The 57,671-nt window shown below is 50.6% G+C and carries 47 protein-coding genes and 2 pseudogenes (1 of these 49 running past the window's edge); 19 read left to right on the top strand and 30 right to left on the bottom strand.

Going from position 1 to position 57,671, the window contains the following annotated elements; translation table 11 throughout:
* The 4 genes from C5O22_RS10045 to glpK all read right to left on the bottom strand — a co-directional run.
* Nucleotides 1–536, bottom strand: the 5' portion of a protein-coding gene (locus C5O22_RS10045; RefSeq protein ID WP_132781450.1) for a hypothetical protein. 151 nt of this gene lie to the left of the window's left edge; only the first 536 of its 687 coding nucleotides appear in the window; its start codon is at nt 534–536; the stop codon falls past the left edge of the window.
* A 32-nt stretch (nt 537–568) separates the two neighbouring features.
* Nucleotides 569–1,603 (bottom strand): peptidylprolyl isomerase, encoded by a 1,035-nt coding sequence (locus C5O22_RS10040; RefSeq protein WP_132781448.1) that lies wholly within the window; start codon nt 1,601–1,603, stop codon nt 569–571.
* Nucleotides 1,604–1,807: 204 nt separating this feature from the next.
* A complete protein-coding gene (locus C5O22_RS10035; protein WP_132781446.1) occupies nt 1,808–4,153 on the bottom strand; it encodes a hybrid sensor histidine kinase/response regulator in 2,346 nt (781 codons plus the stop codon).
* A gap of 8 nt (nt 4,154–4,161) precedes the next feature.
* Nucleotides 4,162–5,658 carry a glycerol kinase GlpK gene (gene glpK / locus C5O22_RS10030; RefSeq protein ID WP_132781444.1) on the bottom strand — a complete coding sequence of 499 codons (1,497 nt, stop codon included), beginning with the start codon at nt 5,656–5,658 and terminating at the stop codon, nt 4,162–4,164.
* Nucleotides 5,659–5,780: 122 nt separating this feature from the next.
* On the opposite strand from glpK, the gene C5O22_RS10025 reads away from it, so the two are divergent.
* Nucleotides 5,781–7,631: a hypothetical protein gene (locus tag C5O22_RS10025; RefSeq protein ID WP_132781442.1), complete on the top strand. Its 1,851-nt coding sequence runs from the start codon at nt 5,781–5,783 to the stop codon at nt 7,629–7,631.
* Nucleotides 7,632–7,709: 78 nt separating this feature from the next.
* Here the strand turns inward: C5O22_RS10025 and recR are convergent, their stop codons facing one another.
* The 4 genes from recR to C5O22_RS10005 form a co-directional block, all read right to left on the bottom strand.
* Nucleotides 7,710–8,300: a recombination mediator RecR gene (gene recR, locus C5O22_RS10020; RefSeq protein WP_132781440.1), complete on the bottom strand. Its 591-nt coding sequence runs from the start codon at nt 8,298–8,300 to the stop codon at nt 7,710–7,712.
* The gene (locus C5O22_RS10015; RefSeq protein ID WP_132781438.1) at nt 8,297–8,617 is read right to left on the bottom strand and encodes a YbaB/EbfC family nucleoid-associated protein; all 321 of its coding nucleotides are present in this window, start codon (nt 8,615–8,617) and stop codon (nt 8,297–8,299) included. Before C5O22_RS10015 ends, recR begins: the two co-directional genes overlap by 4 nt.
* Before the next feature lie 4 nt (nt 8,618–8,621).
* The gene (dnaX, locus tag C5O22_RS10010) at nt 8,622–10,592 is read right to left on the bottom strand and encodes a DNA polymerase III subunit gamma/tau (protein ID WP_132781436.1); all 1,971 of its coding nucleotides are present in this window, start codon (nt 10,590–10,592) and stop codon (nt 8,622–8,624) included.
* Nucleotides 10,593–10,711: 119 nt separating this feature from the next.
* A complete protein-coding gene (locus C5O22_RS10005; RefSeq protein WP_132781434.1) occupies nt 10,712–12,412 on the bottom strand; it encodes an HD-GYP domain-containing protein in 1,701 nt (566 codons plus the stop codon).
* A gap of 218 nt (nt 12,413–12,630) precedes the next feature.
* On the opposite strand from C5O22_RS10005, the gene speD reads away from it, so the two are divergent.
* Complete coding sequence (gene speD, locus C5O22_RS10000) at nt 12,631–13,464, top strand: adenosylmethionine decarboxylase (protein WP_132781432.1); 834 nt, start codon at nt 12,631–12,633, stop codon at nt 13,462–13,464.
* A 156-nt stretch (nt 13,465–13,620) separates the two neighbouring features.
* Nucleotides 13,621–14,538, top strand: a complete 918-nt coding sequence (gene speE / locus C5O22_RS09995; RefSeq protein ID WP_132781430.1) for a polyamine aminopropyltransferase — start codon at nt 13,621–13,623, stop codon at nt 14,536–14,538.
* 299 nt (nt 14,539–14,837) lie between these two features.
* Here the strand turns inward: speE and C5O22_RS09990 are convergent, their stop codons facing one another.
* From C5O22_RS09990 to C5O22_RS09970, 5 genes are all read right to left on the bottom strand, one after another.
* Nucleotides 14,838–16,010, bottom strand: coding sequence for a hypothetical protein (locus C5O22_RS09990; protein WP_132781428.1), 1,173 nt, complete (start codon nt 16,008–16,010; stop codon nt 14,838–14,840).
* 225 nt (nt 16,011–16,235) lie between these two features.
* On the bottom strand, nt 16,236–17,087 hold the full coding sequence (locus C5O22_RS09985; protein WP_132781426.1) for a lysophospholipid acyltransferase family protein: 852 nt from the start codon (nt 17,085–17,087) through the stop codon (nt 16,236–16,238).
* Complete coding sequence (gene tkt / locus C5O22_RS09980; protein ID WP_132781424.1) at nt 17,087–19,054, bottom strand: transketolase; 1,968 nt, start codon at nt 19,052–19,054, stop codon at nt 17,087–17,089. Before tkt ends, C5O22_RS09985 begins: the two co-directional genes overlap by 1 nt.
* A gap of 10 nt (nt 19,055–19,064) precedes the next feature.
* Nucleotides 19,065–19,538: a PTS sugar transporter subunit IIA gene (locus tag C5O22_RS09975; RefSeq protein WP_132781422.1), complete on the bottom strand. Its 474-nt coding sequence runs from the start codon at nt 19,536–19,538 to the stop codon at nt 19,065–19,067.
* A gap of 52 nt (nt 19,539–19,590) precedes the next feature.
* Nucleotides 19,591–21,684: an IS1096 element passenger TnpR family protein gene (locus C5O22_RS09970; protein ID WP_132781420.1), complete on the bottom strand. Its 2,094-nt coding sequence runs from the start codon at nt 21,682–21,684 to the stop codon at nt 19,591–19,593.
* 388 nt (nt 21,685–22,072) lie between these two features.
* On the opposite strand from C5O22_RS09970, the gene C5O22_RS09965 reads away from it, so the two are divergent.
* Entirely contained in the window at nt 22,073–22,519 is a 447-nt protein-coding gene (locus C5O22_RS09965) for an Hsp20/alpha crystallin family protein (protein WP_132781418.1), read from the top strand.
* 174 nt (nt 22,520–22,693) lie between these two features.
* Here C5O22_RS09965 and C5O22_RS09960 read toward each other — a convergent pair whose 3' ends face one another.
* The 5 genes from C5O22_RS09960 to C5O22_RS09940 form a co-directional block, all read right to left on the bottom strand.
* The gene (locus C5O22_RS09960; RefSeq protein WP_132781416.1) at nt 22,694–24,073 is read right to left on the bottom strand and encodes a pyridoxal-phosphate dependent enzyme; all 1,380 of its coding nucleotides are present in this window, start codon (nt 24,071–24,073) and stop codon (nt 22,694–22,696) included.
* Nucleotides 24,074–24,186: 113 nt separating this feature from the next.
* A complete protein-coding gene (gene lgt, locus C5O22_RS09955; RefSeq protein WP_132781415.1) occupies nt 24,187–25,248 on the bottom strand; it encodes a prolipoprotein diacylglyceryl transferase in 1,062 nt (353 codons plus the stop codon).
* Nucleotides 25,249–25,257: 9 nt separating this feature from the next.
* Nucleotides 25,258–28,170: a flagellar assembly protein A gene (locus tag C5O22_RS09950; RefSeq protein ID WP_132781413.1), complete on the bottom strand. Its 2,913-nt coding sequence runs from the start codon at nt 28,168–28,170 to the stop codon at nt 25,258–25,260.
* A 10-nt stretch (nt 28,171–28,180) separates the two neighbouring features.
* Nucleotides 28,181–29,320 carry a nucleotide-binding protein gene (locus C5O22_RS09945; protein ID WP_132781411.1) on the bottom strand — a complete coding sequence of 380 codons (1,140 nt, stop codon included), beginning with the start codon at nt 29,318–29,320 and terminating at the stop codon, nt 28,181–28,183.
* A gap of 4 nt (nt 29,321–29,324) precedes the next feature.
* Nucleotides 29,325–29,810: a hypothetical protein gene (locus C5O22_RS09940; RefSeq protein ID WP_132781409.1), complete on the bottom strand. Its 486-nt coding sequence runs from the start codon at nt 29,808–29,810 to the stop codon at nt 29,325–29,327.
* A 138-nt stretch (nt 29,811–29,948) separates the two neighbouring features.
* Here C5O22_RS09940 and C5O22_RS09935 point away from each other — a divergent pair, with 138 nt between their 5' ends.
* The 3 genes from C5O22_RS09935 to C5O22_RS09925 are packed head-to-tail and all read left to right on the top strand — an operon-like array spanning nt 29,949 to nt 33,107.
* A complete protein-coding gene (locus tag C5O22_RS09935) occupies nt 29,949–31,469 on the top strand; it encodes a S41 family peptidase (protein ID WP_132781408.1) in 1,521 nt (506 codons plus the stop codon).
* Between the two features lie 22 nt (nt 31,470–31,491).
* Nucleotides 31,492–32,388 carry an RsmE family RNA methyltransferase gene (locus C5O22_RS09930; protein WP_165910487.1) on the top strand — a complete coding sequence of 299 codons (897 nt, stop codon included), beginning with the start codon at nt 31,492–31,494 and terminating at the stop codon, nt 32,386–32,388.
* On the top strand, nt 32,367–33,107 hold the full coding sequence (locus C5O22_RS09925; RefSeq protein ID WP_132781404.1) for a WecB/TagA/CpsF family glycosyltransferase: 741 nt from the start codon (nt 32,367–32,369) through the stop codon (nt 33,105–33,107). The genes C5O22_RS09930 and C5O22_RS09925 overlap by 22 nt, the downstream gene beginning before the upstream one ends.
* A 78-nt stretch (nt 33,108–33,185) precedes the next feature.
* On the opposite strand, the gene C5O22_RS09920 is transcribed toward C5O22_RS09925, so the two are convergent.
* Both C5O22_RS09920 and C5O22_RS09915 read right to left on the bottom strand, forming a co-directional pair.
* Nucleotides 33,186–33,671, bottom strand: a complete 486-nt coding sequence (locus tag C5O22_RS09920; protein WP_132781402.1) for a hypothetical protein — start codon at nt 33,669–33,671, stop codon at nt 33,186–33,188.
* Nucleotides 33,672–33,808: 137 nt separating this feature from the next.
* Nucleotides 33,809–34,615, bottom strand: a complete 807-nt coding sequence (locus C5O22_RS09915) for an RNA methyltransferase (protein WP_132781400.1) — start codon at nt 34,613–34,615, stop codon at nt 33,809–33,811.
* Nucleotides 34,616–34,752: 137 nt separating this feature from the next.
* Here C5O22_RS09915 and C5O22_RS09910 point away from each other — a divergent pair, with 137 nt between their 5' ends.
* The 7 genes from C5O22_RS09910 to C5O22_RS09880 all read left to right on the top strand — a co-directional run bounded on the left by C5O22_RS09910 (nt 34,753) and on the right by C5O22_RS09880 (nt 41,174).
* A complete protein-coding gene (locus tag C5O22_RS09910; protein WP_132781398.1) occupies nt 34,753–35,481 on the top strand; it encodes an SDR family NAD(P)-dependent oxidoreductase in 729 nt (242 codons plus the stop codon).
* A gap of 135 nt (nt 35,482–35,616) precedes the next feature.
* Complete coding sequence (locus C5O22_RS09905; RefSeq protein WP_132781397.1) at nt 35,617–36,168, top strand: STAS domain-containing protein; 552 nt, start codon at nt 35,617–35,619, stop codon at nt 36,166–36,168.
* A 45-nt stretch (nt 36,169–36,213) separates the two neighbouring features.
* Nucleotides 36,214–36,612 (top strand): type III secretion system chaperone family protein, encoded by a 399-nt coding sequence (locus C5O22_RS09900; RefSeq protein WP_132781395.1) that lies wholly within the window; start codon nt 36,214–36,216, stop codon nt 36,610–36,612.
* Between the two features lie 13 nt (nt 36,613–36,625).
* Nucleotides 36,626–37,330 (top strand): PspA/IM30 family protein, encoded by a 705-nt coding sequence (locus C5O22_RS09895; RefSeq protein WP_132781394.1) that lies wholly within the window; start codon nt 36,626–36,628, stop codon nt 37,328–37,330.
* A gap of 23 nt (nt 37,331–37,353) precedes the next feature.
* Entirely contained in the window at nt 37,354–38,028 is a 675-nt protein-coding gene (locus C5O22_RS09890) for a winged helix-turn-helix domain-containing protein (RefSeq protein WP_132781392.1), read from the top strand.
* Between the two features lie 402 nt (nt 38,029–38,430).
* The gene (locus C5O22_RS09885) at nt 38,431–39,339 is read left to right on the top strand and encodes a hypothetical protein (protein ID WP_132781391.1); all 909 of its coding nucleotides are present in this window, start codon (nt 38,431–38,433) and stop codon (nt 39,337–39,339) included.
* Between the two features lie 50 nt (nt 39,340–39,389).
* Nucleotides 39,390–41,174: a hypothetical protein gene (locus tag C5O22_RS09880; RefSeq protein WP_132781389.1), complete on the top strand. Its 1,785-nt coding sequence runs from the start codon at nt 39,390–39,392 to the stop codon at nt 41,172–41,174.
* A gap of 21 nt (nt 41,175–41,195) precedes the next feature.
* Here C5O22_RS09880 and murA read toward each other — a convergent pair whose 3' ends face one another.
* Nucleotides 41,196–42,482: a UDP-N-acetylglucosamine 1-carboxyvinyltransferase gene (gene murA, locus C5O22_RS09875; protein WP_132781387.1), complete on the bottom strand. Its 1,287-nt coding sequence runs from the start codon at nt 42,480–42,482 to the stop codon at nt 41,196–41,198.
* 33 nt (nt 42,483–42,515) lie between these two features.
* Nucleotides 42,516–43,445: pseudogene (locus C5O22_RS09870) on the bottom strand (DMT family transporter).
* Nucleotides 43,446–43,698: 253 nt separating this feature from the next.
* Between C5O22_RS09870 and C5O22_RS09865 the strand changes: the two are divergent.
* From C5O22_RS09865 to C5O22_RS09850, 4 genes are read left to right on the top strand one after another with little or no spacing between them, the layout of a single operon-like run.
* Nucleotides 43,699–44,190, top strand: a complete 492-nt coding sequence (locus C5O22_RS09865; protein ID WP_132781385.1) for a YchJ family protein — start codon at nt 43,699–43,701, stop codon at nt 44,188–44,190.
* 26 nt (nt 44,191–44,216) lie between these two features.
* Nucleotides 44,217–45,173 (top strand): AAA family ATPase, encoded by a 957-nt coding sequence (locus C5O22_RS09860; protein WP_132781383.1) that lies wholly within the window; start codon nt 44,217–44,219, stop codon nt 45,171–45,173.
* A complete protein-coding gene (locus tag C5O22_RS09855; RefSeq protein WP_132781381.1) occupies nt 45,170–46,315 on the top strand; it encodes a DUF58 domain-containing protein in 1,146 nt (381 codons plus the stop codon). The genes C5O22_RS09860 and C5O22_RS09855 overlap by 4 nt, the downstream gene beginning before the upstream one ends.
* A complete protein-coding gene (locus tag C5O22_RS09850) occupies nt 46,308–47,966 on the top strand; it encodes a DUF4129 domain-containing protein (RefSeq protein ID WP_132781379.1) in 1,659 nt (552 codons plus the stop codon). Before C5O22_RS09855 ends, C5O22_RS09850 begins: the two co-directional genes overlap by 8 nt.
* Before the next feature lie 236 nt (nt 47,967–48,202).
* On the opposite strand, the gene C5O22_RS09845 is transcribed toward C5O22_RS09850, so the two are convergent.
* The 7 genes from C5O22_RS09845 to C5O22_RS09815 all read right to left on the bottom strand — a co-directional run bounded on the left by C5O22_RS09845 (nt 48,203) and on the right by C5O22_RS09815 (nt 56,112).
* Entirely contained in the window at nt 48,203–49,645 is a 1,443-nt protein-coding gene (locus C5O22_RS09845; RefSeq protein WP_132781377.1) for a monomeric [FeFe] hydrogenase, read from the bottom strand.
* Nucleotides 49,645–49,911, bottom strand: coding sequence for an NADH-quinone oxidoreductase subunit NuoE family protein (locus C5O22_RS09840; protein WP_132781375.1), 267 nt, complete (start codon nt 49,909–49,911; stop codon nt 49,645–49,647). The genes C5O22_RS09845 and C5O22_RS09840 overlap by 1 nt, the downstream gene beginning before the upstream one ends.
* Before the next feature lie 12 nt (nt 49,912–49,923).
* Nucleotides 49,924–51,237: a SpoIIE family protein phosphatase gene (locus C5O22_RS09835; RefSeq protein ID WP_165910486.1), complete on the bottom strand. Its 1,314-nt coding sequence runs from the start codon at nt 51,235–51,237 to the stop codon at nt 49,924–49,926.
* A complete protein-coding gene (locus C5O22_RS09830; RefSeq protein WP_132781373.1) occupies nt 51,230–53,035 on the bottom strand; it encodes a [Fe-Fe] hydrogenase large subunit C-terminal domain-containing protein in 1,806 nt (601 codons plus the stop codon). Before C5O22_RS09830 ends, C5O22_RS09835 begins: the two co-directional genes overlap by 8 nt.
* A 69-nt stretch (nt 53,036–53,104) precedes the next feature.
* Complete coding sequence (locus tag C5O22_RS09825) at nt 53,105–53,359, bottom strand: (2Fe-2S) ferredoxin domain-containing protein (protein ID WP_132781371.1); 255 nt, start codon at nt 53,357–53,359, stop codon at nt 53,105–53,107.
* An 83-nt stretch (nt 53,360–53,442) separates the two neighbouring features.
* Complete coding sequence (locus C5O22_RS09820; RefSeq protein WP_132781369.1) at nt 53,443–54,354, bottom strand: PHP domain-containing protein; 912 nt, start codon at nt 54,352–54,354, stop codon at nt 53,443–53,445.
* Nucleotides 54,355–54,471: 117 nt separating this feature from the next.
* Nucleotides 54,472–56,112 carry a glutamate synthase-related protein gene (locus C5O22_RS09815; RefSeq protein WP_132781367.1) on the bottom strand — a complete coding sequence of 547 codons (1,641 nt, stop codon included), beginning with the start codon at nt 56,110–56,112 and terminating at the stop codon, nt 54,472–54,474.
* A 226-nt stretch (nt 56,113–56,338) separates the two neighbouring features.
* Here C5O22_RS09815 and C5O22_RS09810 point away from each other — a divergent pair, with 226 nt between their 5' ends.
* Nucleotides 56,339–57,334, top strand: a complete 996-nt coding sequence (locus tag C5O22_RS09810; protein WP_132781365.1) for a DUF128 domain-containing protein — start codon at nt 56,339–56,341, stop codon at nt 57,332–57,334.
* A 111-nt stretch (nt 57,335–57,445) separates the two neighbouring features.
* Here the strand turns inward: C5O22_RS09810 and C5O22_RS09805 are convergent.
* A pseudogene (locus tag C5O22_RS09805) lies at nt 57,446–57,671 on the bottom strand (Rpn family recombination-promoting nuclease/putative transposase); the annotation flags it as partial.

Below are 57,671 nucleotides of genomic sequence, written 5' to 3'. Positions count from 1 at the left end.
AGGAGAGTATCTAAGGACAGAAGCTTTCGCTCCTCTCCCGCGCGGAGCAGTTTTCGGTCCTCCGAAAGCAGGGCCTGTCCCGAACGTTCTGCTAATAAAAGAAGTTCCCAGTCGGTGTTTGGTGAAGCTGTCGAAAGGGGCGTACGGGGCGTACCATGTCCTCCCTCTTTTTTTGCCGGGTCAAGATGATTATCTGGAGTATGAGAGCTAAGGACGGTAAGAGACGGTTCAATCGTAAAGCCCAAAACGTCCTTTGCCGCAGGGGGATTCGGTCCCCTTTCCAGTTCCTGTAACACCTTTTCAGTAATGGAACATTGCCAACGGCTTGTAAGGGGTCCCAGAAGACCCAGTTCCTGAAAAAGGATAAAACTCGAGGTATCCACCACAAGGTGGGTAAGCCGGGAAAAATCGGCCAGCACCGTTTCGGGGGAGCCCTCTTCTTCCCATCCGGCGCCTGGGGACGGAGAAACGGAAATAGAAGAAAGGGCTTTTTTTTGTGGGCGCCCCTGTGTTTTCCCGGCTTTCTTCTTTTTCATACCAAAAAACAAACCCCTCTTTTTTTCGGGGCCTATTTAATCTTTACGAGTTCTAACTCAAAAACAAGAAAGGCGTTCGGAGGAATGACATTCCCGGCGCCCCGTTCCCCATAGGCTAACTCGGGAGGAATAATAACAAGACGGCGTTCCCCTACCTTCATATCCAGTACCGCCTGTTCCCAGCCGGGAATAAGACGCCCCTGGCCAATCACAACCTCCAGGGGCCCGCCCCGCAGGTCCGAATTATCAAACACTTCTCCGGAAAGAAACATCCCCTTGTATCTTACCGCCACCATTTTTCCTGGTGTCGGGGCAGGTCCCTTCCCCTCTTTAAGGATGAGGTAGCGGAGTCCTGTGGGGCTTGTCTGGGCTCCAGGGTACTTGGTGGCGATGGTAGCCAGATCCGCTTCTCGTTGTTTTGCCTGCCGTTCCTGAAGGGCCGCCAGGGTGCTTTTAAGTAGGTTGTCAAAGCTCGCCTGATCGGCTTTAAAGGCTCGGGCAGCCTGACCGTTTCGAATGATGGTGATCTTCTCTATCTTATCTCCCTGGACAATGGCATTAACCACTTCCTGTCCCTGGACTACTCTACCAAAAACGGTATGCTTCCCATCGAGCCAGGGAGTGGCCTTGTGGGTGATAAAAAACTGACTCCCATTCGTGTTGGGCCCCGCATTGGCCATGGAAAGCACTCCTGGCCCATCATGTTTGAGGGAAGGATCGATTTCGTCCGGAAATTTATAGCCCGGTCCTCCCGTGCCATTACCCAGGGGATCGCCCCCCTGAATCATGAAATCGGGGATTACCCGGTGGAAGGTAAGGCCGTTATAAAAGGGTTTTCCCCCTGTTACGTTCATTTTCCCCTCTGCCAGGGCGACAAAATTGCAAACCGTCAGGGGGGTTTTCTCAAATTCCAAGCGAACGACAATATCCCCTTTGGTGGTACTGATGCGGGCAAAAAGCCCATCCCCGAGTTGGGTGTTGGAAGGATTAGCCATGATACAACCTATGGTCCCTAAAAGGATGATGGAAAAAATAAAAAAACGTCCCTCTTTCATTCTCTTATTCATGAGAGGAACTCTATCATGTTTTGAAGTTTTTCTGAAGGGCTTTTATTCCCCCTTTGTTCTGTAAACAGATGTAGTGCCCCCGGGCTTATCCTCCAGCGGGGCAAGATGATTTATAAATGGGAAAGAGCGAATAAACTCTTATGAGGAGTCGCCCATTTTGTGGGCTCTTAAGGGCCTTTTAAAAACTGCGAGGGGAAAAGCTTCTCAGGATTCTTCTAAGATCCGCTGAAGGTGATGCGTTGTTGCCATCGCCTCTCGTACAAGTCGCCGATGTATCGTCCCTTGTTCCTCCTCCTGAGGGTTGGTTAATGCGGTATAGTATCTCTTAATAAGATTCTCTGCGCTCTTATTTCCCAGGATCGCAAAAATATTTACCATATGCTGAAGACTCTGACGGATTTTTTCCGTGTCCTGAGACTCGTACGCCCCTTCAAGACTGGTAAGGTATTTAGGTAATTCCGTATGGGCCGTCATAAGAAGATGGCGGAGGTCTTCCTCGCTCCCCGCATAGATTCGTCGGAGCCTTTCTATGTTAAGAGGGAGACGATGCAGGGTAAGCGTTTCTATCTGTTGTACCAGGTGTTGAATGGTAACCGGCTTGGGAAGGAGGGCATCAAAAAAACTCCTGCTCGGGAGCCCCTGTTTGCCTTCGATGGTTCCCAGTCCTATGATGGGAAGGGAAGGATCAAAATGCTGACTGTGGGAAGAACGGATGGCCATTACGGTCTGTAAACCCTCTACTTCTGGCTCTTGAATATCTACAATAAGGCAGTCAAAATCCCTGGATTCCAAAAGAGCAAGGATGGCCTTCTGTCCTACCGCAAAAAATACCTGGTGGCCAGCCTTTTCTAGAATATGACGGAAATATTCCTGATTTACCGGATTTTGTTCCCCGATAAGAATCAAAAGAGGGGAAGAAGGGGATCTCCCTGGGGATGGTGAGACAGGAAAAGAAGTAACTTCCAGGGGGACAAAAAACGAAAAGATACTTCCCACCCCCGGAGTACTTTCTACCGATATGGCCCCTCCCATCCGTTCTATGAGTTTTTTGATGAGGGGTAAGCCTATTTCTTGATAAGATTCTTTTTTAAGAGCTTTTTCGCCGTTGTTTTGCCCTGGGGCGGTAAACAAATGTTGCTGTTCTTCCCCCGAGAATCCACTCCCCGTGTCTTTTACCGATACGAACAAAGCCGGAATTTGTTCCTTTGCCCGGACGTGGCAAGAAATCTGAATGCCCCCTGCACTGGTATGGGTAAGGGCATTAGTTACCAACACGGAAAGGATCTTCCGAATTTTAGTGAAATCCATGCGAACCATGGGAAAGCCTCCATCATCAATATGGATGCTCCAAGAAAGCCCCCGCTCCGTTGCCTCGTTTTTATAGGGGAGTAGGGTCTCTTCAATATCCTTGCTGAGGAGTACTTCCTCGGGGTAAAAATGGAGGATTTCTCCCTGGGGAGCAAAAAAGAGGGAAAAATCGTCCAGGGTGGCCAACAACTCCCGGCACTTTTTTTGAATTTCCTGGGCCACTTCGTCTTCATAGTTTCCACTGTGGCGAAGCTTTTCGCTTACCATAATCAGTTCTAAAAGGGGATTTTGAATCTGGCTGCTCCAGTGGGAAATAAATTCTTCCTTAGCTCGATGGGCTTCTTCGGCGGCATCCCTGGCCTGAATACTCAGTTCTTCGAGGGTTTTTCGGGCCGTAATATCTTCAATATTACAAAGATAATGGGTAATGGCCCCTGCGGGATTCCTGACGGCTGAAAAAGAAAAATCTACCCAAAGGGGAGTGGCCCCGGCACGGTTCCAGCGGAGTTCCCCTCGCCAATCAAGCCCCGATTCGATCGAAGTACATAGGGCTTCATAATTCTTCTTTATAGAGGGATCAGGAAGTATAAAATGAGTGATTTTTTGGCCGATTACCTGGTCAGGGCCGGTGGCGGTAAGAGAAAAGAAGGCGGGATTCACATATTCTATGATAAGATCTCGATTCAAAATGGCAATCCCCAGGGGGCTCTGATCGACGGCCTGGTACATTTTTCGGAGCATTTCTTCCGATTTTCGGCGAAGGGTTATGTCTCGTATGATACCAACGGTTCCCACAAATACGGGCTCCGAAGAAGTATCGCCCCTTTTATATGCCCCCGCCGAAGTTACTTCTCCGTAGGAAATGATAGATGCGTACATCTCTTTCCCCTCAAGCGGAGAAGGGGTTTTGCGTTTAAGCCGTAGTTCCAGGTTCTCTGTTTTACGGGGCACCCCCCGTCGTTCATCGAAAAGTTTGGGGGCTCCCCGTGCCCCGGTGTTCCGTTTCTGGTAAAGGGGTAACAGGTATTCCCGGCTTACATAGGGGATATCTTCTTCAAAAAGGATGGCACTAAAATGTTTCCCAATGAGTTCTTCCGGTGTGTACCCTAAGAGGGAAACGGCCTGATTTACAAAAGTAAAGTGCCCCTCCGGATCAAGTTCGTAGACGATGTCCGGTAAGGCCTCCACCAGGTTAAGGTAACGTCTGTCAGGATCGGGTTTGAGGGATTCTGCCGTTCCCATAGGAGCCTTTATTCCTCTCGAAATGCCCGGGCTACCGCCACTGCCCGGTGCCAGCGTTGAATCCTCCGTTGCCGCTCTTCTTCGCCAAGCAAAGGAGAGAACCGTCGACGGACCCGCCAGTTTAAGGCAATGTCTCGCAGGCTATCCCAATAGCCTACTTCTAGGCCCGCCAGATAGGCCGCTCCCAGGGCGGTAATCTCCGTAACTTCAGGAAGTACCACCGTTTTCCCCAGGATGTCTGCCTGATACTGCATCAAGAAAGAATTGGCCGAGGCGCCTCCATCGGCTTTAAGGACGGTGATTGGTTTACCACAGTCGGCTTCCATGGCTTCAAAGAGATCCTGGGACTGGAGGGCAATGCTTTCCAGGGCTGCCCGGACCAGGTGGGCCTTTGTGGTCCCCCGGGTAAGGCCAAAGATGGTTCCCCGTACATCCGGGTCCCAGTAGGGGGCTCCCATACCCACAAAGGCAGGAACGATGATGACCTTCCCCGAATCAGGAACCGACTGGGCAAGGTTATCCGTTTCGGGGGCGCTGGCGATGAGTCCCAACTCGTCCCGAAGCCATTGGATAAGGGCCCCCGCAATGAACACCGAACCTTCTAGAGCGTAGGTGGTTTTCCCGCCGAGTCGCCAGGCGATGGTGGTGAGCAGATTATGGTTCGACGTCACGGGCCGGTCGCCGGTGTTAAGGAGGGTAAAACACCCCGTGCCATAGGTGTTTTTAATGTCCCCCGGCTCAAAGCAGGCATGACCGAATAAAGCCGCTTGTTGATCCCCTGCACAGCCCGTGACGGGAATGGGTTTCCCAAAGAGCTCTGTTTTGGTGGACGCGAAAAGGCCAGAGGAAGGGCGTACCTCCGGCAGAATGACGTCAGGTATTCCCATGAGCGTTAGGAGTTCCCGATCCCATTCGCCGGTCTTTATGTTAAAAAGCATCGTTCGGGATGCATTGGTATAATCGGTAAGGTGTTTCCCCGTCAGTTTGTACAGGAGCCAGGAATCAACGGTACCAAAAAGGATCTCTCCCCGCTCCGCCCGTTCCTTAAGGTGGGGGACCTCTTCAAACAGCCACATGAGTTTAGTGGCGGAAAAATAGGGGTCCAGGATAAGGCCCGTTTTCTCCCGGATCCGTTCTTCGTGGCCCAGCGCTTTAAGTTCCCGGCAGATATCGGCAGAACGCCGGCACTGCCATACGATGGCATTGTAGACGGGCTTGCCCGTCCGACGTTCCCACAAAATAATGGTTTCTCGTTGATTGGTGATACCTATGGCGGCTATTTGTTCCGGAGTTATCTGGGCCGCCTTTATTGCTTCCCGGGCGGCGGTGTATTGGGATTCCCAGATTTCTTCGGGATTCTGTTCTACCCAGCCCCCCTGGGGGTAGATTTGGCGAAAGGGATGCTGAGAAAGACCAATAACCAATCCTGAACGATTAAACAGGATGGCCCGTGATGAAGTAGTCCCCTGATCGAGGGCAAGAATGTAATACTCCGTAAGAGGCATGGAGCCACTTCCTCCTTTCTGTAATAGTAGTACCTTATCGAGTTTCTTGCTAGAGAGATGGACCTGTTCTTTTAAACAGCGAGGCCAGGCTTTTTTCTGAAGGGAGAAGGGAAGGGGGCCTTTTGATACCCCAATGTTGTGTGGATGTGGTATGGATCATGATAAAGGGTGGCAGGTCTATCAAACAGGAAAGAGCAGCCCCTTTCTGTATTTCCCCTATCTCTGGATTGCGGAAAGATAAGAAAGTATCGTATAATACCTGCGCCATGGGCTCCTCCGGATTAGAAAAAGAACTATTTCAAATTGAATATCCCTACTTAACCGAAACAGGCGATCCCGATATAGAACGGTACTACGAGCTTCGCTCCCTGGGGCGGGATCAGGATGCCCTCATCCTTTATAGAACAAAACTGGTACCCCGGTATCCTGAAGAAGCCTTTCGGATGGAATTGTTACGGGCCTATCGAACCCATAGCCCGGATTATCCCCGATTATTACAACGGGCCTACGAAAAAATTGGAGAGCGTCTTATAGATAAGGTAAAGACCCTGATCGAGTATATCGCCCAGAAGGCCCGTTCCTATGATCCTACCGATGTCTATTCCACCATAAAAACTGCGGAGGCTATTCTGGCCTTGCTTCCCAAGGAACGATATGAAGCGATTCTTAGCATGGAGCGGCTTCTCCGGTATGCCGAACGGCTCCGTTTCCATGTGACGGCAATCCAGAAGGCAGAGGCCCTGATCCGGGCCTACCTCACCGAGTCCCTGCAGGTGGTGGAAGAAGAGCGGAGCAGGCGTCAAGCGGCTCTGCGGCACCAGCAGGAAGAGGCCCGTCGGCGCCTGGTGGAACAGGATAAGGCAGAACTTGCCCGCCTGCGCTCCCAGCAGAGGGAGCTTTCAGAACCTATCCGGGGGAAAAAAACTGGACCGGAGAAAACGGCTGCTCCCCGGCGGACGGTGGTGCTGGACCTTTCTCGGGTGCATTTTTCTCCCTATGATCTTGCCCGTATTCAGATCCCTCCAACCTTAACCCGAGTAGAAGACAAAACCCTTGCCTATTGTTTTAAATACTGGAACCTGGTAAACGATGCGGCCTTTGAACGGGTGTTGTTCCTTTATTCCCGAAAGTATGGCACTAAGCACTACGAAGTGTTTTCCATTATCCAGCGGGGAAGGAGAACCGGTAAACGGGACGATGAAATTCTTGCCGCCGTGATGGGGGCCCTTATTTCAGGGTATTACTATTCCATCCGGGGAGATATATATCTTCAGCAACAGTGGGCTATCTTAAAGAAAAAGCTTGAAGGAAAGGGTGTAGAATCCCCATCGGTCGGCCAGAAAGAAATGGCCCCTCATCCTGCTGTGCCCCGCCGCCCCCCCCTTTCCTCCAGAAGAGTGGGTTCCTCAGCAGGTTCAAGGGGAAGGCCTGCTTCGGTACAAGGGGAAGTTGCCCCGAGGACAACGGGGGCCCCTGAGGCTAGTCGCAACGCTAGTACTTCACTGCACGGGAAGGATTCTATTCAGTCCCCGCGAGCGCGTGTGGCTGTGCTCTCAAAGAGCATACCCTCGCAACGAAAAACAGGCTCCCCATCCACACGAAGGGTGCCCAAAAAACAAGAAGCTGTATCTATGAGCCCTGTTCCCCCGGGCGCGGGCGGAACGATGAGCGGTGGGTCCGTCTCAGATAGACTGAAGCGCCTTTCAGGAAAGGCCTACGATGTATATGGGGACCTTTTCTTTATGCAGGTTCGGCCCGCCATTCGGCAGGTCCTGAGTAAGGGTAAGGGCCTGTTTTTTACGGTCCCCGAAAGCGTAGAAGATGCGATTTATGAGTTTTTAAAAGAAAATTACCACAATCCCTTTATGAATTGGGAAGAAAGCGATACCCGCGGGGCCCTTCGTCAGGAAGGCTTTGATGTTCCGTCCCTCGATCCCATCATCGAAGCCTGTTATCGTCGCATGCAACGGTAAGGGCTTTCAGAGAAAACGGCTGGCATGTTTGTCTTTCCTCCCGCATCTCTGCGTACAACAGTTTGTTGTAGAGGGATACTAGCCCATGGGAAGCCGGCCCCGGAAACTGCGAGAAAGGGTAAGCCGATCGGCGTATTCCAGGTCTCCCCCCACAGGAAGGCCGGAAGCGAGGCGGGTAACCCGGATCCCCGTATCTTTCAGTAATTTATGAAGGTACAATGCCGTGGTATCCCCTTCGATGGTAGGATTAAGGGCAAGGATTACCTCCTGGATGTGCCCTCCCCGGAGTCGTTCCAGGAGTTTTCCTATGGCAAGCTGGTCGGGGCCAACTCCTTCGAGGGGAGCAATAAGACCGCCGAGCACATGGTAGTGCCCCCGGAATTCCCTGCCCTCTTCGATGATCCGTATATCCTGCGGTTTCTCTACCACACAAAGGAGGGACGCATCCCGCCCCGGGTCCTGGCAGATAGGGCAGGGGTCTTCTTCGGTGTAATTGCCACACCGAGAGCAACGCCGAATCCGGCTGTGAAGGTTGGCAAGCTGTTCCGCAAGCTCCCGGGCATAGGAAGGAGAGCCATCCAGAATATGGTAGGCCAGCCGGGTAGCCGTTTTTTTCCCAATCCCCGGGAGTTTTGCCAGGAGTTGTACCAGGTTGTCTAATGTTGTCATCCCAGACCCCACATACCCGGTGGAAGACCCAGGGCGCCCATAAGGGAACCCATTTCGGTTTGTAGTTGTTGCCGGACTTTTTCTGTCGCATCCGAGAAGGCCGCCTTAATAAGGTCCTGCAATAGCTCCCTATCGACTTCAGTGAGTGTTTCGGGGGCTATCCGAACCGCGAGAACTTCCATCTTTCCATTCATATCAATTTGGACCATGCCGCCCCCGGCACTGCCGGTACAGACCGTCTTCCCCAGTTTTTCTTGCATATCGGCCATTTGTTCCTGGAGCTTCTGGGCGACTTTTAAAGCATCAAAGGGATTCATAGGGTTATCCTAGTGTTACAATGGTTCCCCGGAAAAGTCGGCGAACCATTTCTACCTCCGGTGGAATTTCCTTTTCCCCCTTTTTTTCGGAGGGGGGGGCATCGCTTATAGTAACATGTATTTCTATACCCGTAAGGCCCAGTTTGTGCAAGGTCTGGGAAAGGATGGGCATGTCTTTTCGGATAAGTTCGCCCGTGAGCGTATCCTGTACGGGGACAGAGAGCTTGCTCCCTTCGAGAGTCCAGGGAGCGGTTTTCTCCAAACTGGAAGCCAGAAGCCCCCGTTCGTGTTTTAAGAGGGAAATGCATTTTTCTTTAAGGATAGGGATGTCCAGATTTTGAGGGACTACTGAGGGGGCAATCCTCCCAGCACCTGGCTTTTCTTGTTCCTCTTGCTGGAAAGATGGTATTCCTCCATTGGTTTGCTGGCCAGTAGATGGTTGCGGGCCCCCCCTGGCCTGACCGATTGTTTCTTCCCGAATTTCCCTCTGGACACCGAGGGGCTTTTCCGATTGGGCCCGCTCGGCCATCATACGTTTAAACTCTTCACTCAGGGAAAAGGGTTCTCTCCCGTATTCCGGTGGCGTATTGGTCCCGGGGGAGCTTTTTGGGGTGATGTTCTCCGTGTCCGTGGTATGAGCTACAGGACTAGTGGGTTTGTCAGAAACCGCCCCGCCGGGAACCCCGCTTTGTTGGCGGCTACTGTCTTTTGCGGAACACATCCCCTTCGGGGCCCCGCTTTGTTGCAACCCGCTTTTTTGCGGAGGAACAGAGAAACTTCCAGAGGGTGTCGGCGGGTTTCCTCCCTGCGTTCCGCGGACACCCTCCTTAGGGTTTATCAGAAACTCCTTTACCCTTTCCAGGGACTGGGAAAGTTCCTCAGGAGAAATCCACCGTTTAAGCCAGCAGAGTTGAGAGATTACCCGTTCAAGCTCAAAACGGGGAGATAGGGTGTACCGGATGTTGCGATACGCCTGCAACAGAAGTTCCAGGGCCTGTTCTACCTGCGGTGTAGTTAACTCGTTGATTACCCTTTGCGAAAACCGTTCTGCGCTGTAACCCAAGAGGCTATCTTTGGTAATGCCATTTTTAAGTAGAAGGATACTTCGATAGTAATGGGCCAAATCGGTGATGCATTGTTCGATGGAAACACCCCGTTCGATGATGTGGTCCAACTGGGAAAGGGCCTCCTGAGAATTTTCTGCCACACAGGCCTCGGCAAGACTGTTAACCGCATCAAAGCCGACAAGTCCGAGCTTTTCCCTGATAAGCTCGGTCCTGAGAAAACCCTCCGAAAAAGCCACTACCTGGTCAAAGAGGGTGTAGGCATCCCGGAGACTGCCGGTGGATTCTTTGGCAATCCAGAAAAGGGCTTCCTCCTCTGCCTGGATACCCATCTCTTCGCAGGTTTCTTTCAGAATCGATTTAATCGTATCGATGGGTATGAGCCGAAAGTTAAACTGCTGACAGCGACTCTTGATAGTAGCCGGTACCTTATGGAGTTCGGTGGTGGCAAAGATAAAGATGATGTACGGTGGCGGTTCTTCGATGGTTTTTAGAAGGGCATTAAAGGCGCTGTTCGACAACATGTGTACTTCGTCGATAATGTACACCTTGTATCGCCCGCTGTTGGGGGGGAAAAGCACCTCATCCTTTATTTGGCGCACATCGTTTACGCTGGTGTTGCTGGCCCCATCGATTTCTATAACATCGAGGCTTGTTCCGCGGGCAATTTCCTGGCAGTTTGTACAGACCCCACAGGGGGTAGGGGTGGGACCCTTTTCGCAGTTTAAGGAGCGGGCTAGAATACGGGCCGCGCTGGTTTTTCCGCATCCCCGGGGGCCCGAAAAAAGGTACGCATGGGCAATACGTCCCGACTGGATGGCGCTTTTAAGGGTGGCCACCACAAATTCCTGCCCTGCAAGTTCATCGAAGGTTTTTGGTCTTCGCCGATTGGCGGTAACTTCATAAGCCATGGCCTAAAGTATACCTGCTCGGCTATTTTTGTAAAAGGGGCGGCATCCAAACCACTGCCGTATAGCTCCGGGAACGGCGCCAAAACGTATCATGCGGCGCCCCTTGAACATACCAGCGCTTAGAAGGCAGCCCCTTCAGGGCAGTGTTTATAAATGGTGCATTCGATTTCTTCAATGTGGTCCAGAAAAATCTTAAGCAGGTGAGGATTGAACTGGCCCCGCAGGTCCCGTTCGTCCCCTTCTATCAGGATGCGCAGGGCCTCTTCTTTTGTATAGGGCCGCTTATACACCCGACTGGAACGAAGGGCGTCGTATACATCGGCAAGGGCCACAATTTGCGCCTCAATGGGTATCTGGTTTCCCCGTAAGCCCAGGGGATAGCCCTTTCCATCCCAGCGTTCATGGTGGTACATGGCAATGTTGCGGGCCACTTCGAAAAAGGAGCCTTCCAGGAGTTCCTGGGAAAAGGTGGTATGCTGTTTTACCGTATCGAATTCCTGGGCAGTAAGGGGCCCTTCCTTTCGAAGGATGACGGAATCGATAAAAATTTTGCCGATATCATGTAGTCCCGCATAGCGACCTATCTCTTCGCACCGTTTAGGGGAAAGCCCCATTTTACGGGCCAGGTATTCCGATAAAAGGGAGACCCGGTAATTGTGGGCCCCTGTTTCAGGGTCGTACTGTTCTACTACCCGGGCCAGCTTCTGGGAAAAGGTATAGTAGGCGTGTTGGGTAAGTTCCGCCTGGACCCGAAGGCTTACAAAACCCCGGGCAAGTTCCGCAAAGGAAAGGCACATCCGTTTGGTCAGGTTTGTGAAGCGTCCTTTTTTCCCCGCCGCAATGTCGAGCATAAAAAGCAGGCTTATCCGGTTATCTACGGGCACGGTTAACATCAAAGTAGATTCGGTAGGCAGGAATACCCGTTGTATTTCGGTATACACTTCCGGGGGCATTTTCACTTTCCATATCTGGTGCAGGTGCTGAATTTCCAGCATGGTCTTTTGTTCTTCCAGGAGGAACCACTGTTTTTTAAGATACCGCTGATTCAACTCTTTAAGACGATGGCCCCGGGCGGAAATAAAGGAAATGCGCTCTCCTTTGATTAAGGCGATGCTTCCATAATCAATCCCATCTACCAGTTTAAAAAGAACCAGCAAGAGCTGTTTAAAGAACATTGAAAGTTTTACGGAACTGTCCCCAAATTGCTGAGAAAGGGATAGAAGTTCCCGAATCTTGGTAGAAAGGGTAGATATTTCCTCATAACTACACACGAGGGATTCGTGGACGTTTTCCAGCGCCATTTTTTGCAGGGTGATGCTCTGGTACTTACCCGCTAATTTAAGAAAGGCCTCAAAGGTACGAATATGGCTTGGGGCAAAGGCCCCGCTGTCCTTTTTATTGGTACTTTCAACGGTAAGAATGATTTCCTCATCGTTGTCTAATTGATAGGCTCCCACTAGGGTTTTCCCTGCGGGGCCAAAACATTCTTGAAGGGCCCGCTGGCTTTCATGAGGGGTTGCCAGCGAAAGACATTCCAGTAAACTGCCTACCAGTCGAACCCCGTGTAAAGGGACCCACCAGCGAGGGTCCAACTGGAGGGAGAGGAGCTTAGGCATTTCATGCCCTATGGAGGCCACAAATTCCCATCGTTCGGGGTTTCGGATGCTTACTGTTCCACTAGAAGCTTCAGGGATGATGGAGAGCACCACTTCGAGTAATCGGTGATAGTAGAGCCGGGGATCCCATTCATACCAGTCTAATTCTAGAAGAAGATCGATAATCGCTGCAGTAGACTTTTCCGAGTCGTTTTCTTTTACCATGAACCTATATCACACTTTAGAATATATAAAATACTATATCATAAAAGCTATGCCTGAGTAAACAGGAAAATCTCCAATATCTCTAAATTTTCGCAACTTTGTGCTACTTAGCATTAGTAGAAGTTCTTGTTTATCAGGAGCTTTTAAGGTATTGACGGGGGATGTTTTTTGTACCATGATAAGGTTTTATCCAGCAAGACAAGGAGGACGACACCGAAGTGCTAAAACACGTCCGGGGCCGGAAAGTCAGGCTTGAAGGTTTTAATAACCTGACTAAATCACTGAGTTTTAACATTTACGATGTCTGTTATGCCCGTTCTCACCAGTCCCAGATTGAGTATCTGGAATATATTGATAAAGAATATGATTCGGAACGGCTTAAAAACATTATCGAAGAGGTAACCCGTATTATTGATGCCAAGCTTGTTAGTATCACTACCCAGGATTATGATCCCCGAGGGGCAAGTGTGGTGGCCCTTATCAATGAGGATCACCCTATTTTGACCCCGGCGGTTACCCATCAGTCCTATGGTAGCCATGGTGTAAATCAGATAGCTCCTCCTCTTCCAGAGGCGAGTGTGGTTGGACATCTCGATAAAAGTCATATCACCGCCCACACGTATCCCGAATTTGATACCGCTACGGGAATTGCTACCTTTCGGGTAGATATTGATGTATCTACCTGTGGGATGATCAGTCCCCTTCGGGCCCTTCATTACCTTATCGATTGTTTTGATTCGGATGTGGTGCTTATCGATTACCGGGTACGGGGTTTTACGCGGGATACCAAGGGGCAAAAGATCTTTATCGATCATGATATTTCATCTATTCAAGACTTTATAGATGAGGACATCCTGGCGGATTACCTCGTGTATGATATCAATATCCTCTCGGATAATATTTTCCATACAAAGATGCGAAAGAAAGAAATAAAACTCAACGACTATCTTTTTGGCCCCGACATTGAAGACCTGGACCAGGAAGAACGCAAACGCATTCGGGATCTTTTGAAAAAAGAAATGCAGGAGATTTTTGAGTGCGAAAACTTCTAGGAAGGGGTCTCCACGGCGGTTTAAGAGGGGACTAAATCGGAAGAAGCCGAGGGCGAGGTTGTAGCCGCCCAGGATTTGTTGGGGGAAGGCCCAACAGCCAATCAAGCTGATAGAGATCTCGGGGGTACAATCGCTTTGGTGCGAAAGGGGTAGTTTGTGCAAAAACGGCGTATTATGGAACGGCTCAGCCTGTCGAGTGGCTGGTTCTATGAAGTAGAAGAAACGCTCCAAAAAGGTGCAACGGCCTATCAAGAAATAGAGGTGGTTCGTTCCCAGGAGTTTGGCACGGTCCTCCTCTTAGATGGGGCAACCCAGGTTATGGAAAAGAACGAGTTCCAGTACCATGAGCCCATGGTACACCTCGCCATGCTTGCCCACCCTGAACCCCGCCGTATCCTTATCATTGGGGGAGGCGATGGGGGAATCCTGCGGGAAGTGCTCCGTCACCCCACGGTAGAGCGGGTAGATTTTGTTGAGCTTGATGAAGAGGTGGTTCGTTTTTCCCGCCAGTATCTTCCCCATTTAAACGGCGGGGCCTTCGAGGATCCCCGGGTGGAGCTTTTCTTCCAGGATGGCCGGCATTTCGTGGAAACCTGTACCGGCCAGTATGATGGGGTTATCATGGACATGACCGACCCCATGGGGCCATCCCTTTTTTTATACACAAAAGAGTTTTTCAGTCTTGTCTCCCGGCTTTTAAAAGACGGTAACTCTTTTTTTGTAATGCATAGCGAGTCGCCAGAAACACGCCCACTGGCCTTTGGGCGAATTCACCGGACCCTATCGGCGGTGTTTTCTGTGGTACGGCCGGCCTATACCTATGTTCGTATGTACGGAAGCCTCTGGTCCTTTGCGATTTGCTCTCCCCAGCTTGACCCAGCGGTGCTTACCCCAGCCGATGTGGAAAGGCGGCTTTCTCAGCGGGCCCTGGGCAATTTGAACCTCATTGCCCCCTCAAGCTGGCAGGCCTTTTTTGCTACCTATCCCTACATTGAGGCCCTGCGGACTATGCCGGGAGATATCAGTACCGATGCCCATCCCGAGTTCCCTGATAGTTTTGATTACCATGGATAGGCCCTCTCGGTGGGCTCCTTATGGTAGGTGAAAGCCGGGAACTGTGGCTTGGGATGGGGATGACCCCTTCACCTCGATTTCCCTGAAAGCTATCTGGGACCCCTCTTATTGCCCTCTATGTGTTATTTCCTTAAGCGGCCCGAAAGCCCCTCCTGCCGCTTGTTCCCGTAGGATGGAATAAAGCCGCTTCCAATTTCGTACTGGAGTAAATGAAACCGGGCAATGTGAGAACCGCCTGCTGTACACCCTCGCTCCCCGCTCCTATTAATCCAGCCCCAACGGGCCATGACAGTGGGTGCTTAGAAGTGGAGCGCCGCGGTGAGAGAAAAACCTCTGCGGGGCTGGGAACCCCATTGAAGCCCCAGTTCTTCGGTAAAAATGGCCCCTTCGATCGTACAAAAGGCAAGATTAAGGGCTAGACCGCCGGAAATCCAGCCCTTGTTAAATCCGGTTCGTAGCGAAAGGAAAGAAAGGGTTTTTACTTCCAGCCCCAGGTGAAGAAGATTCCACCAGGAAGCCCCATCCATGAATACCGGAATAGGATCCTGGATTTCCAGAAGCAAGAGGGGCTCCAGAATGCCTGGTACCCCATAGGGGGCCCAGCGGAATCCCAGGTTTACCTCAGGGATAGGCTGTGCCGAATCGGTGAGGGAACCTTTGTTTCGGGGAAGGGAGAGGGATGCGAAGGACTGCAGGGTCTCCTGGTAAGTCACCGTTCCCATGGGAAAAGGAAACCCTATATCCCGAACAGTAAGCCCCATCTCAAACCGGTCAAACTGGACCAGCAACCCCAGATCAAGGGCGAGCCCCACCCCAAAACGGGCTTCTTTATCCAGCATCCCCATGACAATCTGGGAGATACCCCCTGACACAAGGTCCTGGATAACCCCCGTGACCGATGTGCTCCCTTCTATTCGAAAGAAGGGACGAATATCTCCCCCAATAGCAAGGATTGCTGACCCTACGGTCAAGGGTACTGCCATACCGATGATAAGGTTCCCCTGGGTTTGCGAATAAAATGAAGTATCCTGTTCTCCTGCCTCTCCTTTCCCATAATTGTCGGTAATCAAAGTTATTCCAAGTCCAAGGTTATTCCCGCTTATTCCCAACCCTACCAGAGCGCCTCCGCCAAAACCATTGCTCAGGAGAACCTCTTCCAGGGTATGTAGATTTTCTTCTTTTGACCCAGAACCAAGGAGGGTGTGTATGTTTTTTTCTGACAGCGGGGCATATATCCACAGGGAAGAGAAGGTTGCAAACTGAGCTTTCCCCAGCGAGAACCCCGCGGGATTTCCGTATAAAGTTCCGTAGCCCCGGGAAGTCGTGCCGTAGGTTCCCCCCAGGGCCATGGTACGGGCATCTTTGGGGCGCAGGGTCTGTAAAAAGAAAGATTCAGCCCCACCCTGCCATAGGGGTAGCACAAAACATAGACATCCAAGTAACATCAATTTCACAGGTTTCCGGGGCATCATAGGTCCTCTTAGGGTATTTTCTATTATACCCCTTTCAATGGGATTTTTCAAAATTATACTTTTTGGAGTTTTTAGAGATTTGTTAGAAATTAGATAAATGTCGTTAGAGAAAACCCGGGAAAAACCTGCCTCTCTTGGAGAACTTCCCTCTTGGGGCTTTTCCCTGTCCTGAGGTGTTTCATGGAAAGGGAAGGGGGCCCAGAATAGGTTCCCCTTCCCCTGTTGTTACTCCACGACTATTGACGCGCCCCATTCTTTAAGGCGTCCCGTAATGAACGCAAGGCACGCCTCATGTTCGGCTTTTCCCCTGCCAGATACTGGAAGGGCTTCCCCCAAGGCAATGTGGATTATCCTATCCCGGTGGACAGCCCCGAAGGGACGGAAGACTTTGCCATTCCCCCAGAAGTCGGTTTTTAGGGCCACGGGCATCAAGGGGACACCGGCGCGGGAGGCAAGCTTTACCCCCAGGCTGTTAAAAGAGCGGGGATCAAACACTTCACTTCTTGTGCCTTGGGGGAAGATAATTATCGAAATTCCCTCTTGGAGCCGCTTTACCCCTTCATTCAAAACCGTCTCGAGGTCCTGACGGGGATCCCGTCGGGTTACCGGAATGGGATCCCGGGATCGCATGATAGGTCCCCAGAAAAATCCCCGCAGGAGCGACTCTTTTACCACAAAGGTTACGGGCTTGATGGGGGTAATAAGCCCCGGCAAAAGGGTTGTTTCCAGGGTGCTCATGTGATTGGCCACGAGCACCAGGGGGCCCGGTACCCTTCGCAGGTGATCAAGCCCCTGAATGCTAAAACGGGCCCCACACCGTTCCAGATTGTGCATGAGTTCAAGGGAACTATGGGCAAACAGTTCGTGACTATAGCGGCCCTCGAGAGCAAAGGTCCGATACCGAAGAACCGAGGCGATGAAAAAACTATAAGGACTCCACCGGGAACCCAGGAGAAAATATTCCCTCAACGCCCGGGGAATCCCTTCCGGCGTATGGTAGCTATCTCCCTCGATAGGGCTCTGCAACGGGAAAGGGAGAGACCTTTGCCGAAGCTTTCTCGAGGACCGGTTCCCCATTACAGCCCTCGTTGAATCAGGGCCACCAGGGCATCCACCGTAAAGCCCAGATGGTGGGCCACCTTATCTCCCGGTCCAGATTCGCCAAAACGATCAATTGAAAGGATATCTTCCCGCTTTGCCCAGCCTTCCCAGCCGAGATGGCAGGCCGCTTCACACACTACGGTTCGTACCCCCGGCGGTACGATGCTGTTCTGGAGTACCGCGGGCTGACTTTCAAAGAGTTCTTTGCAGATCATGGAGACCACCCGCACCTTTTTGGGAGCCAGTTTGTCTGCCGCTGCCAGGGCCATGGCTACTTCCGAACCGGTAGCAATGATGGTAACATCCGGGGTCCCCTCGGTTTGACGCACGATATAGGCCCCCGTACGGATCGTATTTTTCCATTCGGGATCGTCCTTCTTAAAGACCAGTACGTTCTGACGAGTCAGGGCCAGCACCGTTGGTCCTGTTCGATGTTCCATAGCCATTTCCCAGGCGACCATGGTTTCTTCCGCATCTGCCGGCCGGAGGACCCGTACATTGGGAATAGCCCGGAGACTTGCCAGGTGTTCAATAGGTTGATGGGTAGGTCCATCTTCGCCCACAAAGATTGAATCATGGGTCAGAACATAAATCACCGGTTGCTTCATCAAGGCCGAAAGTCGCAGGGCCGGCCGGAGATAATCCGAGAATACCATGAAGGTAGCGCAGAAGGCCCGCAATCCGCCATGGAGTTGTAACCCATTGGAAATAGCGGCCATGCCGAATTCACGAATCCCATAGTGGAGGTAACGCCCTGCCCGGTTGTGTCGGGAATAGGTGCCAGCCTCTGGCATGGCCACCGCGTTGGGACCCTGCAGATCCGCCGAACCTCCCACCAGATTGGGGGTAACCTTTGAGAACGCTACCAATGCCTTGTTGGAAGCGCTCCGGGTGGCTACCTTGTCCCCTATGTTGAAAGAGGGAAAGGAGGGAGTCCCTTCAGATTTTCCTGCATAAAAGGCATCCCACTGGGCTCGTTTATCGGGGTACTTTTTGGACCACTCGTTAAAGCGAAGTTCCCAGTTCTCCCGGGCCTTTTTCCATTCCTTTTGTTTTTCTGCGAAATATGAAGTTGCCTCAGGGGCTACGTAAAAGTCACCGGGGATTCCTAAGTAGGCCTTGGCGGCGGCCACTTCTTCGGTTCCCAGGGGAGCCCCATGGGCTTCGTGGGATCCCTGCTTAGAGGGGGCCCCTTTCCCAATAATAGAGGTAAGAATAATAAGGGTGGGCTTTGAAGTCTCCTGCTTTGCTTGCTGAACAAGCGAAAGGATCCCTTCGAGGTCATACATGGAACCTTCTAGCACTTGCCACCCGTAGGCCTCATACCGTTTGGCCACATTTTCGGTGAACGACAGGTCCGTAGAACCATCAATTGTAATATGATTTGAATCATAAAAGGCGATAAGCTTACCAAGTCCCAGATGCCCTGCTAAGGAAGATGCTTCCGCAGAAACCCCCTCTTGGAGACAACCGTCGCCTACCAGGGTGTACGTGTAGTGGTCCACAATCGTATAGTCCGGGGTATTAAAGCGGGCGGCAAGCATGGTTTCTGCAATGGCCATCCCTACTGCTGTAGCGATCCCCTGACCAAGAGGCCCGGTGGTAGTTTCAATCCCCGGAGCCATGCCGTATTCAGGGTGACCTGCACAGGGAGATCCCACTTGCCGGAAATTCTTTATATCCTCCAAAGAGATAGGATACCCGCTAAGGTGCAACAGGGAATACAAGAACATCGAACCATGGCCGGCGGATAACACAAAACGATCCCGGTCGGGCCAGGTGGGATCCGATGGATCATGTTTAAGGATTTCGCCGTATAAGACTGCTCCTAGTTCAGCTGCTCCTAACGGAAGGCCGGGATGGCCTGAGTTTGCCTTCTGAATTGCGTCCATCGAAAGAGCCCGGACGCTTAAGGCCACCTTTTCCAAGGCATGGGTATTCATACACTACTCCTTATTTCCAGGTTTGCTCTATTTTTTGTAATAGATTCGTCAATTCTTGTATAGAGGCCCGTTCCTCTAAATGCTTTCTAAACGGTTCCTGTTGGCATAAGAAGCTCAGACGAGAAAGAATCCACAGGTGCGATTTAGGGGTAGCCGACCCAATAAGAATCAGGGTACGAACGGGTTTCCCATCCAGGGCATGCCAATCGAGAGCCCGTTGCAAATACCCCATGGCGATGAATTCTTCTTCCGGTCGTGACAAAAGCGGCGTGCGGGGGTGGGGTAGAGCGATGCCATGGCCTACCGCGGTGGGCATCAAATTCTCCCGTTCCAGGATGGCGGTTTTTAATAATTCGGCGGGTAAACTCTGGGGTAACGTAAGAGAATCTACAAAGGCAACAAGTGCTTCGGTGGAGGTCTCTCCTGGAATGTTATAAAAAACCCCACCTCGATGTAAAAGTGGTACTAAACTCCCCTGTTCCATATGTAAAACCTCCTTTGCTCAGATTCTCCTCGGTTCCTTGGGTACGGTATGTCTAGGTGCTGCGTACTTCTTGGGTCAACCTTTCGAGTTGACGATTGTATCGATCCCGATCAAAAAAGTCGGGATTAAAATTCTCTCCTAATTCATGACGGGCAAGACGCTGTTCTGTATCGCTTCCTCCCAGGGCGGCTAAAAACCTTCGAAATCGCAAGGGGCCCCCAATGTATTCTGGAGGGGCGGCCTTTTCCCCTAAAAGACATTGGAATGGCGCTTCTTCTGGGGAAAGGGTAAGATCATACATTATCCGCAAATGAATTTCCCAGGGAGAATCTTCCCCATAATCATACACCAATTCCCGGATGTTTTCTTTTAGAAGCTGGTCTACCGTCGTTGTATGAACCGTAAAGCCCCCCTCATTGGGTTTTTCTGTGTATACCATAGCATCTATTATAAAGCTATACCACAGGTTCCCTGACCAGTCAAAAAGAATGGTAAGAATTCGATGGAGCATCGCGAGGGAACATTCTTGAGGGACCACGAAACGTCTCCATACATCGGTCCCCCGTAATGAGGCCTGCAACACAACGGCGGAAACAAGGTTGCCGGTTTTTTCGTCTGCCCGGGGAAAGCGTTCTTTCTCTGGCCTTACAAGGGAAAGGCGCTGTTTGCGCCCCTCTTCCAGGGCTTCTTCTATCCGTTGCCGCACTTCTTGATACGTATCAAGCATGCCATCCAGGCTGATTTCGAGGCTTTCTAACTCCACCTCTGAAAGCCCCCCGTCGGTGTCCAATTCTTCGAGTATATGGGCCGTATGGAACTGTAATTGGGAGAGGACGATAAATGTGTGCTTGGGAAGCCATTCCATCTCAATAGGAGATCGGGAAAGACGGGCCATCTGTTCGATGAGAGCGGTATGAAATTCGGCGGCGCTGTGCCGTATTGTGGCCAGGGGAAGATCCGTAAAGGGGTTATAGTTAGGCTGAATTTCGAGGAGCACCTCTTGAATGTACTGGAACACAAAGAAGAAATCCTGCTCTTCTAGTTTGATGGGAGGTGGTACCAATCGATACAAAACAGTCCATATTAACCGCTGTTGGGGAGGGAATTCCGCAGGAACTATGGTATCGCCTTCTTCTGGAGGAAAGGCCAGCACATCCCGAATGTAGGATTGGACCACATATTCTGAAACCGGAATCCCATAGTCATAGAGAAGTTCTTCCAATTCGGTTTTATCCGGTGGTCCTGTGACGGTAGCATCGGCAGAACCGTCGGGAATATCTTTCCCAACAAACCAAAAACGGCTTTCCATGCCGTAGGGTACCACGTCTACCACATTGGTTTTTTCGTAAAGATAGGTTTCTAAGGCATAGGCAGGATGGTGCAGAACATCGCTTCCGGCAAACCAATAGGCAAAGGCGACCTGTTCCTCGGTAGAGCTTCCGGGGCCAATGCTATTAAAGGATTGGGAAAATCCCCGGTCCAGGGCTTCAATCCAGATGTTTGCCTCTTCTTGTTTCGGCGGCTCTGCAACCACCGACACAATCTCAAAATAGCCTAGTTTCCAGTTTTTGAGTTGAACAAGGATGCTCTGGCCGGGAAGCACCCCTGTCTCGCGATAGAAGGAACGCATATCCAGCGTATGGATTGAAACTTCTGCGGGTTCTTCGTAGGGGTCCTGGTTATACAGACTTTCGTTTTGTGGGTTATCCCGGGCTATGTACTGGGGGGCGTATTCCTCTCCAAAAATGCTATAGTAGGGATAAAAATCCTCGGGGGCCCCTTCGGTGGTAGTGTAGGGAATGGTTTTTTCTTTCCAGTAAAAGGTATACTCGTGGGGCAGCAATAAGGGGTTGGCAAAGGGAACGCAGCGGTGCCCTGGAATAAGAATCCCATTTTGGATTTCTAAGCGGCTCGGAGTAATAAGAAAATACCCATTTTGAAAATAGCCGCAGCGGGATAGCCATCGGCCGTCATTCATGGGGAATGCGAGGCGCCGCTCCTGTAAAAACGCAAGGATATCCCGTTCAAGGTTACGCTTGAGAGATGCGTCCTGAGCAAGCACGGCCGCTACCGCATCCTGTACACTGAAGGGGCTGGTGGTAATATCTAAAAAGTCGTAAAGGGCGTCTTCTTGAGTCAAGGTCATCAGATTTTCTACTATTATCCGGAAGAGAAAGAATAATCAAGGGTTGTTCTGGGGTTTTGTGGCCCCGCTTGGAGCCCCGGTCGCCGGTTGTGTCAATATGACTCTTTCTGGTGATTCTTTATGATACATTTTGTTTCCTTTTGATTAAACCACCTTACCGAAACGAAGGGTTTGTTTTTCCCTCTGACCCGATTTCCCTGTAAGTAAAAAGAACGCATCTTGCAAGTTGTTATGCAGATAATTTTAAGTTATTTCATTGTATATATTTATAATCTGTTTCTTGTTTTTGCATTTTGGCACGGTTTTTGTAAATAAATAATTGCACCGGCTGTGGAGGTGCAACATCCGCCGTATGGGGATGTTAAAACGTATAAAGAAGGAGGTTCCTATGAACGCTCTGAGTCTGTATCGACCCCGCTCAATCCAGAAGGCCCTGGAAGATTTTGATCGGCTCTTCGATTCTTTCTTTGGTGATTTTGGAGATTCTAACGGTAAGGGGGTTCTGACCACCCGTATTCCCGCCGTTGATGTCCGCGAAACGGAAGATGCCTATATCCTGGAGGCAGAACTTCCCGGCTTTGATGAAAAGTCTATTTCGGCCCATGTGGATGGTAAGGTTCTTACCATCGAAACCAAACGGGACGAAAAGACCGAAAAACGGGAAGGCACCTATGTATTGCAGGAACGGTACTGCCAGGCCTTTAAACGGTCCTTTACGCTTCCGGAAGATGCCAATCCTGATGCGATTACCGCTTCGTTCAAAAATGGGCTCCTTACCATGACCATTAAGAAACAGCCCGAAGCGCAGCGGAAACTCATCAAGATTGAAGGCTAAAGGAGCCGATATTCCGGGGCACGTCCTCCTGGATTAAAAGGCCGGTGCTCTCGGGGGTGCCCGGGAGCCCGGCTTTTGTGTTTTCCGACTGAACAGTAACTGAACAGTAAAAAAAGGGCTTTTGTAAAAAAGAAGAAGGGCCAGGAATATGTTCTCCTGGCCATTTTATTTTTTCTATTTCAGGAGAACCGAAACCAGGGCATCCAGGTCCGCAGGGATTACCTGAGAAAGGACGGGCCGTTCCAGGGCTTTTTGTAATGCCTCGGGAAGGGGAACAGGCCCTACCAGGTCTTCCACCACTTCTGAAAATTTAGCCGGATGGGCGGTGGCCAGCACCGCCAGGGGCTCCTCTTCGACGCGGAGCTTCTTATCCCGTAAGAGGTGGTCGACGGCCCGCCATCCTACCGCGCCATGGGGATCCAGTACATAACCGTGCTGTTTTTTTACTTCCTGGATGGTTTCCCGGGTGGCTTCGTCGGTGACCCATACCCCCTGGATTCGACTCCGGAGGGCTTCGTAGGACCAGTGGGCCTTCATCCGTTCAAAATTGCTGGGGGCCCCCACATCCATGGCATTCGAAATGGTGGCCACGGAGGTCCGAGGGGTATATACCCCGTTTTCCAGGTATTCGGGAATTGTTTTATTGATGTTTGTGGCTGCAATGAAACCCTGAATGGGGGCTCCCATCTCCATGGCATACAGCCCCGCCGTCAGGTTCCCAAAATTACCGCTGGGGACGCAAAAGATCACCCTGCTTCCCTGGGGAATGCCTTTTTTGACTACCCGTTGTTCTTCCGCTTTGCCTTCAAGGCGGGGGGTGGCTGCGCCGTCAGTATCGTAATGACCTCCCCACAGGCGACCTGCCCCTGCGGCATAGTACACGGCCTGGGGAATAAGCCGGGCCACATTGATGGAATTGGCCGAGGATAACACCAGCTTTTGCTGGAGCCGCCGGTCCCCAAAGGCGGCCTTTACCAGGCGCTGACAATCATCAAAGGAACCTTCTACCGCGAGGGCTTGAATATTGCCCCCAAGACCGGCAATTTGCCGTTCCTGAAGGGGACTTACCCTCCCCCGGGGGTACAACACGGTTACCGAGATCCCTTCCACCTGAAAAAAACCGTCCGCCACAGCCCCCCCGGTATCACCGGAGGTGGCTACGAGAATATGCAGGGGTTTATCTTCGTTCCGTCGGAGGTACGAGAAAGCCCGGGCCATGAAACGGGCCCCAAAGTCCTTAAAGGCGGCCGTGGGCCCATGAAAAAGCTCCAGTACCAGGCGATCCCCCACCGGTACGATGGGGGCTGTAAAAGGATAGGCGGAGGCTACCAGGTCTTGCAACACCGAATCGGGAATTTCCCCCTGCACGTAGGGGCGAATCGTCTCGAAGGCTATTTCCAGAAAAGACATGGTATGCAAAGAATTACGGACCGCCCCTCGATAGGCGGGAAATTCTTCGGGAATGTACAGGCCTCCATCGGGGGCGAGCCCCGTGAGAGCGGCGGTTCTAAAATCGACATAATGGCTAGGATCCCGGGTACTGTAGTAGCGCACAATAACCTCCTCATTCAACATTGTCGGTGCTTCCTGGGCTCCGACAATGGTTATCTTTAAAATCTTTAAATATCAAAAATAAATTAAAAATGGATCCCTTCTTCCTGAAAAAATCATCGTAATTTCTTACGGAGTTTCCGTTGTTCATTCTTTGGACGATTCGAACCCGCACCTCCCCGGCCTTTTTCTGATGAGGCCCCGGGCACAAAGGTTCCCGCCTGTATGGAAGAAGCAAGGAGTTCCCGGCCAGGTAAGCGGGAAGCCACCCATAGCCAGATACCCCCACCTATAATCATCAACAGGCAGAGTACCTGGCCGGTGGAGAGATTAAAAGGAGAAGAAAAAAGGGCCGGAGGTAAACCGGTGTCCACCAGTTGGATGCGGTAGCCCAAATCCGCATCGGGTTCCCGGAAATATTCAATTACAAAACGGAAAAGCCCATACCCGATAAGATACAGGCCGATCAAAAAACCCCGGAATGGGCGCCGGTTGCGAAGAAACCACAGAATAAGCCAGAGAATTACCCCTTCGAAGAGGGCCTCGTATAGTTGGGAGGGGTGGCGGGGAAGGTTGACATAGCCGGAAGTCACCGCCAGGTTTAGTTTTTCTACGATTTCCCGCACCCACGGTTCGGTGACGGGAAACTGTTCAGCCTGGGGGAAAATCATCCCTATGGGAGCGGTGGTAACCCGGCCGTACAGTTCTCCATTGATAAAGTTCCCAAGCCGCCCAAAGGTATACCCTAGGGGAATGCCCGCCACAAGAAGGTCCCCAATCTCGCGGATGGACCATTTTTTGTACCGGCAATAGCCAGCAATGCCAATGATGGCCCCAATAACCCCTCCATGGTAGCTCATACCTTGGAGTCCTACGAAGTGGCCCTTTTCGTCAAAGGGCCAGAAGATTCTCCAGGGGGCCCGAAGGTAGATTCCGCTGGTGTCGTACACAATGGTGGCAAAAACACGGGCTCCTATGAGGAGCGAGAGGATTCCCCAAAAAAAGAGCCCCGAAATGCTATCCTCATCTACCTGAATGGAGCGCTCTTTTAGCTGTCGCCTAAACAAAAAATAGGTAATCCCAAAGGCTACCAGATACATGAGCCCATACCAGCGGATAGGTAAGCCTGGAATTATCTCCGGGTGTAACCACGATGGATACTGAATATAGAGGGGCATAGAAACTCCTTACACAAGAGATTTTTCTTGAATCCGGCCAGTCTCCCGGTTAAAGAAAAAGACCACCTGACTTCGACGTTGCTTTACTTCATAATACCGACCATGGCTTTCCATGACCACCCCGGGGAAGATATTCCCCCGCACCCGAATTTCCGAGGGGAAATGTTCTTCAAATTTTTCCCGCAGGGTAAACAACTTCATGCCGTATTTCTCGAGCAATTTAAGGAGCCGCACCTTTTCGGCTCCCAGCCCATCGATGTTTTTACCCGAGGCAAGGGCCTGTTTAATCTGTTTATCCAGCGCTTGAATTGCCTGCCGCACCTTTTCCTGTTCCCGTTCTAATACTTCTATCTGATCCGCAATCAGATAGTCCTGACCGAAGGAAATTTCGGTCCGAATGCCCCGTTCCGAACCAACCTGCATAACATCAATGCCGAGCCGGGCCTTGCAGACCCCTCCTACCAGGACTCCCCGTTCGCTTACAAGATGGAGCTTCCCATTGGTTTTAATGTTACAGCCCAGGGCCCCGTTTTTAATGACGATGTTTTCCACCGCTAAAAGGGTTGCCCGTTCCACAAAAGAAGCCTCTATGGTTTTGCGCGCCCGGACCACCCCCCGGTCTCCACCAATGATTCCCTGTTGGATGACCACTTTCCCACCCGCGGAAACCAGGGCCCCTTCTACCGGTCCACCGATGTAAATGTCGGTACCGCCGAAAACGGCAAAACCGCTCTGGACCTTTCCGGCAATTCGAATCTCCCCTGTAAAATTAATGTTCCCCGTGCGGGGGCCCACATCGGCGGAAACCACATACTGAGAACGGATGGTAAGACTCCACCCATCAAATACCAGTTCCCCTGAACGGCCGGCGATAAGGCGAAGCCCCCGTTCAAAGGGAAGGGCCTGCAAAGACTCATCGTATTTAACAGGGAAGCCTTCCCCTTTTTCGGGTTCTATCACATTACCCCGTACATCAAAGCCGGCCCGTCCCGCTTCTCCTGTTTTGATAAGCTGGGCTACCTCTTGTCCTTTTTCCACAGGTGCCTTTGTGGGTTGACGACCCATGGGAGCCCCTTCCTGTTGTAAGGATGGTAGCTGCCACACCAGGGCTACTCCGCCCGCAGGAATCGCCGGTTCTCCCCGGGCTACCACCCGAGGACCGGCGCTCCCCTGTTCGAGGGCTTCTTTTATAAGGTCCCCCAGCGCATTCCCATCGATGCCCCGCTGAACTCCCGCGTCGGAAAGGGCCTGCCGGACCCCTTCGGCGGTAAGCGGTGTTCCCGCTCCCTGTTCTTTCTCTAGGCTGAGGGTGGCTTCCATCCCATCCTCTCGAATCTGGACGGTGATACGAGCGTCCTGATACTCCAGGAGTTGAAACACATAACTTCGTTCTACCTGTTTAATCAGGAGCAAGCCCGACTGTTCACAGATCAGGTCTCCTTTTATCAGGGAAAGGCCCGATGAATAGTCCATGTCCGGGTCATTGCCAGGAATGGCGGGAATTGGCTGGCCATACACGTCCATCCCCGGTGTGCCAGAAGCAGCGCTTACTAATTGGGCTACCCGGCTGCCCTTCTGTACCATCGCACTTATCGTTGCTTCCTCGGGAGGAAAGAGGAGGGAAATCCCTTTTTGTAAAGGATGGGAAAGCCACTGCTGGAGCCTTTCTTTCTTTTTTTGCCATTCCTCTTCATTTAAGGGGGAAACGGTTATCTTTATTTCTTTATCTTTTCCACGACTTGGGGCTGTTCCTTCTGCAAGGATATAGTCGCTAAGTTCCGTAGCGGGGCCCTTTAAAAAAGCAAGAATATCTGTTTTTACTTTTTGGGGGTCCTTTAGTCGTACGCCTGATTGGCGGATGACTTCGCCAATACGTTTCGGTTCCAGGGGAGGGGCGCCGGCCATCCCTTTGCGAAGATACAAATAGGCCCGAAGGCCGTCAGGGGTTATTTCCACCCGGGCATCCGCCTCCTGGTAACTCGTGAGGGGAAAGGCCGAAAGGGGCTGACCTGTTTCAAGGGCCTTCTGGAGTTCCTTTTTGATGAGTTCGTCAGAAATAAGATATTTATCCACCGCCCCCTGGGAACGGGCCGCTTCTTTTATGGTTATGGGATCTGGCAAAGGGAGTTCCCGAAGCCCCGGTTCAAAGTAGAGATAAAGGGTGGTGCCATCGGTACCCCGCTCTACCCGCCAGCGATGCCGGGGAAGGGGGACCACGTCGGCCCAGCCATCTCCAACCCGAATGATACCGCTTGTGTCACAGTATATTTCGTTCCGTTCAACCCGTAGGCCTTCTCCAAAGAGAAAGTTTGTTTTGTCATTTTCCGAGACCGGAATGGGTTTCCCAAACACACTTTTTCCTGGTTTGCCGGGTTTAGCCGGAATAAGGGTGCCTACTTTTACTCCCCTGTCGGCATACAGACGGTCCTGTACGGTGGTATCTACAAAAACCCGTTCGCGGCTTTCCTTTTTATCATAGGTAATTACCACCTCTTTCTTAGGAGGCAGGAAGGGGAGGGGGCCCGGTTTGGTCACCACCGTTTCTCGTTTTATTTTTTCTGTTTTTATTCGGTACACGATGGGGGCCCCCGCGCGCTCCAGAGCTTCATCCACGTAGGGGGTAAGTTCACCGGGAATGGGCAGTTCTAGCCATTGCACCCGTTCGGGGACGGTAGGTTCGGGGGGCTGCCCCCGGAGGAGTACCTCCGTAACGGGACTCTTCGCTCGGGCAAGATTAAAAAGAACCTCTTCCATTTTCTTGGGAGATGGTGGGGGAACTATCTGTCGTTCGGAAAGAAGTTTCAGAATTTCTTCGACGCCCCACTGGGGACCCTGCGAACGGGGAGTAAAACGGAGGGCCACTTCTACTTCCAGGGGGTCCAGGACGAGTTCCAGGTCTCCTTTAATGACGAGCCCACCCATAGTGCACCTTCTAAATCTTGAATCCCTGGGTTATGGCTTTGGTTAACTTGGATTTTAGAAACAAGTTTTCTTTTCGTAGCTGGTTGATTTCTAATTGCTGGCTTTTCACCGTTTCTACCAGGTCTCCCATACTCAAGGCTCCGCAATGGAGGAGGTCTTCCACATAGCCCATGCGGGCTTCAAAATCCACCTCCGCTTCCAGTTCCGCTTCCTGAAAACTTTCTTCAATGCTCCGGCCTTCCAGAAATACCTCATCTTCTTCGCTCTGAAGGATTTTATCGGCGATGCGATAGATAGCCTGGGAGAGGATAGCTTCGTTTTTATACAATAGAATCGGTAGATGCGAAGCCAGGGCAATGTCCTGGAGCGAATCCCGGTATATCACCCCCAGGTGTTCGAGATCGAGCCCCAGATATTCTGAACAGGAACGGCGAATTTTAAGGGCCACCTCTGCCTGTTTGGGCTCATCGAGCATGTTGAGAATGAGCCGGGGATGAAAATACTGCATCCGCTTAAGAAATTTCCCGTGCGATTCGGGATCGATCCGGCTTATGTGTTCCAGAAGTTTGGGGATGTAAAGCTTTTGCAGGGCCGTCCCTTCTTTACGGAGACCCTCCAGGTAGATATGGGCCGGTGAACCTCGACTGAATGAGGAATACATAAGCCGAAAGACCGTATTTTTAAGGAAAAGATATGCATTCAGTGTGGCAGTCACCGTGGGGGTGCTTACTACAATACCCCGGCCTGAGAGGAGAAAAAAGTCGAGGATCGATTGATGACTCCCCGCTCCCAGGTCAATCACCAGGATATCCGCATCTACACTTAACAGGCGCTTTGCCAGGGCGGTAATCTGATTCTGCTTAAGGTTGGCGCTTCCCGGAATTTCCGCGTCGCCAGGAATAAAGCGCAGATTGGGAATGTCCGTATCCATGATGACCCGGGAGAAATCGGAGCGGGTGTCGCTGAGGAAGGTGCCGATTCCAGTTTGAGGAGAGCGACATCCAATAATCAGGTGAAGATTAGATGCCCCCAGATCGAGGTCTGCCAGGATTACCCGTTTCCCCGCCTGCGCAAAGGCCACTGAGAGGTTTGCTGCAATCAGGGACTTGCCTACTCCTCCTTTCCCACTGGCAATCGGTAGTATCCGCATATCTCTATGTTCCCCCTTCTTGCGAGAGCGCTTGTTTATCTTCTAGGTACACCATATTTCCCTGAGAGCGTTGATAGTTCTTATACCACCGATAGGCTCCGAATGCAGCGAGCCCTTCGAAAGGGAGAAAGGCCCCCCATCCTATAAAAAGGATGCCGAGAACATCCACCGAGTAACTTATCAACTGGGTTATAAAAGGTTTCCAGAAGAAGAACAAAGCTACCCCTCCGATCCAGAGCGATAAAAGTTTACCTACCCCATAGAGGGGAAGATACTGAATATAGGTGTTTTTATCACTATACACCATGAGGGGCATATACACAAACAACGCCTGTGGAATTAACAAGAGAAGGAACCCCACTTTGCCGCTTGCGCTAAGAACCGTTCCACCGGGATTTTCCTGTGCCCCCAGGATGCAGCCAACTAACACCAATAACCGGATAGCTTCATATCCAACCAGCAGGAGAAGCCACAACGCACGCTTTTTCATGATAAAAATCTACGGTTCTCATCCCTTTGGGTCAAGGGCCCTATTGCAGGTTGGAGGGCATATGGCGAAGTGGTGGCGGAAGTCCCTTTTCTGGATTTATCTCATTGACAAAGGGCTATTCATCTCTAGAATGTAACCATGAACTACGAACAAGCATCGAGCGATAAACGCTCTCGTATTGTGCGAAGAACCTGGCTGGGAACGACCCTGTGTATAGGACTTTTCTTTTCCCTCGTTATTGTTTCCCAGGTGGTGGGACAGAATACTCAAAAAAGTCAGCAGAACTATTCTGCCATTCTTCAGAACGTGTACAACTTTATTTTGAATCACTATGTCGATCAGGTAGACCCCCGGGTCCTCTACGAAGGGGCCATGAAAGGGATGTTTGAAGCCCTGGAGGACCCCTATTCTACGTATCTTACTGAATCGGATATGACCGATCTAAATGATACCACCCAGGGATCCTTTGGGGGAGTAGGTCTTTATATCTCTAAGCCTTCGGGCAAGCTTCCGGAAGGGAAGCTTCCCTACGTGGAAGTAGCTGCCCCTATCGAAGACACTCCGGGGTGGCGGGCTGGTATTATGCCTGGGGACCTCATTCTGGAAATCAATGGTGAATCCACCGATAAGCTTACCATGGATGAGGTGCTCTCCCGCCTGCGGGGAGAACCGGGTACAGAAGTGACCATTCGAATCCGGCGGGGAGAAAAGATGGAATTCCCCCTGACCCTGAAACGGGCAGTCATAGAGGTTCCCACCGTAAAACATGCCATGATTGGCGATTCTATTGGGTATTTAAAGATCCTTACGTTTACCCCTATGACGGTAGAACGAACCCGAGAAGCAATAGAAGATTTTAAAAAGAAGAACTACCAGGCCTGTATTGTGGATCTCCGCAATAATTATGGTGGTCTTCTCAATGCTGCTATTGGGGTAGCCGATTTCTTCCTGGATGGGGGAGTGGTGGTTTCTACCAAATCCCGTTTGCCCGGAGAAAGTGTGGTGTATACGGCCCGTCGGAATCCGTTAGTACCGCCTTCTATTCCTGTGGTGGTATTAATTAATCGGGCATCTGCCTCGGCTTCGGAAATTGTGGCAGGGGCTCTGAAGGATCGGGGACGGGCCTATCTTATTGGAGAGCGTTCCTACGGGAAGGGTTCCGTCCAGCAGGTGTTCCCCATTGATACGGCGGGCTTTAAACTTACCACTGCCCGATACTATACCCCCAGCGATGTAAATATTGATAAAAAGGGTATCCCCCCGGACATGGAGGTGAAAGAACCGGAGCTGACCGAAGTTCAGCTTGAATCGCTCAACAAGCTGTACCAGGATAACAGGATTCCCAATTTTGTAAAAAATGAAGGGAATGCCAGTCCCCAGAGGATCGAGGAATTTGCCCGCCAGGTGGCCACAACCTACAATCTGGATTTTCAATTGGTGCGGCGGCTTATCCACAATGAACAGATGCGTACCAAGATTGCCCCGGTGTACGATTTGGAATTTGATATACAATTACAAGCCGCAGTCCGGGTGTTGAAAGAAAAGAACGTACCGGAACTGATAAAACAAAGCAAAACCTTAAAGCAACTCCAGGAAGAAGCGGAAGCGAAAGATGAACCCGTTGGCTCGGAAGGGAAGTCAACGAACACACAGCAATGACTATAAGGGACCCTTAAAGGATATGCGGCGACTGGTACTTGAAGAGGCCCCCCAGGAAGGAAGGATCCAACTCGGGGGGAGGAACTTCCGTTACCTTGTACGGGTGCTGCGCTTTAAAGAAGGGGATTCGTTTCGGGCCCTTCTTCCCGCCGGGGAAGAGGTCCTCTGTACTATCGAACGTCTAGGCCCTACTTCTCTGTGGGCGAGGGTATCATCGCCTCCGAGCGGCAGCCCTTTGGCTCCTCCAGGAGGAGAAGAGGCGATGACGGCAGGAGCGGAAAATCCAGCGGCTATTTCGTCCTTAAAACCCGCCATGGTGCGGGCTTTGCAGTCGGACGCTAAACGGCTGGGACGTTCCCGTTCAGAGCGCCTTGTGCTTTGTCAGGCCCTGCCGAAGGGGAGCAAGATGGATACCATTATTCGGCAAGCCACAGAATGGGGGGTGGATGAAATTATCCCTTTTACGTCTGAACATTCGATTCCTCGTTTTTCCGCAGAAAAGGACGTCCAGAACCGATCCCGTCGTTGGCAGCAGATAATTATCGAAGCTCAACAGCAGAGTGGTTCATTTGTATCTACCTCTTGTAAAGCCCTTACGGATGTGGCAGGCCTTTGCGATATTATTCTCGAAAGAAAAGGGAAGAATCCCCACACCTGCGCTCTCCTCTTTCATCAAGATGCGGAAGACGTAGCTTTTCTACATCACCTTGTGGCTGATAGGGTGGAGGAGGTTATGCTTATTGTTGGGCCCGAAGGGGGGTTTTCTTTTTTCGAAGTGGCACAATTTAAGAAAGCCGGTTGCGTACCAGTGGTCATTGGTGCTACTGTACTACGGGTTGAAACTGCTGCAATCAGTGCGCTTGCGGCGGTATCTGTTATTCTGATGGAGAAACATTCGTGGCTTCCGTTGAAAAATTAGATTGTTGTAATGTTCCTATTACCAATCTTTCCCCTGAAGAACTTTCAGAACGAATATTAGAGGTAGCTGCGTCCGGTAAGGCGGAGCACATTGTATTGCTTTCCCTGTGGGATCTTCTTCGGGCTCGAAAACACAAGGAATACCGGACCTTTGTGCAACAGGCTGCCATGGTAATCCCCATTTCTAAAAGTATTATAGGGGGCTTAAAATTCTTATATGGCAAAACGGTACCCCGATACATGCCCTTTGACTTTTTTATAAAAACCCTCCATGCCCTGGAAAGCCGGGGAAAGTCGCTGTATCTCTTGGGCGGCCGTCCTCGGACACTTAAAATCGCGGAGCGGAATATTCGCCATACCTTCCCTGGACTGCGGATTGTGGGGCGCTGTGCGGGATATTATAAAAGGAATGAAGAAGCATCCATCCTTTTGGCTATTAAAAAATCTTCTCCCACTCTTCTCTTGGTTGGTCGAGGAGTTCCGGGGGATGAAAACTGGCTTGTGCGTAACGAAGCAAGTCTAGGACCGGGGATTCATATTTGGTGTAGCGACCTTTTTGATATTTTTGCGGAACGACGGCATCGACCTTCTCGAAAGGCCTTTAATCACGGTCTTGAATGGGTAGGGTATTGCCTTCGTAATCCTTTAAAACTTTTTCGCATTTTCCCGTATTTGAAATTCAAAATTCTCCTTTTGTATTATAAGATTCGGTATTACTAAAGCTATTAGAGGGATGCCGACTCGTCTCCGGATACTGTAAGGGATGTAATGCCTGGGGGCCGGTATCCATGTGTTATGTTACAAGGGGCGAAGCATCCGACAGCGAAGCACCGCAATAGGAGTTACCGCATCATAATCGGTTCCCAGACCCTGGTATTCTACTAAAACAAGAATATGCTGCCCAATTCGAAGCCGTTGAGAGGATCCGGCAATAAAATATTGACGGAATTGGGGATCTTCGAAAAGCACATAGGCCCGGAAAAGCTCCACCGTTTCTTCGTCTTTCCACTTTCCTCCCAGCAGTTCCACTTCCGCAAGAAAAGAGGTCTCCGAGTCATTCCGGACTATCACCGACCCAATGGTCCCATCCAGGATATACGCCGTGCTTTTTGACACCCAGGAGTCATCAAGGGTTTTCGTGATACGGCCAAAATCTTCCAGGGTTTTAGAAAAGTCGACGGAATACACGGTTTTTTCTGCCAGATTCCCCGAACGATTTTGAGAGAACCCATTATTCTCGACGAGTATCAGAGCCGCAATGAGGGCGATGACTATTCGTTTCATAGCATGAGTATGGTACGGGAATCCTTCTTTAGCAAGAGGTTCCGCCGGATTTTGGCCTTTAATAGGACAGGCCTCTCTCAATTTCTTGCGGTATAGATACGTGGGGTCCGCCCTCTAAAAAAAAGAAGGGCCATACGTTAAGATTCACCCGGTCTTGCTGAGGATAATTTGCTTTCTAGACGTCCAATCTTACGAAAAATTTGCTCCAGATACCGCTTTTCCTGTAAGGTGACCCCTGCTCGACTCAAGATATCCCGGAAAAACCGTTCCTGCTCTGGCCTACCGGCCTGTTTGTAAAAGCCGATACTAGCCAGGGCATCGGTCATGATCTGTACGGTTTCATCAATATCGTGCCGACCTACCGGAACCCACTGAGACCCAGAACTGGTATCGAAAGGGGAAACGGTGCTGGCCCTTGGTTCGGACTGTTGACTGGCAGAGGGGGCTGTTAAAAACTTCGACCAGGTTTTGAAAAGCTCATAGGTGTACACCTGTACTGCATGGGAAAGATTAAGAGAGGGGAAGACTTCCGAGCTCGGGATATGAGAGGCGAGGGTACAGAGGGCTATTTCTTCCTGATTCAATCCAGTCCGTTCGTTTCCGAACACCAGGGCGGCGGGTCCCCGCTGTTCGTACAAATAGAGTGCTAGTTCTTCCGGGGTAACTGAAATGTCTTTACGTTTTTTCCCCCGGCGACGGGTGGTTCCAATGACTAAGGGAATATCCTGAATGGCCTCCACAAGACTGTTGAAAAAGCGGGCCCCCTGGTATACATCAAAGGCATGGATTGCCCGGGTCTGGATTTTTTCTTCTTCCAGAGGGGCCTCTGGCGCTACGATACGGAGAGAAGAAAAGCCCATGTTTTTCATGGCCCGGCATACGGCCCCCACATTGCCCGAATCTTCTGGTCTACAGAGAATGACCACCACATCATCAAATAGCATAGTCACGTCCTCGTTGTAAGGTTCTTCTTGTTGTAGGTTCTTCTTGGAGATGGACAGCGGCCCACCCATCTTTGTGTTTTTTAATTTATAGAGGGCTCCCCTTTAACAAGAGGGACTCTATCGGTATAGTGTAGCCCATGGCTTCCATACTACTGCATAAACGGGCCCTTGTCATTGGCGGTACGAGCGGTATAGGGAGGGCTGTCTGCGAGGCCTTTGCCCGGGAAGGGGTAGAGCTTTTTATCACCGGAGGGCACAACGAAGAGCGGCTCCAGCATCTTATTTCCCGCTTACGTCAGCAAGAAGGTAAATGTCAGGGCAAGATTATACCCCTATCTTCGGTCCAGGACACTTCTTCTCTTATTGAATGGGTCCCGGAAGTAGATATTTTAGTATGTGCCTGGGGGCCATTTTTACGGAAATCCCTGGAAGAATACACCCCTTCCGAATGGCAGTATCTGGTGGATGCAAACCTTGCCATCCCCGGCGCCCTCGTTTCCCACTATTTTTCGGCGATGAAACGCCAGAACTGGGGACGGATTATCCTGTTTGGCGGGACCGATACTACCCAGATCCGTGGTTTTTCTACCACTGTCCCCTACAGCGCTGCCAAAACAGGCCTTGGGGTCCTTGCTCGGTCGGTGGCCCGTCTAGGAGCGCCCTATCATGTAACGTGTAACCTTTTTTGCCCGGGAATGGTTGATACAGAGCATCTGCAGGGCGAAGATCGATCCTATGCGCTTCAAAAAACACCGGACGGGAAGCTTATACTTCCTGAAGAAATTGCCGATATAGTAGTGTACGTGACAGCCCATGAATCTATCAATGGAATTTTAATGAGTCTTGACAGGGGTATTGTCCTCTAATTATAAACACAATAGAGGGCTGTTTTAGCGTCGGGCTGTTTGACAAAAAGCAGGGAGCCACATAATAATATAATGAGGTCGTGGGATGTCTGGGGGCGCGAGCCATACTCCAACACCCAGAATGGAAGGAGTGTCATGACAAATAACGATATTGTGCCTGGTTTTGATGATGAGAAGGATGATAGCCTTAAGATTAAGCTCGAAAAGGTGCATGATGTGGAAGGATGTCTTATCCTGTATCTCACCGGTTACATTGATACGTACAATTCGAACTATTTCCAAAAGCGGGTAGCAAAGGCTATTGAAGCGGGCTTTATCCGGCTCATTTTTCAATGTGGTGGCCTCAATTACGTATCTTCCACGGGGATTGGGTCTTTTACGGCCTTTTTAAAGTCCGTGAAGCCCCGGGGCGGCGATTTGGTTCTGCTGGAAATTCAGCCCAAGGTATACGAAGTATTCCAGCTTTTGGGGTTCTCCCAGTTTTTTAACATCAAAGAAAACCTAGAAGATGCTATTTCTTTTTTCCGTTCCGCCGTTCCCACCGAATCAAGTTCGGTATTCCCCAAGATTTTCTCCTGTCCCATATGTTCTAAAAAGTTAAAGGCCGTAAAGGCAGGGCGCTTCCGGTGCTCCGAATGTAAAACTATTCTGGCGATTGATAATGCAGGGCAGGTGTTCTTAGGATAGGTATCGGAAAAAGAGCATATACAAAGAAGATTGTAAGGGGGCTCTATGGGAGAGCTACAGGAAAACAAGATCGAACGGTATCTTATCAATATGATGGTAAGTTACCGGGAGGTAGAAAAGAATCTATGGATCATCGAAGATGAGCCCCATAGCTTAAACGGTGTGGTGGTGTTATTGGAGCCGCCGGTGGTAATTATTCGGGTTCTTGTCATGAAGGCCCCTAAGGAAAATCGGCTTCCCTTGTTTACTAAACTCCTGGAACTTAATAGCAGTGACCTTGTCCATGGGGCCTATGCCCTGGAAGGAGACGATATAGTCCTTATCGATACGCTGGAATACGATACCATGGATTATGAAGAATTTCGGGCGTCCCTGGAAGCGATTAGCCTTGCCCTAACCCAGCATTATCCTATACTCTCCCAGTATCGGGAACCCCACAAATAGGAGGAATATCAGCATGGGTATTTTTTCTCGCTTAAAAACCCTCATTGCTTCAAATGTAAATGATATGATCAATAAGGCTGAGAACCCCGAGAAAATGCTGAATCAGCTGATCATCGATATGAATGAGCAGTTAATCGAAGCAAAGAAAGGGGTTGCCCTGGCTATTGCGGATGAAAAAAAGCTCGAACGGGAAATGTTGAACCAGCAAGCCCAGGCCCAGGAATGGGAGAGGAAGGCTATGCTGGCGGTCCGGGCCGGGCAGGACGATCTTGCAAAGGAAGCCCTCCTCAGAAAGCAGGAGCATGAAAATAACTACGTCGAATATAAAAAACAGTGGGAAGCCCAAAAAGCGGCGGTGGAAAAACTGAAGGAATCCCTTAAGGAACTGCAGACGAAGATAGAAGAGGCCCAGCGTAAGAAGAACCTGCTGATTGCCCGGGCTAAGCGGGCTGAGGCGCAGCAGAAGATCCAGAAGACCATCTCCAATGTGACGGGTAATACCAGTGCCTTCGAAGCCTTTGATCGAATGGCCCAAAAGGTGGATCAATTAGAGGCAGAGGCCGATGCGGCAAAAGAACTGGAGGACCTTTCTAAAAATGCAAGCCTTGAGAAGCGTTTTGCGGAACTAGAGAAATCCTCTGCCTCGGCGGATTTGATGCTGGAAGAATTGAAGCAGAAAATGCAGGCCCTGCCGGATGGAACCAAACAAGAAAAATAAGGTAGGTATGTAATAATCGAATAATGAGCGCGGGCTCGGAAAAGACCCTTTACCTTTTTCGTGTTTCTCCGGTGATAGAAGAGTGGATACGGCGGAGAAAGGGTCTCTATCGGGTCTGTCGTTGGTTGCCTGCCGAAGATACAGAAGGTAAAAGCTCCTTCGTAAAGGATTGTCTATTTCTTGTTCCATTTGAAGAGGTGGGTTCGTTTGGGAAGGTCCATCTCTCTGTTCCGTTTATCACCTTTGGCAAGGTAGAATATATCTCTCGGGCCTTTAAAGCAGGGGCCTTGGATCATCTTTCTTTTCCTTTTAACGCGAAAGAATTTGATAGCCGCTTAGTCTATGCTTTCAAGGAATTAGAAAAGGTTCAAAAGGAACCGCCTTCTCATAGCCCTGTATGGTTAGACCGATGTTTCCTCATAGGACCGGCAGGAAAGGTGTATCTTAATCCTTTTGAGGTTATGATTATGACCCATTTCCTCCATAATCCATCCCGTATACTCGTTCGAGGGCATGTGTATAAAGAGCTAAGCGACGAGAGCCACAGACAAAGTAGAATTGTAGATGTGTATATCAGCCGACTCCGGAAAAAAATAGCATTGGTTTGTTTGTTTCAGGGGCAGGTAACTATTCGTGCTGTACGAGGAACAGGGTATCAGTTAGAATATCAGGAACCTCGGGCGGAAGAAAAGTTCTAGTGATTCTGTGAGAAGTTTAATGTCTCTGTGTGATGTATCTAACATTTCTAAATGTGAACAAATTGTGGATAATTTGTGAAATAAGAGAAACAGTTTCTTTCCGTATATCTTTGTATACACTTTTATGGAATAAAAGTATACATAGCTTTTTTTAAATATTTATAATTATTTGTATAAAAATGAAATAAAATAAGAAGATGGTGTTTGGTGACTTAAAAAAAGAAAAGTATATTTTTCCTATTTTCTAAAAAATCTCCAGTCCGGACAAAAAAGTGTAACATAAATTGTGGATAACTTGTGAAATCTTTGTGGACTCCTTCTGTATAAGCGGTATATTCTGATTGACTTTTTTAATGAATAAAACTTGCATTCCTTGGGGTTGCATGATAGGCTAGAATCAAGGTGAAGAGGATAGCGAAGCTTATTTTATTAAGTGGTATCACTTTTGGGGTGCTTGTTTTCAGTGTACAGCTTTTATTAGAACTCCATGAGAGAACTAAGGGGTTTAGTATCTATCCTCCTATTATCTCTAATTCAAGGGAAATGATAGGGGGAGAAAGAATATGGGAAGCGGCTATTCTCGCCTTTATAGGCATGATTAGCCTGGGAAATGGTTACGGAATACGAAAAAAAATACTTGCTCCTTTTGTTATTATGATCCTTACTGTACTGTCCGGAGTATCCCTTACCATCCTTGGTTTTACCTCGGTGATACCAGGCTCTGCCCCTACCTATAAAGATGCTTCCTCTCCCGTACCATCTTCCGTTTCTTTTCTCCGAATGGGAACAAGAGTTAAGAGCAATTCTCAGGAAGCCTTGTATCTTTTTACTGCAGAGAAAGAACGCTCGGTAATCCTTGTCTTTGGAGAAAAGGGCCCGCAGGTACAATCTACCGACACCCCTCTTTCTTTTTATGGAACAGCCTATTCTTTTATTTTCCCGGAAATTATACATACATCTATAAGAAGGGCCGCATCTTATCTTAAAGACCAATGGCAGAAGGGGTTCCCCGCTTTTCTTTTCTGTGTGCTCAGCCTTGCATATTTCTTAATATCCCTTCGAGTTTTCCTGAGAATCCGTTCGTGGCCATTTATCAACATGATCTGGGCGATTACAATAGGAGGTCTTTGGTTAATTTTAATTCAACCCCTTTTCGAACCTCAATTTACTGGTTTTATGAGCAAATATAGCTACGGCCTTCTTACCCCTGAACAGGTGCAGCCCTTTGCCTGTGTTGCGGGGGCCCTGCTTTGCAATCTGTTGGATCTTCTATTGTACCTGGCAGGCGACAAGGAGCGACGGTATGACTAGAGAGTACGAAAAACAGGCGTTGCGGTGTTGGATAATAAGGAGAAGGCTCCATGAATGAACAACGAAGACCTTCTCTTCTTCTTTCCCTTTTGGTGTATGCCCTCATAATACTGGGCGGAAACGTTATTGTTAGTTTTTTCGTAGAACAGTCCCATATCCCTTTGCCTGGTTTCGCAGGTAATTGGATTTTTTGTACCGCCATAGAAAGAACTATCCCTCTTATTCCACCCGTGCTCTTTTGTGCGATCATCACCAGTATCGGCCTGTATAGTCAGAAAGCGCCTTCTACAGAACGTTTTTCTTTGGAATTTATGAAATTTATGGGGAATATAATTGTTCAGATTATAATTGTGGTTGTTTTATACAGCCTTTTACTTCTGTTGGTGCGTCCCCTTTGTGTAAATTCCCTGGAAACAATGAAAACAAAAAAGTATATTTATGAACGGGCCAAATCGTTACTTCAGGCAGAAGTACAAAGAAAATCATGGAAAGAAGCGGCCTTCCATTTGACTTTATGTGAAGAAATCTGGAAGGGTGATCCAGAGCTTGTTGGTATCCGAGACACGGTAGCCACGGAACTAGAAAAGGAGCGGGTTCAAGAATTTAGCCTTCAAAAAAAGCAGCCTCCGTCGGGGCTTGTGATAACGCCAGAAGGAACCGTTCCTGCCTTAAAGGGTATTCCTGCGAATCTTAAGGCTTCGGAGGCCCTCCAACAGGCAAAGAAGGCAAAAGCCTCCGGGCGCCTCTATGATGCGCATTGGCTTGCTTCCCTTGCCATCCGTTTGGCTTCGCCGGGAACCCTGGAACAAACAGAAGGCCAGAGGATTGCCTCCGAGACCTGGGAAGCAATACAGAACCTTACGCCCGATAAGAAAGAAACAGAACGATATACCCTTTTTAAACAAAAGCAAGAAGGGTATATGGCGCTTCTTGCGGAAGAGTACCAAAAGGCCTATTATGTGTATGCCCGTCTTATTGAACAATATCCCAAGGATCCCGATGTAATAACCTATTATCCTCTGGCATTACGGGGACTCCAGAAAATTGCCTTTTTTATTGATGAAATTACCACTAATCTGGGAGAACCCTATGTGGACGTTCTGTTGCCACTGCCGGATGATAAAACGTCGGCGGGCACTCTGACCGTTCTCGCGGCTCGCCAAATTTCTTTTGTAAGCGATGCGGTATACCTGCTGGACCTTTCTGTTATGACGGTGGATAAAAAGGGTGCGATGCTCCAGACTATCCAGGCGCCCTATGGTAAAATCATTCCCCAAACCACAGGTCCTGCTTCCCGACAATCTGCTACGATCCTTCTGTTAAAAGCGATAGATAGAAAAAATGAAACGATCCAGTATCTTCCTACAATAAATGGCAAAAAATCTCAAGATAAGACCTTTGTTGTTTTCCCTCTGTCTTTCGGTGATCTCTATTATCAAATCCGCTCTCAAAAGGCGCCTCAGACTCAGTCGGTGGTGGATTTATGGAATAGCCTAAGGGTCCCCCAGAAAGACATAAACAGTGTGTTCCAACAGCAGACCCTTCTCATGTATATATTTGATCCCTTCTTTTGTTTGACCCTGGCTATTTTTGTTCTGGTAGGAGCATGGAGACTCAGAAGTACGGGAAAAGTAGGCTTCCTCTCTTTGGTGTTTCTCGGTTTACTTCCTGTCCTTACGATTCCTGCCTACCAGATGGGCACCACCGTTCTTTCGGATATCTATCTCTATTTACTGGTATCGGTGTCTTTCTTGCCTACCCTGTTTATTCTTCTGGGAAGTTATGGGGCTTTGTTGTTCCTGGGATTTTTTGCGCTGGGGGCTCAGAAGACCTAGAAAGGCCCCCTATCAAACACCCTAACATTCTCCGTGGCGGGTAATATGGGCCCCTATAGCGGCAAGGCGTTCTACCAGCGATTCGTATCCCCGCTCAATCTGGTATACATTACGAATAATACTCTTGCCCCGGGCGCAAAGGGCGGCAATGACCATGGCCATTCCGGCCCGGACGTCGGGGGAAGTAAGTTCTGACCCACTGAGTTGAGCTGGGCCGCTTACGACTGCCCGGTGCGGATCGCACAGGACGATGCGGGCTCCCATGCCTATCAATTTATCCACAAAAAACATGCGGGACTCAAACATCTTTTCATGAACAAGGACCGTCCCTTCCACCTGGGTTGCTACTACCGTGATGATGCTCGTAAGATCCGGCGGAAATCCGGGCCAGGGGGCATCATCTATTTTGGGAATCATGCCGCCGAGGTCACAGTTTACCCGCCGTTCCTGCTGGGCGGGCACATAAATGGTGGATCCCGAAACTTCCCAGCGAATTCCCAGCTTGTTAAAGGCGATTTTCGCGGGTCGCAGATCTTCAGGGCGGGTTTTTTCGATGGTGAGTTCACTTTTTGTAGCCGCCGCAAGGCCGATGAAGGAGCCGATTTCCATAAAGTCGGGACCAATTTCAAAGGTGCAGCCTGAAAGGCGTTTTACCCCCTCAATGGTGAGCACATTGGATCCAATCCCCTGGATGCGGGCCCCCATCTGGACCAGCATCCGGCAGAGGTCCTGCACATGGGGTTCACTGGCCGCATTGGTAAGGCGGGTTGTCCCCCGGGCCAGCACTGCCGCCATGATGGCGTTTTCGGTGGCCGTTACCGAAGCTTCGTCTAAGAAAATATCCGCCCCTTGCAAGGTAGTCGGAACGGTGAATCGAAAGGTCCCGTTTATGTCGACCTGAGCGCCAAGTTCGGTAAGGGCAAGGAAATGGGTGTCCAGCCGGCGCCGCCCGATCACGTCTCCCCCGGGTGGGGGCAGTTCCACCACCCCCGCCCGGGCCAGAAGGGGACCCGCAAAGAGGATGGATGCCCGGATTTTCTTTGCCAGGGCCACGGGAATTTCGGTGTGTTGAATATTGGTAATCTGTAATCGATAGGTGTGGTTCCCCAGGGATTCTACCGTTCCCCCCAGGGCTCGGTAGATATCAAGCATTACCTGAACGTCTTCTATAAGGGGAATATTAGAAAGCACTACCGGTTCATCGGTAAGCAGGGCCGCCGCAATACAGGGAAGGGCCGCATTTTTATTACCACTTGCTACAAGGGTTCCGCCGAGGGGATACCCTCCTTCAATATAATATTCGTGCATGGTTGTTACTCTATACTCTCTTTAAGGAAGAGGTCAATCAGAGCCTCGAGAGTAATGTCGTTGTATTTGGGGGAGAGTTGTGAGGTAAATCCCTCCCAAAACAAGGATGGTCCCGGCTAATTGAATAGGGGTAAGCCGCTCACCTAATGAGAAAAAAGCCACTCCCAACGTAACTACCGGAATAAGATTGATAAATACCGAAGAGGTCCCAACACCGAGGGTTTCGAGGCCTTCCACATAAAAGAGATAGCCCAGGGCGGAACAAAAAATTCCCAGGTATCCCACGTGGCCCCACACCAGGGCAGGAATGCTCGACCACTGGGCCTACTCACGGAGGGTAAATGGTAAAAATCCCAGGAAGCCAAAAAGGGATTGCCAGAAAACAATAAAAATATTGGAATGACGACTAAACAGCGGACGAGTAAGAAAGGCGTAGAGAACCCAGCTTACGACCGCTCCCAGCATGAAAAGGTACCCCCGGGGGTCGCTCATTCCAGGGGCGTTCATTGCGCCGGATAAAGAAGGCAAGGTAATGCACCACACCCCCAGCATGGAAAGGGCCGCGCCGAACCATTGAAGAAGATGGAGGGGCTTTGTTTTCTGGGAAAACAGAGCGGAGGCGATTTGCTCTGCGAGCATAGAAAACACGGGTATAGCCGCCACGATAAGCGAAGCCTCAGAGGCGGGAATAAGGGATACACCGTTGTTCTCGAAAAAGAAATAGGCGGTAACTCCCACAAGTCCGGCCCCTGCAAGATAGGGGAGGTCTCCTTTTTGGAGCTTTTCGTCCGGGATTTTCCACCATTTGATTCCGTATAAAAAAAAGAGCGCCAGGGCAAACCTGAGGGCCCCTAACGTCATAGGAGGAATGACCGCAACCGCTACCTTGATAGAAACAAAGGAGACACCCCAGAAAATAACGGCCCCATTTATCTTGATAAGTCCTTTGGTTGTTTTTCTCATAGTACAACCACAGTACGTCAAGGAAAGGGAGAAACGCAAGGGCCCTTCGTTGGGATACGTCCGTCTTGAGTAGGACCTTTATTCTGGGGTACAACAAAGGGACGATCCCCCTGAGGGGGCGGCAGTTCCTTCAATCGCCCCCTCAGGGTACCGAAGCTTGCGGAAAGCAGGGGCCCCCCTACCCCAAAAATAGGGGTCCCTTTTATCCTGCAAGGTATGTCATAGCACAGAAAAGGAAGGAGGAAAAACCGTCATGTCCCTTTGTCCCTGTGGTTCTGGTCGTGAATATGCCCAGTGTTGTGAGCCGTATATAAAGGGAAGCAAGGATGCTCCCACGGCAGAGGCCCTGATGCGCAGTCGGTATACCGCCTATGTGGTCCATGACATCGATTACATCGTAAAAACCTGTGTTGCCGAAGGTCAAAAGGATATTGATGTAGAACAAACTCGCCTATGGAGTAAGCGTTCCCAGTGGCTGGGGCTGCGAATCCTGACAAGCGAAAAAGGAAGTCCCAATGACACGGAAGGAATCGTGGAATTCGAAGCCACCTATATCCTGGATGGTCTTAAGGATACCCACCATGAACGGGCCTATTTTAAAAAGGAAGGGGGGCACTGGCGATATGAACGGGGAGATATTGTGCCCACGACTATTGTACGGGCCGGTCCACGGATTGGACGAAACGACCCCTGTCCCTGTGGCAGTGGAAAAAAGTACAAACAGTGCTGTGGTAAAAATGCATAAACCCAAATGTATGATATAATGCTCCTATGAGTATATCAATTCAATCCTGGTCAAAAGAACTGGTAGCGGCGGTAGAAGAAGTTTTTTATGGAAAACAACGGGTAATTAAAAAGATCCTCTGCGCCCTTCTTTCCCGGGGCCATGTGCTTTTGGAAGATGTGCCGGGGACCGGAAAGACAATTGTTGCCCGGGCAGTGGCGGCGGTGCTGGACCTGGATTTTAAGCGTATCCAATGTACGCCCGATCTTTTACCGGCGGATGTGCTGGGGGTTTCCATCTGGTCGGCGGAAAAACAACGCTTTCTTTTCAAACAGGGCCCCATCGTTTCTAATATCGTTCTGGTGGACGAAATTAATCGGGCTACGCCCCGTACCCAATCGGCCCTACTAGAAGCCATGGCGGAACGGCAAATCTCGGTGGAAGGAAAAAAACTTCCCCTTCCGGAGCCCTTTTTTATCATGGCTACGGAGAACCCCGTAGAATTCGAAGGGACCTTCCCCTTGCCGGAAGCCCAAAAGGACCGTTTCCTTCTTTCCCTTTCTATTGGATACCCCGATAAGACGGCGGAAGCCCTTATTCTGGAAAGCCAGCGGCAATTGTATAATCCTGTAGAAAAGCTTTCCCCCCGCTTTCACAAAGAGGACCTCTTAAAATTTCAAGAAGAGGTAACCCAGATTCATGTAGATCCGGCCCTGCGGGATTACATGCTGGCACTGGTCCAGGCAAGCCGGGAACACCCTTCAGTTCGACTGGGGGTTTCGCCCCGGGGGAGCCTTGCCCTCTATCGGGCAAGTCAGGCCTGGGCCGCCATGGAAGGGCGACGCTATGTGGTCCCGGAGGATATCCGGGCCCTGGTGGCCGATGTGTTTAGAAAACGAATCATCCTAAAAAGCGAAGCCCTTATCAAAAATATTCAGGTTGATCGGGTGGTGGAATCTATTGTGGAAAGTGTCCCCGTTCCCGTATTTAAGGAAGGAGTATGAAATACCGGGGTCGTTTATTGATCCTCTTCCTGATTCTTATTGCTTTTTTTGCCCCCCTTTCGCTCTTACGAACCCTTGCCCTTTTTGGGGCCTTCCTTCTTTTTTTAAATCTCCTGTATCTGTTTTTTCTGGAACAGGGGTTGCGGATCCGTCGGAAAGATCCGATAGTACGAATTTATAAGAACCAGTTGGCCCGTATCGAGCTAGAGATTCAGAACCGAAGCTGGTTTCCCATGCTGGCGGCCGTCTTAAGCGATGGTATTAGTACCTTTGATGCCCACGGTCAGAATCGGCAAAAACTGGATATCCTTCCTAAGAGCAAGCGGATTATTCAGTATGCCCTTCGGGGAACAGAGCGGGGGCGCTGGGAACTTGGACCGGTTCGTATAGAATTGCGGGATTTTCTGGGTATGCAAAGTGTTACTGTGGAAAGCCCTGAACGGGGCCATCTGGTGGTGTATCCTGCCATGGTGCCCCTCTCTTTCCATCCCGGCGATGGGTCTCCGGTGGGAGAACTTCCCAGCCCCTTTCGGATTCACGAAGATCCCGGTCGTTTCCGTTCCCTAAGGGAATACCAGGTGGGAGATGACCTGCGTCGGATTAACTGGAAGTCTACCGCCCATGTGGGGAAGCTTATCGCCACCGAATATGAATCAAGTATGGATAGCCCCCTTCTGGTAATTTTGAATATCTATGGGCCGTCTTTCCCTTTAAAAGAGCGCTATCTGTATACAGAATGGGCTATTTCCTATGGGGCCTCCCTTGTGTCTACCGCCACTATGGCGGGCCAGATGACTGGTCTTGTGTCGAATGGTCTTTTGCCTGATCGGGAGGAACGGCTCTATATTCCCCCGGCCCATGAAAGCGCCACCCCTATTCTGGATAGTCTCGCAAGCCTTCGCATTTCCGAGGATGATGAGGGATGGGACCTGTTCCATCGGGCCCTGGTGGAGGTTCCGTATCGTGCCCATGTGGCCTATGTGGGAGTTTTTGGGGGAGAAAAGCTTCAGGAACTGGTGCTTCTCAGTCGACGGAAGGGGTGTACCTTTGCGGTGTACATCGTTGGGGCTACCGCTGAAAACCTCAGGGAACTGCACCAGTGGCAGGTTCCGGTCGTAGAGATGGAGTACGAGAATGAATAAAAAAACGGTAGATACCCCTGAAACCCAATGGGATCGTTCATTCTATCTGGTGCACCCCCTTATTTCTTTCCTGCAGCCCTTTGCTACCCTGGGGGCCATCCTTTTTATGGGTACCTATGGGGGCTTGCTGACTATCCAATCCTTTTTTGCTGTACTCTTGTTGCTGGCCCTAACAGGAATCGAATCGGTGGTGGTGGGGAATCTTTTGTATCAAGAGCGGGCTTCCTGGGCAAGCCGCTTTCGGGAGTTGCTTGTGATTGGCATCCTGGTGTATGGCCTTTTTTCTGTCGCCGATAGCTTTGGCCTCAGGGTGCTGGGAACGCCCCGGGAAGAAACACCGCTTTCTTCTGATTCCGGCGTTGCCATCACCGCAGGGGAGAATTTACCCCAGGAGCTTTCGTTTCTTTCTGTGCTCTTACCTCGGTCGGCGAATCTTTTTCCCCTGATTGTTGCTGTTTTGCAGTGGATTCTTACTACCATCTTGCACAGCCGATGGAGAAACCGGGAAGCCTTTCTCAGGGAGTTTGAAGGATTAAGTGGCGAGCCCCTTATCAACCAGGTTCGGGAACAGGCCGATTTTACTACCGAAGTTCAGCACGATCTTAAGGCCCTGCGCATTGGAACCCTTTTGTTTGGCGGCCTGTTTATTTTGATGCTGCTCCTTTTTAGTGTTATCGAGCCGCAGGCCCCCTGGTATGTGCATTTTTTCCTTTTGATTCTTGTGGCCTTTTTCCCCTTTACCTCTGGTCTAATTGGAATTTATTTTCGAGAACAGTACGATGCGGGGGCGGGATTCTCCATCGATGACGATTCTCGAAATAGGCAGCAGAAATTACTGCTGGGGGGGATTGCTGTTTCCCTGGTTCTCGCGGTGGTGTTTACCGGTAACAGGCCGCTCCTCCCCATTGCCTGGCTCGAGGCTTTTTTCCGCTGGCTTTCGAGCCTTTTCCCAGAACGGCATTTTAAGGATCTTCCCCCAGCTTATCCGGAGTTCCCGCTGGGTGAATTGGAAGAACCTCCACCCCCTCTTACCGATATCGAAAATCTTAAGCCCCTGGTGGATCTCAGTTGGCTTATTCCTTATCTCAAGTGGGGACTGATTATAGGGAGCATTATCCTGGTGGTGGTATTCCTCTTTGCACCCCTCAGGTCCCGCTCCTTCTGGCGGCGTCTGCGGCAATCCCGGCCCTTTGGGGCATTTAAAAACTGGTTCCGCCGAGTTCTGGTGCTCCTGCGTCGGAGAAAACGGAACAAGTTGCCGGCGCTACCTATTGACGAGGACAACCTGGAGCAGGTTCGGCATAACCTGGAAGAACTCATAGCCCGTCGCAAGAATCCCCAAAAGAAACACCAGATGGGCTACATGGTGCGCCTGTATCTCCGTTTTATTCGGTGGGGAGAATCCATCTGGGGCCTTCGGTTTACCCCTACCACGAGCCCCGGTGACTATGCGGAGGCCCTGATTCAAAAAGAGTCGTCCCTTGCTCATCCTGTTCGACGCTTTACCGAACTTTTTGAAGAAGCCCTGTATGCGGACTATCTGCAGAGTCGGGACCAGATAGAAGAGTATGACCGTATCCTCCGGACCCTCCTCGCACGAAAAAAGGAAAGTGCAGGGGACGGAGGGGCTATCATCGATAACAAGGGATAAAAAAGATGGTGGAGGCCGACGGACTTTTGCTAGGCCTCCCCGCGGAGGCGATGAAAATAGAAAAAGGGATAGACTGAGAAGGGGCCCCTGGGGAATGCGGGGCGGTGTGCCGAGAGGACACCCCGAAACACATCTCGAAGACGCCCCGTAAAATACCCAGCCCCTGACGGGGCCAGGTGATGGGTTCCCGTTGCCGCTGGGGCAGACCTCGGGGATGAGCACGGCAGTACAGCCGCTTATGAAGGCTGGGCCTCCTGGACGAGCTTTTTCAATTGCATAAGGGCCACCTTCGGATTCGTAATTACCGAAGGGCCAGCCACGCAGCCCCCCGTGCAGGCCATGACTTCCAATAGTTGGCCGGCCGTTTTGCCCTTTGCCCAGGCCTGCAGTTCTTTTATACTTTCCCGGGAAAGCCCATCGATGGTGGCCGTTTGTATGATTCCCTTTTTGTCGGGTAGATGCTCAAGGACTGCCTGGGCTACCCCGCCGGACCAGGCAAAGCCCCGGCCTGCCGCCGTAGCGGGCTGGGCAATCGGTTCCTCTTCGATTTCCGCCACATCAATGTTGAGGGCTACAAAGAGGGCTCCCAGTTCTTCTACGGAAATCACGTAATCTACCAGGGGATCGCTGAGTCCTTCCTTTCGTTTAGCTAGACAAGGTCCAATAAATACCCGTTTATACTCTGGATATTCTTGTTTTGCCAGTTCTGCCGTGTAATGCATCGGAGAGCGGGTATGGGAAACATATGATGTAAGCTCAGGTACATGCTTGTGGACCGCTTCTACATAGGCAGGGCAACAACTGGTGGTCATAAAAGCAGCCCCTGCGGCAAGCCGTTCCTGTAATTCCTGGGCTTCCTTCTCGGCGGTGATATCCGCTCCCCGGGCCACTTCGTAGACCGCATCAAAACCTGCCTGTTTTAAGGCCCGGACCAATTTCCCCAGGGATGCCCGGAATTGCCCCGCCACCGCCGGGGCAAAGAGGGCTGCCAATTTTGCCCCCCGCTTTTTTGCTAAAAGCACATCGATAATCTGGGATTTATCCATCATGGCGCCGAAGGGGCATTCTCGCATACAGTTCCCACAGAAAATACATTTATCATAATCGATCCGTTCTTTCCCTCGGGAATCTTTATAAATGGCCCCCACGGGACAGGCCTCTTCGCAGGGAACAGGAATTTTGATAATTGCATGGTAGGGACATACCTGCTGGCAGATACCGCAGTTCACACATTTTTCTTTATCGATGATGGCCCGTCCCTCTACCACCGAAACTGCCTTTTTGGGGCAGTTCATCATACAGGGGCGAGCAAGACATCCCTGACACGCGTTGGTTACGAGAAACTGGGTTTTTACACAGGCGTTACAGGCTTCGTCAAGGACGGTAAGGATAGGCCCCTCAACATAGTCTCGCTCCAGGGCCTTTTGGGCATAGGTTGCGAGGGGGGTTCCGTCGTCTTCGTAATCTTCTACCGAAAAGCCGAGTCGAGCAAGGATCCGGCTTTTTAGGATAGACCGATCGTGGTGAACACAACAACGCACCGGCTGATACCCCGGTTCGCTGGTCATGGCGTAGGGGATTCTGTCTATCCCTTCTACCAGTCGATCTTCCAGAACAAGTTGAATCAGTTGAATCAGTAATTCCCGCTTTATCCGGGCCGCATTGTTGTTGTAGTGCATCAGGTTTCTCCTAATTTTTCTTCTATTTTTTTGAGAATTCCGGGGATGGTGGCCTCACTGAGTACTTCGCCATCGATAACAGCAAAGGGGGCCTTACCCTGGGTTTTGTTTTTGCAAAAACCAAGACAGGGCGAGCCTTCCAGTTCCACATGACCTTTCCATCGAGAAGGGATGTGATCATCTAACAGTAAGAGTTCTGAACCACCCATCACATAACAGGCCGTTCCCGAACAAACCACCACCTTTACGGTCTTATCTTGATACATATATGTTCTCCTTCATATGAATCGTATGGTCGTTTTCTTAAGATACCGTTCTTCGAGCAAGGATGCTATACGCTTTACGATGTTTCGCCGGATTTCTAATTCCACCGGCATGCTGGGGTCCTGGTGGGCTTCGTTAATCTTGGTGCCTACCACAAAGTCGATGTGGTCCGAGTCCAGAAGGAACTCTACCAGGTGAAGCGCTGCATTGGCTCGAAATCGATCAAACCGTGGCCCCTGTTCTAAGAGCTCCGCCACTTTCCCCAGGGTGATAATCCCTTCGGTAACCAGATCGGCCCCTTCCATGGATGATGCAGGGGGAACCTCGGGGTCGATATCCTTTAGACACACCCGAACCGGTCGTCCGAGTTCTCGCCCGATAATGGTAGCGGTGGTTCCTCCGCAGACTATTTTTTTACCGGGGAAGCGGGTAAACAGGTCTGCTAGTTCCCGGTCCCGGTTGGAATCGATGGGAGGCCCGGAAAGCACTAAAAGTTTCCGGGGCTTTCTAAAATAAATAACGCCGCAGGTGATATCATCAAAGGCCCGGTATCCATCGTGCAAAAGGGCCCGAAACACCAGGTGTTGGGCAAGCTCCCGGGCGGAAATGTCAGGCTTTTCTGCTATTTCCTGCTGGATATAGCTATGGACGGCGGGGTTCCCCCATCCAAGGGGGAAGGGGGCACTCCCCATGCCCGATTGGGGGATGCCATCCGAAAAGAAGATGAGCCGATCCCCCGGCAGGGCTTCAAACGCCGAATAGTACATCCGGGCATTGGTAAACGGTTCAGGGGGTGATTTCTTGGGTACGCCCCGGCGATGAACCAGGAGCATCTTTTTTATCGGCTCACATTCCACGGACTGTCGAATCAGTACGTAGGGGGGATTATCGTATTCTATGATTCGCACCCGGTTCATCCCATCGATATCCACGATGGTAAAGGTAGCGTAACTAATGTTCCGTTCTTTACATACCGGCAGGGTTTTCATGATGATCCGGGCCGCCCGCTGGATAGGGATATCCTCCGCCACAAATTGCATTGCCATCGTGGCGGTAAGGGTGGCCAGGACCCCTGCCTTTATCCCCGAACCAAGCCCGTCGGACAGCACCGAAATAAGGTGCCCATCGCTTGTTTTTTTAGAAAGGAATACATCCCCCGCGGCCCCCTGGCCATGTTTCTTTTCTTGATAATACCCAACCTCGATAAAGAGCTCGTCCAGGCAGGGCCCAGGTCTTTCGTGGGGAGCGGAAGGTGCGGTCGTTTCATCAAAAGGCGAAAGGCCCTGAGGGGGCTTTGTGGCTGTTGCCAGGGAAATTGTATTATGCATGGCTTTCCCCCGGGAGTTGCGGTGCCATTGTTTTTGGGGTGGCGCTCGGCATATCGTGGCTAGGGCTATCAAAGGACGCAATGATGGAAGTAAGGGTGGCTTCTGTTTCGGCGGCGTTCTCTCCCAGTAAAAAGGCTATTTTCTGAACCACCGCAAGGTTCTTGTTGATAACCTTCCTCGCCTGGCTTACGATTCTATCCCGTTGTACCCAGGGGGCCGTGATATCCTGAAAAACTCCCCCCGCGTATTGTCCCTGTTCGATGGTGAAAAAGCTCCCGTGGATTATCCGCTTCCCCTGTCGAATGTCCCGTTCTATTGTGTCAGCCACCCCGAGAATATCCTGGAAGTACCGATAAAAGGTGCAGAGTTTCGTAAGGTCTGCCCCTTCGAGACCCGGTTTGGCTTCCCAGAGCTGTTCCGCCTCATCCCCTAAAAGTTGCACAAAATGGCGATTGCACTCGACAATCCGCAGGTCCCTGTCAACGATGACTACCCCCGCAGGGATAGCCTTTATAAGGCTATTGGCCTTTTTTTGGGCCAGTTTTCTCATGTAGGAAACGCACATACCCTGTTCGGCCTGACCCCGAAGCATGGCCTGGGCAAAGTCCCGGCAGGAATCGTAGCCGCAACCGCCGCAGTTAAGTTCATCTTCCCGGCTGTATTTGCCCGTCTCTCGCAGGGCCCTCTGAATGGCCTCTTCCGAAAACTCCGGTCGGCTTACGGTGGGGATAGTCCACCGGCGTTCGAGGGAGAAAGGTAGGGACTTCCCACCGGCGGTAATGGAATTCCCGAGGCGAGTTGTCCTATAGGAGGATATGAGGAGCCGTTTTCGCACTATTCCCCGGCGGTTCCGGGTTCGGGGTCCATTGATGCAGCCCCCGGGACAGGCTAAAAGTTCCAGAAATACCGGTCGGGAAAGGGGCGCCTTTTCCAGCTCTTCCAGGGCATCATCGATGGCGTCCATGCCGCAAAAACTCATATAATGAATGGCAGGATCTCCGCCGTGGGCAAGGATCGCTTCGATCATGCCTCCCTCCTGGGGATACAGGAGGCCGGGCCCCGCACAACCCGGTAAAAAGGGGGTATCCTCTGGGGCCTTCCCTAAAAGATGGGGGAAAACATGCTCTTCCTCCAACCAGTGTCGGAGATCGGTAAAATCTATCGCTATTTCAAGAAGTTCCTTAAACGTATCGGCCTCCGCCTTTTTTGAAATACAGGGACCAATAAAGGCTACCAGCACATCTTCACCATAGAGGGTTTTGAGTTCTTGGCAGTGGGCCAGAAGAGGAGAATCACACCGGGCAATAGAGGGCGCATAGGAAGGACGGTATTTCTGAATGTATTCCACCACCGTTGGACAGGCAGAGGAAATAAGAATTGGTGGGGCTCCAGAGTTTTTTTCTCTTTGGGTCTGTTCCAATAAGGTTACCATCTGTCGGGCCACCAGATCTGCTCCGCGGGCCGTTTCTGAGACCCCCCAGAAACCGAGTTTTTTGAGGGCTGCCACAAGTTGGGCTGGGGTGTACTCGGGGAATTCAGTAACAAAGGAAGGTGCAAGGGAAGCGATTACCCGTTTGCCGCTCTGGAGCAGATACTCAAGGCGAGGAAGGTCGTTTCGGACCCGTTTCGCACCGACGGGACATACCTCTACGCAGTGCCCACAGAGGACACAGAGGTCCTTGATAATTGTGGCCCGGCCCCCTTCTACTTTTATGGCCTTTACTGTGCATTCCCGAACGCATTTATAGCAATCCTGGCATTCGGCCTTTTCGGTATAGACAGGATTCAATATATCCATAGTGCCTCTTTGCCCCACACAAACAAGTGAATAACCAAAGGGATCGCTTTTAACCGCAATCCTATTGGTTTATTCTGAGCCTCGTAACAGGTCCTGTAAGACGGTAGGGGTTACCTGCCGATACACAACCCCATCGATAATCACGATAGGCCCCTCTTTACAAAGCCCTTCACAGAGTTTTCCCTGAACCGTTGCATCCTGCAGTTCCGCTCGAATGGTCCCCTGTTCTATCATTCGCTGAATAAGTTCTGCGTTCAGCGAATTGCCCCGGGAAAAACAGGAACTGCCCATACAGATGACAATGGTATGTTTTTTCTGTTCCATAATGATATTCTTTTATATATATTTTTTTATCGAATATGTCAAGGGTGAAGGGGTCGAACAAAACAGAAAATATATTTTTGTAGCTATGCGGAGATGCGGGGAGCAGGCCAGCCCCGGAAATTGCCCGAAAAAAGTAAGAGCGTATCTTTCCCTGAATCAGGGCCATGACAATCCGACCCATAGGTAAGGAAAAAACCAAAATTGGGGGCGACTTTTTCTACAAAGGAATTGATTTCTTTAGTGTCCCCGTTTCGATACCAATAGAGTTCAATCCCATCAATCCCCAGGTTTTTAAAATACGAAAGCATATCAAGAAAGCGTTTTTGATCTTTTTTTAGAATTTCCCAGGAATCTTCAAATTCGTGGCCTATGTGGGGAAGAACCACGAAACCCCCGTCTCGGTGCACCTGCTCAATAACTTCTGTGCACGTGGGTTTGGGATAGGATGGCCCTGCGATCAAGCGAGAATCAAGATAGGCCTTTTTAAAGGCCCGATACTCAATGTCGGCGGGAATAACCCCCGCATTCTTAAAATAGTAATAGAGATCCACCTTATTAAAAGAAAAAAACTCAGCGGGGACTTCTGGCCGGCCCCGCTGTTTTATTGAGAGGAGGTGTTCAAAGCGAAGATCCTTGCGAACAAAGTGATGTTGTGCTTTAAGGAGGGATGCCCGTACGTAGGCCTGCCGTTCCTGACAGATGTGGTGTAAGAGTTGTGCCGTTTGTTGGTAGTGTCCCTGAGGAAAGTATGCCAGGAGTTCGCTTTTATAATTGATGTGTGGGTCTACCACGTCGATTTCCACGGCGGGGATGCCCTGGATGTCATAGGCGGCGCAGGCCTTAAGAAACTCGGGAACACCCCCAAAGGTGTCGTGATCGGTGAGGGCAAGAAGTTCATAGCGACCTTTGCCTGCCCCATAGGCTCGCTGTACAATTTCGGAAGGCCACTGGGTACCATCGGAAAAGCGGGAATGAAAGTGGAGATTTGCTTTCATATAAGAATTATAGCAAATCAACGAAATAAAGAAAGTGTAAGAACCGGTATCTTGTACCGCTGTGGATAGGTGCCCCGGCTCCAGGAAAGGGCCGGGGCTGTTTCTTTTAAGGAAAGATTAGCCTTTCAATATTCTCCGGGCCGCTTCATCCTGGGCGTCCGCCATGTAGGTGATCCCTGTTTCATCGGCGGTTTCGCGGTTAGCCGCTACGATGTCGTCCCGGCTGATGGATGCCAGGTTGAATTTTCGGGCCCCCGCCATAAGCTGCTGGAGACCGCAGGCGAGTTTGTCCGCATAGCCATACATGGCAATGGCGCCATAGGGGATGTTCTTCATTTCTTCGGCCCCTACGATGTTCTTTACGGCTTCCCAGCCGGCGAAAATTTCTTCGGGGTACTGACCGACGAGTTTTACCGATTCGGGCAGTTCTTCCCAGTGCCCCTTGATTTCTGCCCGCCGTTCGGGCTGGAAGACTCCCTGGATATTGGTTCCCAGGAATCCGGGGATCATCATGGCCCGACCCATACAGACCATCTTGGTGAATGGCGCTCCCAGAGCAAGGGCTTTAAAGAGGTGGTCTTCCCGGGCAAAGCCGCCGGCAAAGGCGATATCCGGCACTTTGTGTCCCGCCTGGGCAAGGATAGCACAGTATTCATAGGCCTTGGCATGAAGGATGATGGAAGGTATTCCCCAGTGTTGCATCATGTTCCAGGGGCTCATGCCAGTACCGCCACCGGAACCATCGATGGTAAGGAGATCGAGTTTTGCGTCGGTGGCGAACTTAATCGCCATGGCCAGGGCTTCCATGCCGTAGGCGCCGGTTTTAAGGGAGATGCGCTTAAAGCCGATTTTTCGGAGGTAAGCCACCGCTTCCATAAAGGCTTCCCGTACCTGTTCGGGATTGTTCTGGTCGGTATATCCTAGCCGGCTGTGGCGAGCAAAGGATTTAATCGCCCGACTCTCGTAGGCCTTTACTACCACCGGATCATACGGATCGGGATCGACGATATACCCCCGATCTTTGAGGAACCGGGCATATTCAATGTCCTTTACCTGAATTTCCCCGCCGATGTCTTTGGCTCCCTGTCCCCATTTCAGTTCGATGATAGCGTCGTTCCCGTATTTTTCGATGACATATTGGGCTACCCCGTTGCGGGTGTCTTCCACGTTCATCTGGATGATGATGGCCCCATAGCCCTGATAGTATCGCTTGTAGATGTTTATTCGTCGGTCAAGTTCAGGGGCTACCTTGATCTTGCCATTTTCTATGACCGCCTTTTTATCGATTCCCACCACGTTCTCGCCTACCACAATGGGGATCCCCACCAGGGCGGACCCTACCGCAAAGGAATCCCAGTAATCGGCGGCAATAAAGGTGGAACCCAGGGCTCCCGTCATGATGGGCATGCGGCATTTGGTCTTAATCTCGTTCCCAAAGGAGGTTTCAATATTTACGTTCGGGAAAATCGCATCGTCGGCGGTTTTGGAAAGTCCCGAGGGCATTCCCTTAGTTCCATACAGGTACCCCTGAATTCGCAGGGAATGGTAACCCACCCCTAAGGCAGTGACGTGGTTTGCCCCGGCTGTGGTTAATCCATAATCCCGGGGATACAAAAGCTTTCGGCCCACGAGGCTGGAAAGCCAGGTTTCACACTTCCCTTTACAATCGGCCCGACAGAGGGTACAGAGCCCTGATTCTGCAGGGGTACCCCGATTTACTGTCCCGAGGACATCGTTCGATTTTGGCCATTCAATCATTCTTGTTCCCTCCTGGTCTATCACTCTCCTCCCTGTGCCGCACCATGGTTCTTATTCTTTGCGAGAGAGGATTTTTATGGCATTATATTGCCATATAATTGGTATTATCTTGCCATAATCCATTTTTGTCAACGGTGTTTTTAATGTAACTAAAGGTTCTACAAAATGAAAAAAGAAGCGCTGAGGCCCTTGCGTAATAAGATGCATCTTTTATATGGTAGTTCGCATGAATGGTAGTAATAAAACGAAAATAGAAAGTATTTTGCAGGTCCTCCATAAACTTCAACGGCCCCTTACGGGAAGTCAAATCGCCGAGGTTCTGACATCTCAAGGGGAAGAAATTAGTGAGCGTACCGTCCGTTTGTACCTTCAAAAATGTGATGAGGCGGGGTACACAGAACCGGTGGGGAAGCAGGGACGTACCATAACAGCGAAGGGTATCCAGTATCTGGAAAGCGGGAATATCATTCAGCGTCTTGGGTATATGTCCTCTAAGATTGACCGCATGACCTATGCCATGACCTTTGATCTGGCCCTCCGGAGAGGAACGGTGATAATAAATCTGGCCATTCTGGGTAAAGAGGTGTTTCGGAGTAGGCTTGCCGAGGTCCATCAGGTCTTTGAACAGGGCTATGCCATGGGAACCCTTGTGGGGCTGCTTCGGCCGGGGGATCAACTGGGAAATATGGTTATTCCCCCGGAACATGTGGGGTTCTGTACCGTTTGCTCCGTGACGTTGAATGGGGTGTTGCTAAAACATGGAATTCCCACCCGATCGCTTTTTAGCGGTCTTCTGGAAATAGAAAATCACAGGCCAAGCCGCTTTGTGGAGCTTATTTCGTATGATGGGACCACGGTAGATCCCTTGCAACTGTTTATTAAGGGACGGATGACCGACTATTTGGGGACTATCAGGACCGGGTATGGGAAAATCGGTGCAGGATTCCGGGAAATCCCCGAAGAAAGTTATGAACTAGCCCTGGATCTGGCTGACAAGCTTACCCAGGTGGGATTGGGGGCCTTTATGCACATTGGGCTTCCTTCCCAGGACGTCCTGAACATTCCCGTACAGCAGGGCTGTTGTGGAGTCATTGTTGTCGGCGGCTTGAATCCCCTTGCCATTTTTGAAGAAACCGGTGTGCCGGTCCAGCAGTATGCCCTGGCGGGCCTCATGGAATTCCATCAGCTTTTCCCTTATTACGAACTGAAAAACAAGCTGTGAGAATTTCTTTTTTAATTTAATGAGGCTAAGAGGCAAATATAAATTTATTTGTGCTGAGGTATGGTGGAATTCCCCTCCTGGAAGGCCCCCAGGGTCCCGCCCCCCGCTAGCCTACAGTTCCTCAATCTCTTCCCGGGAAAGGCCGGTAACTCTCATGATAATATCTATAGACACCTGTTCCTGCTTCATCCTGCGGGCGGTCTCCCGGCGTTCTTCTAAACGGCCCTTTTCTTCGCCCAGGGCTATGCCTTCGTTGCGGCCTTCCATAAGGCCTTCTTTAAACCATTCCTGTTCTTTCTTCTTGATGGCAGTGGCTAACATGGTCGGTACCTCCTTA

It is taken from the genome of Treponema sp. J25 (assembly GCF_004343725.1).
In the GTDB taxonomy this organism is placed as follows: domain Bacteria; phylum Spirochaetota; class Spirochaetia; order Treponematales; family Breznakiellaceae; genus J25.
This window is presented reverse-complemented; position numbering and strand designations above follow the sequence as displayed.

Bases quoted from the DNA above. Each gene is read 5' to 3' on its own strand.
- tkt (WP_132781424.1), bottom strand. From the start codon at position 19,054: ATGAATACCCATGCCTTGGAAAAGGTGGCCTTAAGCGTCCGGGCTCTT.
- C5O22_RS09855 (WP_132781381.1), top strand. From the start codon at position 45,170: ATGAAATACCGGGGTCGTTTATTGATCCTCTTCCTGATTCTTATTGCT.
- C5O22_RS09895 (WP_132781394.1), top strand. From the start codon at position 36,626: ATGGGTATTTTTTCTCGCTTAAAAACCCTCATTGCTTCAAATGTAAAT.
- dnaX (WP_132781436.1), bottom strand. From the start codon at position 10,592: ATGGCTTATGAAGTTACCGCCAATCGGCGAAGACCAAAAACCTTCGAT.
- C5O22_RS10035 (WP_132781446.1), bottom strand. From the start codon at position 4,153: ATGGGAACGGCAGAATCCCTCAAACCCGATCCTGACAGACGTTACCTT.
- C5O22_RS09840 (WP_132781375.1), bottom strand. From the start codon at position 49,911: ATGTATCAAGATAAGACCGTAAAGGTGGTGGTTTGTTCGGGAACGGCC.
- C5O22_RS09810 (WP_132781365.1), top strand. From the start codon at position 56,339: ATGAATGGTAGTAATAAAACGAAAATAGAAAGTATTTTGCAGGTCCTC.
- C5O22_RS09880 (WP_132781389.1), top strand. From the start codon at position 39,390: ATGAATGAACAACGAAGACCTTCTCTTCTTCTTTCCCTTTTGGTGTAT.
- C5O22_RS09915 (WP_132781400.1), bottom strand. From the start codon at position 34,615: ATGCTATTTGATGATGTGGTGGTCATTCTCTGTAGACCAGAAGATTCG.
- lgt (WP_132781415.1), bottom strand. From the start codon at position 25,248: ATGCCCCTCTATATTCAGTATCCATCGTGGTTACACCCGGAGATAATT.
- C5O22_RS09820 (WP_132781369.1), bottom strand. From the start codon at position 54,354: ATGAAAGCAAATCTCCACTTTCATTCCCGCTTTTCCGATGGTACCCAG.
- C5O22_RS09985 (WP_132781426.1), bottom strand. From the start codon at position 17,087: ATGGGGAACCGGTCCTCGAGAAAGCTTCGGCAAAGGTCTCTCCCTTTC.
- C5O22_RS09935 (WP_132781408.1), top strand. From the start codon at position 29,949: ATGAACTACGAACAAGCATCGAGCGATAAACGCTCTCGTATTGTGCGA.
- C5O22_RS09825 (WP_132781371.1), bottom strand. From the start codon at position 53,359: ATGGAACAGAAAAAACATACCATTGTCATCTGTATGGGCAGTTCCTGT.
- C5O22_RS09920 (WP_132781402.1), bottom strand. From the start codon at position 33,671: ATGAAACGAATAGTCATCGCCCTCATTGCGGCTCTGATACTCGTCGAG.
- C5O22_RS09900 (WP_132781395.1), top strand. From the start codon at position 36,214: ATGGGAGAGCTACAGGAAAACAAGATCGAACGGTATCTTATCAATATG.
- C5O22_RS10040 (WP_132781448.1), bottom strand. From the start codon at position 1,603: ATGAATAAGAGAATGAAAGAGGGACGTTTTTTTATTTTTTCCATCATC.
- C5O22_RS09930 (WP_165910487.1), top strand. From the start codon at position 31,492: ATGCGGCGACTGGTACTTGAAGAGGCCCCCCAGGAAGGAAGGATCCAA.
- C5O22_RS09940 (WP_132781409.1), bottom strand. From the start codon at position 29,810: ATGAAAAAGCGTGCGTTGTGGCTTCTCCTGCTGGTTGGATATGAAGCT.
- C5O22_RS09970 (WP_132781420.1), bottom strand. From the start codon at position 21,684: ATGACCTTGACTCAAGAAGACGCCCTTTACGACTTTTTAGATATTACC.
- recR (WP_132781440.1), bottom strand. From the start codon at position 8,300: ATGACAACATTAGACAACCTGGTACAACTCCTGGCAAAACTCCCGGGG.
- C5O22_RS09965 (WP_132781418.1), top strand. From the start codon at position 22,073: ATGAACGCTCTGAGTCTGTATCGACCCCGCTCAATCCAGAAGGCCCTG.
- C5O22_RS09850 (WP_132781379.1), top strand. From the start codon at position 46,308: ATGAATAAAAAAACGGTAGATACCCCTGAAACCCAATGGGATCGTTCA.
- glpK (WP_132781444.1), bottom strand. From the start codon at position 5,658: ATGCCTCTTACGGAGTATTACATTCTTGCCCTCGATCAGGGGACTACT.
- C5O22_RS09950 (WP_132781413.1), bottom strand. From the start codon at position 28,170: ATGGGTGGGCTCGTCATTAAAGGAGACCTGGAACTCGTCCTGGACCCC.
- C5O22_RS10015 (WP_132781438.1), bottom strand. From the start codon at position 8,617: ATGAATCCCTTTGATGCTTTAAAAGTCGCCCAGAAGCTCCAGGAACAA.
- C5O22_RS09865 (WP_132781385.1), top strand. From the start codon at position 43,699: ATGTCCCTTTGTCCCTGTGGTTCTGGTCGTGAATATGCCCAGTGTTGT.
- C5O22_RS09845 (WP_132781377.1), bottom strand. From the start codon at position 49,645: ATGCACTACAACAACAATGCGGCCCGGATAAAGCGGGAATTACTGATT.
- C5O22_RS09975 (WP_132781422.1), bottom strand. From the start codon at position 19,538: ATGGAACAGGGGAGTTTAGTACCACTTTTACATCGAGGTGGGGTTTTT.
- murA (WP_132781387.1), bottom strand. From the start codon at position 42,482: ATGCACGAATATTATATTGAAGGAGGGTATCCCCTCGGCGGAACCCTT.
- C5O22_RS09990 (WP_132781428.1), bottom strand. From the start codon at position 16,010: ATGATGCCCCGGAAACCTGTGAAATTGATGTTACTTGGATGTCTATGT.
- C5O22_RS09945 (WP_132781411.1), bottom strand. From the start codon at position 29,320: ATGCGGATACTACCGATTGCCAGTGGGAAAGGAGGAGTAGGCAAGTCC.
- C5O22_RS09830 (WP_132781373.1), bottom strand. From the start codon at position 53,035: ATGGATATATTGAATCCTGTCTATACCGAAAAGGCCGAATGCCAGGAT.
- C5O22_RS09815 (WP_132781367.1), bottom strand. From the start codon at position 56,112: ATGATTGAATGGCCAAAATCGAACGATGTCCTCGGGACAGTAAATCGG.
- C5O22_RS09835 (WP_165910486.1), bottom strand. From the start codon at position 51,237: ATGCATAATACAATTTCCCTGGCAACAGCCACAAAGCCCCCTCAGGGC.
- C5O22_RS09910 (WP_132781398.1), top strand. From the start codon at position 34,753: ATGGCTTCCATACTACTGCATAAACGGGCCCTTGTCATTGGCGGTACG.
- C5O22_RS09890 (WP_132781392.1), top strand. From the start codon at position 37,354: ATGAGCGCGGGCTCGGAAAAGACCCTTTACCTTTTTCGTGTTTCTCCG.
- C5O22_RS09860 (WP_132781383.1), top strand. From the start codon at position 44,217: ATGAGTATATCAATTCAATCCTGGTCAAAAGAACTGGTAGCGGCGGTA.
- C5O22_RS10005 (WP_132781434.1), bottom strand. From the start codon at position 12,412: ATGGTAAAAGAAAACGACTCGGAAAAGTCTACTGCAGCGATTATCGAT.
- C5O22_RS09905 (WP_132781397.1), top strand. From the start codon at position 35,617: ATGACAAATAACGATATTGTGCCTGGTTTTGATGATGAGAAGGATGAT.